Genomic DNA, 57,671 nt, shown 5'->3' with positions numbered 1-57,671 from the left:
AAAGGCTAAATACCATTGAAAATGCAATTTTAGTTATCAGTGGTGGCGAGTATATCCACCCTTGAATTTGGAAAAGAAAGTACTCAAACTACAAATTGGTGACAATATGAAGGGGAAACTCATTTAGCAGTTGCCACAGGAAAACTGATATAACACTCAAGTCCAGTTTGAAAATACTCACCATGCTATGTGAGTTATTCGTAATCTAGCCCAAAATTACGGAATAGATTAACATAAAATTGGAGTATTCGGATTTTCTGCAGACGGGCATTTAGCAGGTATTACTCTTCTACTCTTTTTGATAAAAAGTTTTATAAGCCCATTGATAAAATAGATTCCTTATCTGCGAGATCAGATTTTGAAGAACTTGTTTACCATGTTATTTCAATGTTACCACCCAATAATAAAATTAATTCCTTTAAAAGTATTCTAGGAATTCAATCACCAACCCAAGAGGAGACAGCTTTCTCTGTAGAAAAGCAAGTGAATGCTCATACTATTAGCACATGCTTTACATGATCCTATTTCTCCTGTAGATAATAGCTATTTGATAAATAGAGCATTAAAAAACGTAAAAATTCTTGTTGAAATGCATACTCTTCAAACTAGAGCATAGATGGGGAGTAGATAAAAAGGGGAGTAAAGTTTCTGCTTGGCCACAGCTTTTTAAGACCTAAGAGCAGAATAGTGATTTTTGAAAAAAATAATTAAGATTATTTGATATTTTTAACCACATTACCTTGAATAAAAAGAGGCTGTCTCAAAAAGTAAACCAACGCTCTGAGAATTCCTTAAATGACAGAAGTTGTCAGACAGGGAGTTCAAGAGAGGGGTGACTTTTGAGACATCCTCTTAAAATTTGCTATTGAATGTATTAATTAAAATTAGTTACCATATCCCGGATTAGGATCAACCTTTGTTCCCGGTACATTTAATTCATTTCTAGGAATTGGAAAAGCTAATAAATTATCCCCAATGTTTCTTGTCCCAACTGTAACACCACTTGTGTTCCTTTGAGTAATTGATTGTCCTCTTCTTAGTAAGTCCCAATATCCAAAACCTTCACCAACCAATTCTTTTTGTCTTTCAAGATAGACATCATTTAAAGTAATTGAAGTTGCTAGGGGTAATGAGCCTGTAGTCTTGCCACGTTTCGACTGAATCAAATTATAATAAAATAAAGCTGTTGCTGCAGACCCTCCATTAAGTTCTGCTTCCGCGCCATTTAGTAATATTTCTTCATATCTGATCAGGTGAATGTTATCAAATGTATTAACATACTTACCATTAAGAACATTGGTCGTTGAAATTCCTGAAAGTCTTATATCATCTCCAGCATAAGAAGCCCTCAGAGCAGGAAGTACTTTCATATTTCCATATCCATTGGGAGCTATATTTAGTTTATAAGATACAGCAGTTGTTCCTAAATCATTAGTTGATCCAATAGATAATTCTAAAATTGAATTTACTGCTGAGTTAGCTTTTGTAAAACTACTTGCATAATCAGCAGCCGGAATTACAGAATATCTATTTGAAGCAACAATTTCAGCAACCAAACTTCTAACTTTGGCATAATCTCCTTTATACAAATAATATTTAGACATTAAAGCTTTAACTGTATACTGATTAATTTCAGTTCTATTCGTATGGACACTAGAACTCGGAGTCCCCATCAATACTAGTGCTTTTTCTAAGTCTGATTCAATTTGAGTTCTTGTTTCAGCAACAGAAGAACGAGACTGTAGTGATGTTGGATTATAAACTGTTGGAATAACAACACCTTTTGTTCCTCCTGAATATTCTTGTCCGAACAATCTTAACAAATCAAATAATGCAAGAGCCCTTGATGCGTAAGATTGCCCTTTCAAAAAATTAAATCTAGTTTCTATAACTGCTGGATCCTGAGAAGACTTCCATGTTAATTGTTGAGAAGGGACATTATTAATAACAATATTCGCTTTTGCAATTACCTGATACATTTGCATATATGGATTAGAAGCATATGTATCACTTGAAGTCATAGAATAGCTGGAAACACTTTGATAATATCCTGCACCATTCGTAAAGTCTGAATACATATTATTACTTCTTGCTTCTCCTATCATTAAAAAATCACATCCGTAATAGCCTGTAACTCTCATTGATGTATATTGACCTCTCACAAAAGATTCTAACTCTTCGATTGTATTAAGAGGGCTTTGCTGAACTTGCTGATAAAATTCTGATTCCACAAAATCATCGCTGCAAGACGTTAATGCTGTTGCCGATAAAATGGCTAAAATTGTATATTTAAAAATATTTTTTTTCATTTTTCACCTATTAAAATTGAATATTAAACCCTATAGAGTAAGTTTTTTGCACTGGCAAATTAAGGTTGTTTGTTGTATTTAAGTTATTTTCCGGGTCAAATCTTAGATTTTTGTCATATCTGTGAGTCCAGATATTATTTCCTTGAACATATACTTCGAAGCCCTGCATTCCTGTACCTCTCAACATTTTTGCATCAAACCTATAACCTACTCTAATATTACTTAATCTTAAATAATCGGTTTTAGCTAAATATCTAGTAGATGTTCTGTTTGAGCTGGTTGCATTTCCATAAATAGGTTTTGGATTAGCTGCATTAGGATTTGAAGGAGTCCAAAAATCAAGTGCATCAGTAGATCCTGGGTATGAATAAGTGTACTGACCATCTGATTGTGTATATGCACCCCAATTATTAAGTACCTGTCCTCCAAATCCGAATGTTCCTAACGCTGATAAAGTAAAGTTTTTATAAGACGTATTAATATTAACACCTCCAAATAGATTTGAAAAAGCTCTTCCCTGCACCGCAACATCTGCATCAGCATATTTATTTGTGGTTTCACCATCAACACCATTTTTATACCATAGCGGATCTCCATTAGTAGGATCTACACCTGCCCATTTTCTCATATAGAATGTACCAATACCTTCGCCTTCTTTTAATATTGTTGACCCTATAATGATATCCTGTCCTCCATATAAAGAAGTAATTTCGTTTTTCAATGTACTTAAATTCCCTCCAATACTAAGGGTAAGCTCATCTTTTCTAATTATATCATAATTTACAGTAAACTCGAAACCTTTATTTACAAGTGATCCTACATTAATATCCATAAATGGATAGGTTTGATCACTATCAGATGGAATTGGAAGCCCCTGAGATATCTGCAACGGCACGCTAAATACTAAATCTTCAGTTTTTTTACTGTAATATTCAGCTGTGACTTTCAGTCTATTTTTAAAGAATCCCAAATCAACACCTAAACTTAGTGGCTTAACGGTTTCCCAATGTAAATCGGGATTATAAACATATTTCATTGTTCCAGCAGGAAGATCATTGTAATTTAAAGTATATTCATATAAAGAATATGGAGTACTTGATATTGTATTACCAACCTTTCCGTAAGAAGCTCTTAATTTAAACTGAGAGATTTCATTCCAATCTTTTACAAACTGAAGTCTGGCTAAATCAATTCCTGCACCTACCGAATAGAAAGTTCCCCATTTCTGACCTTCAGTAAAATTAGACAATGCATCTTTTCTTAGTGATGCATCAATTAGTATTAGTTTATCATAGTCATAATTAAATATTGCAGCATATCCATTTCTAGAACTTTTGGATCTTTCTCCCCTAGCATATATTGGCTTTATGAAGTTTGATAGTGTTTCTAAATTAGGGGATCCAACGTTTACACCTTGTCCTGCAACAAACCTAAAATTTCGTTGATAAGCTTCCTGAATTGCTGAAATATTAAATCTGTTCTTCTCGCCAAATTTAAAATTATAATTAATAATATTTTGGAAATTCCAGTTAAAGTACCTTCCTGTAGATTCAGTTTTTCTACCATTTACTTGATATCCGTCACCATGGATTGGATTATAGTAAGTGTCATTTTCTATATTATTTAACTCGGCTCCGAAGACCATTCTATAGCTCAAGTTTTTAAGTATTTTATATTCACCATATATATTACCGAAAACTCTTGCTGTAGATGCTCTAAAATAATTATTCTCCTGAGTATATCCAGAATTGAACAAGTTATTACTTAACCTACCTGCTGTACCTAAATAATATGTGCCATCTGCATTATATGCAGGATCTGTAGGTCTAGCAAAGAGTTCAAATAATATTGGATTGGCAAAACCTCCACCATTAGGCAACGTATTAATTCTACTATATGAAAGTTGAATATCTGTACCCATCTTCAGCCTATCAGATGCTTCATAATCAACTTTTGAAGTAAATCCTAATCGTTTAAAATCAGAACCTTTTAATTCACTTTCTTGTAAAAAATAATTTGCAGAATTATAATAGGTAATCTTATCATTTCCTCCGCTAATTGAAGCATTAATTGAGTTTTGATATCCACTTCGTGTTGTTACATCTCTCCAATTAGTATCATTATTTGTTGTGTATATGTTCTTTAATGTAGCAATTGTTCCGGTAGTGAATGTTCCAGTAGGCCAACTTCCTTGACTCGCCATTGTTGATACTTCGGTAGGATCGAATCCGTATGCATTCGCAATACTATAATTCAACAAATGTCTATACTGTTCTGTATTTAAGCCTTCTAAACCCGAAATTGCCCTAGAATTTGTTCCCGATTCAAAATTTAATGAGATTTTTGGTTTACCTTTTTTACCTGATTTAGTTGTTATTACAATTACACCAGCTCCAGCATCAGCCCCGTATACAGCCGTTGAAGAAGCATCTTTTAGTACTGTTATACTTTCAATATCATCGTTGTTTAAATTCGCCAGGATATTTGCAGTAGTTGCACCTGAAGTAAGGTCCCCACTTTGTACTCTTATTCCATCAACTATATAAATAGGATTAACACCTCCATTAACAGAGGCAATACCTCTTATACGGACTGAGGCAAAACCACCTGGCTGACCAGATGCATTACCAGTTTGCACACCGGAAATCCTCCCTTGAAGCATTTTATCTACTGAAGCTACTGGAACATCTTTAATAGCATCACTTTTCATAGTGCCAACTGCTCCCGTTAGTTCTTGTACCGTTTTCTTTTGTCCGAACCCGACCATTACAACCTCTTCAATCTTATGTTCTTTTGTAACAGTATCATTTTTTGCTTTTTGAGCCATTACAAACTGTCCCGTAAAAAACAAAACTCCGGTTGTTATAACGCGTAATTTTACATTCATATTTAACAAATTTTAATTTTAGAAAGACAAATATGTTAATAAAAATTAACATTTCAAAAATGTAAAACACTGAATAACAAACAATTAATAGGAATAAAATCAACTCAAGTAAATATTTATTTCGAATTTTTATAATTGTAATTTCTATAAGTCATGAAAAAAATTACAATTAAAATGTTTTTTGTTGTAATTTTTTAATTTAAACAAAATCACGCACTATTATATTATTTTTAAAAATTGTATAATAAATTTTGTTAAATACATTCGTTATCACTAAAAAAAATAAAGTTATTATTCATTCATATCCCAGCCGATAAGGAAAAATGACATAAAAAAACATCTCAATTGAGATGTTTTTATAGAATATATTTAAAAATTAATCTTGAAATTGATAATACCTTGCACCTATCAAAACAGGATTTTCCGATTCGACGGATTGTAATCCGAAACCTTTGTAATACTGATTTACAGACTGACCGAGCTGTTTTCTGTGCAATTTTTCATACGTTTCAAAATCAATAACTTTTCTGTTTTTAAGACTTTCAAATAAATCCCATTTTGAAACAACATTTTTCCAATTTTCAGATACTTTTCCAACGAAAACTTTAGATTTTGATCCGCTTCCGTAGCCTAAAAACCCAATTTCAGAACCTTTTAATTCTTCATTTTCATTAAAAGCAGTCTGTAAAGCTGAAAGTAAAGCCATAAAAATCGAAGCGGTGTACATATTTCCAATCTCGGAAGATGCACGTTGCGATTTTTCTATTTTATCATTAATAAACTGAATATAATTTTCTGACTTTGCAATCGCTTTTTGTTCCTCTGGTGTTTCATATGATAGTCCGTTTTCCAGACTGTAAATTTCGGTGAAAACTCTTTTACCGTGGAAAGCGTAAGGAAGATGAAAAATCAGATATTTCCAATTTTCATAAGGCTTGTTTTTGCCTGTAATTTCTTTATAATGATGGTAAGCTTCTCTTATTCTGTCCTGATAACACTGGTTGGAATACTGTCCGTCAAAAACAGGCTCATCTGTAAAAATCTCAATTTTTTCAGGAAAATTTTCTGGAGCATTTGCTAAATCCGACTTATTGAAATGACGTCTTGGCTTAAAAAAGTCAAAAACGCTTTCTGTAGCGACACCCCAATTATTTTCAATTTCCACCAAATCCGGTTTTGAGGAGATCAACAGGGAAACAGCTCCGCCCCCTTGCGTATACTCGCCTGAAGAAGCCAATTCGTATTTTGCATAATCACTGGCGATTACGATTGCTTTTTTATCCGGATTTACTCTCACAAAATCAAGAGAATTATGCAAAGCATCTACAGCTCCGACACAGGCAAAGGTCATATCCACAACATCACAGTTTCGGAAACATCTTTCTCCAAATTCACTTTCTAAAACTTTCTCAACCATTTGCATTGCGTAAGAAGCGGTTGGCTTTGCTGCATCCAATGCACTTTCTGTACCCAAATAAATTCTGGCAATATCTTTAGGATTAATCGTATAATCTTTTATTAATTTCAATAAAGCTTCTGCTGCGAAAGTTGCCGCATCTTCATGAACATCTGGAAAACCCATCTTATGCAATCCCAATCCTTTTTCCAATTTTGCGGATTCAATTCCTCTTTTCTCTGCTAAATCTTTAATTTCCAAATATAAAGATGGTACATAATAACTTGCTGCTTCGATTCCAAAAGTCATAATTCTATAATTTTAATACTAAATTATAAAAGATAATTCAAAAAAAGGGTCGTAATTCACCTGTTTTTTAGCATTAATTACAATTTAAACTAAAAAAGCATCCCAAAATGAGATGCTTTAAAAACCTATATTCTGTTTTTAATTATTTAAAATCTTCGATCGCTTTATTCAGAGCATCAATTTGAGGATTGATACTTGACGCTTTTTGAGGATTTTGTTTTAACAATTCCATCTTTTTGCTTAAACCATCTTTCAGCATCTGAGAAATCATCATTTTTGCCTGTGGATTATCTCCTATCTGGCTTTTTGCATGACCTATCATTTTAGTAATACTTTCAGTTGCTTTTAAATTATCTGAACTCATGATCCAATTAAATCCTTCTTCCGCAGATTTACCCAATTCCGGATTTTGGAATTTAACGAATGGATAAAATGCCGCAATCGGAGCAATATTAGCCATTTGAGAAGTTACTTTATTTTTAACAACGATCGGTAACATTTGCGTCAACAGATCTTCTGAAGCTCCGCTTAAATCAATTTTATCAGCTAAAGAAGCCATTCTTGATGGGTCAATTGCCGAAATAGCTCCGAGCGAGTTTCCTCTCACTGCATTAGAAACAGCATTCACTCCTTTTTCAAAAACCGGAAGGTATTTTTTATCCTTAGTTTTCGCCAAAGCAGCAATAGCAGCTGCCTGAGTTAAGGTTTTCGGATCGTTTGATGCTATTTTTTCAACATCAGACCCTAACGTTTTCATTTGTTCAGAATTGGTTAAATCCATCAATTCCAAAGCTTTCATTCTCACTCTAAAATAGGGATCTTTAATCCCCGCAGCCAACAATTTCGTTGCAGCAGGATTTTTTCCAACCTGATCTTTAATCCCGTTCAAAGCAGCATATCTGTTTTTGAACTCTTTTGAATTCGTGAACTGCATTAAATATTGCTCAGGAGTTTTTGTATCTGTAATATCTGCCAGTAAAACACCATCTGCATTAATATTAATCAAATCCGGAGTTTTTGAAACATCAAAATTGAACGTATTTTTTGCTTCCGCATTTACCCAAACATTATATCTTTTTGGTTTACCGTTGTCGTAAACATCAATCGCCAAAGGAAACTCAAAAGGCTGATCCTGAGTTTGGTTGATGGTTACCGTAACTTGTTTTTTAACAGGTTCAAAAGTTGAAGAATAGTTCAACTTCGGGTTTCCGCTTCCGAAATACCACTGATTAAAGAACCAATTCAGGTCTTTTCCTGACACTTTTTCGAATGATAATCTTAACTGATGCGCTTCTGCATTTTGATATTCATTGGCTTTTAAATAATCGTTCATTCCCGCGAAGAAAGCATCATCCCCAAGATAGTTTCTTAACATGTGAAGAATTCCGCCACCTTTTTGATAAGTCACCAAATCGAAAACATCTTCACGAGATTCATAATTAAATCTCACCAAATTTTTCTTGAAATCGGAAGGATTGTGGATATATCTGTTAACATCTTCCAATTGGTGATAATCAGCCTGATCTTTTCCGTATTTGTATTCATTCCAAAGGTATTCGGAATAGTTGGCAAAAGACTCATTTACAGTAAGATTACTCCAGCTTTCTGCAGTCACCAAATCTCCAAACCAATGGTGAAACAGTTCGTGAGCAATAGTATCTTCCCAAGTATTTTCATCGATTAACTGTCCTGGTTTTTGTAAAATATCACTTCCGTGAAGAGTCGCGGTCGTGTTTTCCATCGCGCCACTTACATAATCTCTTCCTGAAATTTGCGCGTATTTCGCCCAAGGATAATCGTAGCCCATTTTTTTCGAGAAAAATTCGATCATTTCAGGCGTGTTTCCGTAGATCTGTTTTGCATACGGTTCGTATTCCTTTTCAATATAATAATCTACCGGAATATTTTTCCATTTGTCTTTAACGATTGCATATTCGCCCACTCCCATGAAGAAAAGGTAGGTCGAATGTCTCTTATCCATCACCCAATGATCGGTTCTCAGTCCGTTTGATTCTTTTTGAGAATCTTTCATAATTCCGTTGGAAAGCGTCACATATTTATCAGGAACTGTCATGTAAATTTCCTGAGTAGACTTTTGATTCGGCTTATCAATGGTTGGAAACCAAGCAGAGGAAGATTCTGTTTCTCCCTGCGTCCAGATTTGAGTTGGCATATCGGGATTTTTTCCTTGCGCATTAATGAAATACAAACCTTTTGCATCATTAATCGCCGCGCTTCCCTCCTGTTTCACCTCATTCGGACGGGAAGTATATTTAATATAAACGGTATAATCCTGATTTTTCTGATAGGTCTTATCTAAACTGATCTTTAAAATATCATTTTTATAATCATATTTTAAAGGAGATTTTTTACCGTTGTTATCTAAAGCTACCTCATGAATCAACATTCCCTTTGCATCAAGGGTCAATTCGTTGGTAGGATAAAAATAAGGTGAAGCCGTTAACCATTCTTCCCCGTTCATTTGTTCCTTCTGATAATCGAAATTTACTTTTAGCTTGGTATGTTTCAGTTCCGTTACTTTGGTATGAGTCGCTCTGTACACTTTTTCTCTGCCCGAGGTTTCGGTTTGTGCCGATACATTTGCGGAAAAGAAAATTCCAAGTATAGCAATCGATAAAATGGCCTTTTTCATCTTTATTTATTAATTATTTATTTTTAGAATTATTTTTTGTTAAAATATCAAAAATATCATTGACTACCGTTTCGTAATCTCCTTTTTTAAACTGTTCTTTAGTTTTGTTAAAAGCTTTTTTCAGTTCGCTTTCCGGGTTTTCATCATCAATGATTTCTACAGAACTTACTCCTTTTACCTGAAATAAAAGTTCTTTCAGTTTTTCTGCATCTGCATTTTCCTCAATATTGATTTTTAGATATTTCATATGATATAAGTGTAAAATTTGCTTTGAAAGTTACAAAAAAAGTGAAGTTTGCAGGCTTCACTTTAATTTATATTTTATTTTTAATTAAATCGCAACAGGCGCTTTAATCCCCGGATGCGGATCATAATTTTCTAACGTAAAGTCTTCAAAATTAAAATCAAAAATATCTTTAATTTCCGGATTCAATTTCATGGTCGGAAGTGCTCTTGTTTCTCTTGAAAGCTGTCTGTTTACCTGCTCAAAATGATTGTTATAGATATGAACATCTCCAAAACTGTGAACATAATCACCAACTTCAAGATCACAAACCTGCGCAACCATCATTAATAACAACGCATAACTCGCAATATTAAAAGGAACTCCCAAGAAAACATCTGCACTTCTCTGATACAGTTGAAGCGATAATTTTCCGTCTGCCACATAAAACTGAAATAAAGCGTGGCAAGGTGCCAGAGCCATATTTGGGATCTCAGCAACATTCCATGCAGAAACGATCAATCTTCTGGAATCCGGATTTTTTTTAATCTGATCGATTACTTCAGTAATCTGGTCGACAATTTTTCCGTCTGCACCGTTCCAGCTTCTCCATTGCGCTCCGTAAACAGGACCCAGATCGCCGTTTTCATTGGCCCACTCGTCCCAGATGCTTACTCCGTTATCATTTAGATATTTAATATTGGTATCGCCTTTTAAAAACCAAAGAAGTTCATAAATAATAGACTTCAAATGTACTTTTTTAGTGGTTACCAAAGGGAAACCTTTCGACAGATCATATCTCAGCTGATACCCGAAAACACTTCTTGTTCCGGTACCCGTTCTATCGGTTTTATCGGTTCCGTTGTCTAAAATATGTTGTAAAAGGTCTAAGTAATTTTGCATTTTGAAAAGCTATTTTGATGGTTCAAATTTAGAAAAATATAAGCGATTCTTTGTTATCATAAGCCATAAAAAAGCATCTACTCTCATAGATACCTTGTATTATTTGTAATGAATTTTATTCATAAAGAGAAATGTTAATTTAAATTACCAAATACTCTCAATCTTTTGATGAATATTATTGATAACAAATGTTTCTCCGCCTTTCTTACCATGCATTGCTTTCACTAAAGGTGATTCTGCAGAGACAGTCATAATTTTTTGATTATCAAAAACAATTTCTCCCAGCGATGCAGAAATGTAGAATAATCCCTTATCTGTTTTTACCAGTGCTCCGTTTTGAACTTTTGAAGATGGTTCCGCATTTATTTTCTGAACAATAGCTTGCTGATTTAAAATTTCATTCAGTTGTCTTTGAAGATTATTGACCTCTTGCTGCAACATTTCTCTTCCTGTCTCATATTTATCCCCCATTGAACTTTTGGTATCGTTGCTCGACGCTCTTGTTTCGGCGATCAGGTTTTCAAAGTTTTGAATTTTTTCAGAGATCTTCAATTTTATGATCTCCAGTATTTTAGATTTATCCATTTTCATATTTTGACATCACACAAATGTATTTATTTTCATTAAAAAATCTGTTTTTTTATCTTTTTAATTTGTCAACATAATATCACTATGGAAAGATAATTTTTCACCATAATTGGAATAATAAAAAACCTTTCTTAAAAATTTAAATTCATTCATCAATTAAATAAAATAAATAAATTATAATCAATCATTATACTTAATTAATAATTTATATACAATTAACACAACAAAAAATTATAATATATATATTTGCCGATTAAATAAAAAAAACGTCATGAAAAAGCAATTATCTCTTCTTACATTTATCTTAATGTACACTACTTCTTTCGCACAGGTTGGAATAAACACATCCAATCCGCATACCTCTTCTGCCCTTGATGTTCAATCTGATACTAAAGGACTTATCGTCCCAAGATTGACCTCGACTGCTGTTACAAGCCTTTCCAGTTCAGCAAGTGAAGGACTCATTGTTTTTGATAAAGACCAAAAGAAATTTTTAGGCTGGGACGGAACAAAATGGCAAAATCTAGGTTTTGAAGGAGGCGGAAGCGGCAGTTCATTATTAACAGGAACTATTTTTACGCAAAGTTTTGAAACCGGTGATTCTGTAAATTATACAACTGCAGGATTTGCACCTTCAAGTTTTAATTTTACATCCGGCTCTACAGTAACAGGAGACGCACCCTCTTCATCAAGTTTATTTTCTGATGGAACAAGAGGCTTCGGATACTCGAACAATAACAGTAGCGGAACAAATTCTTATATAGAATTTAATACTGTTGACGCCTCTACTTACACAAATAATATCACATTTAGTTTTGATATTGCTGCATTTTCTATCGGAAGTACGAGTAACGGCGTTGAAAATAATGATGTTGTAACGATAGAAGTAAGTACTGATGGCGGTGCCAATTACAATACAAAATTGACGTTAACAGGAGGAAACTCTTCAACAGCAACCAATACCAGATGGGCATTTTCAGGAAGCGGAATTGGAACGAACAGCTATTCTTCATCAGGAATTACGGTGGCATCATCCAGCACTGCAACCGGATCAGCAATTACGCTTACAGGTACACAGGCGATTACAAAACTATCTGTAACGGGAATTCCAAATTCAAGCCAACTGAAAGTGAGAATTGGAACCAGAAACAATGCGGCAACAGAACTTTGGGTTGTTGATAATGTAAAATTACAGGCTTTGTAATTTTTTTAATAAATAAAGTAAAGCGGACAAGATTTGTCCGCTTTTAATTTACTTTTTGGCTAATATTTTAATTTATTTTTCAAATACTGCGTAATCTGAAACTTTGAAATTGAAATCTTTTCCGTTATTGAAATCTCTTTTTGAGCCGTCAAAAACATTTTTAAAGCTCCCGGAAAGATTTTCATCCTGAATACTGAAATTTACAGGTTCTTTTGACATATTTAGAACAACCAAGACCTCATCTTTCCCATTTTTTCTGATGTAAGCTAAAATTTTATCGTTTGCTGTCGTATTTAAAAGATGAGTTCCAACATTTGGATCACCTCCTCTTAATGCAGGGTTTGATGATTTTAAGCTTAATAAAGTTTTATAAAAATCTGAAACCTGATAGGTATTTGTCCATTTTATAACATCTTTTTCGAAAAATTCCAGTCTTTTCATATTCGGAAGTTCCTGTCCTGAATATAATAACGGAACGCCATTCCAGGTTGCAGAAAATGCGGCCATTGGTTTTGTGATTACACCATATTTCTCGTATTCCGTTCCGTTCCATGAGTTTTCGTCGTGATTTGATGTAAACCAGGCTCTCATAGAAGAATCTCCAATATTTGAATACTTTATCAACAGGTCTTTTAAATCCTGCAAAGGCAAGTTTTTATTGTAATAATCGGCAGATTTGTGCATCCAGGACCAAGAATAGCTTGCATCGAAAACTTTTCCGTATTCGGGAGTTTCCAATTCATCAAATTCTCCCAACCAGAAAAGTGGCTTTACAGTTTCAACTTCAGGACGTGCCTGTTGCCAGAAATCTACTTCTACCCAAGAAGCCAAATCACATCTGAAACCATCGATATTGGTTTCTTTAACCCAAAATTTCATGGCATCGATCATTGCTTTACGCATCTCCGGATTTTTATAATCTAATTCGATGATATCATCCATTCCGGATGCGATGTGAAATTTTCCGTCCGGATCTTTTAAATAGAATTCAGGATGTGTTTTTGTCCAGACATGATCCCAGCCTGTATGATTCGCCACCCAATCGATGATGACTTTGAATCCCAATCTGTGAGCTTCATTCACCATGTGTTTGAAATCGTTAAGTGTTCCAAATTCAGGATTGATGGAAGTGTAATCTGATGCAGCATACGGACTTCCCAGACTTCCTTTTTTCTTTTCCTGAGCAATCGGAGTGATCGGCATGAACCAAAGCGTCTTTACTCCCATTGATTTTAAGCGTGGCATTTCTTTTTCGAATGCTTTAAAAGTTCCTTCCTTGGTATATTGTCTGACGTTGACTTCGTAAATATTAGTAGAGTGTTTCCATTCTTTCGGCAAATCCATAGTGTTCTTATTTGTATTTTGAGTGGTACAGGAAACAATTCCCAGACCAATTACAGCGAGTAAAAATAATTTTTTCATTAATCAAGTTTTGACAAAAATAATGAATCGCAATGTAAGTGAGTGAATTGTTAATGATGAATTTTGCTTTGCAAGTGATTTTTTTTAGTGAAATAAAGAGGTAAATGGATGAATTTTATTTTTTTAACACAAAAAGAGCAAAGTTTTTTAATGTCATTGCGAGGAGCGTAGCGATGAAGCAATCTTAGTAAGTTTATTCTCTTTTAAACTACTCGTTGAGATTCCTGCAGAATCACAAAGCGTATGTTATTTTATTGCTTTGAGATTGCTTCGTTGCTACACTCCTCGTAATGACGGGAATCTTTGAAAATAACAATAAAAATCCTAGCCCCGATTGAAGTGAAAATCCTTTTTTGAAAAAAAAGATTGTAGCGGAAAGCGGGAAATAGCTCCTAAAGAATACCTAATTGGTAATATAGAAGATTCTTTCTCCTGTGGAATGAAAAATATTATGTTGAAGTTTTTTGAATAAAAAAGCCCCGAATTTTCATTCAGGGCTATATATTTTAAGTATTATCTTTCGTCGTCGCTGTCGTCTTCATCATCGAAAACATCGTCGTCATAGTTTTCTTCTTCCTCATCATCGAAGTTGTCATCGTCTTCATCTACAAAACTGCTTCCTCCAGCAAAGTCATCCTCGAAAGCAAAATCGTCCTCCATTAAAGGCATTGCAGATTTCTTTTTACCTCCTGCACTTCCGTTTTTGCTTGGTGCTTTCAACGGAACGTTCCCAAATCTGTAAACTGTGATCGGATAATTAACTCCTTTGGTCTCATCGATCACCTCAACAAGCTCACAGAAGAATTCCCAAAGATCCAGAAATCCGTATTGGAACTGCGCCTTTTTACCAGCACTTTCAAACGCCTCATCAATGTATACATCCGACATAATCTCCCCATCTCCATCATCACTCATATCTTCTAATGGAACAGTTTTTATGATCGTCCCGTCATCTTCCAATAAATTAAAAGTTGAAAGCTCCTCGCCCTGAAGACTGAACGCACTTTTAATTCCTAAGTGTAAGTTCCATAGCGTCTGTTTTCCTTTAACTTCGATATCACGGAAAATATCTTCTTTTGCATCTAATATTACGCGGATTTTGTAAACCATATCAGTTTTATAAATTACTTTTTTGCCTTTGTTATTATGATTAATTTCTGTTGCAAATATATAATAAATGAGATGTGACAAAAAAATATTTATGAATTTTTTAAAATATTTTTTTTTCTTACATTTTGCAGAAATTATTTACTTTTCTCAAGCATAAAACTGAACTTCGTGCCTTCAAGATAGACACTCTCTACCGTAATGTTTTCGTTATGAGCCTCAAGGATATGCTTTACGATGGCCAATCCAAGTCCTGAACCACCTTCTCTTCTGCTTCTGCTGGTTTCTACACGATAAAATCTTTCGAAAATTCTTGATAAAACTTCTGATTTTATTCCCATTCCGTTATCGATGACCTCTATCAGCACTTTATTTTTCAGCACACTTGTCTTTACAACAACTTTCGCTTCCTGTCTGTTCGCATAATGAATAGCATTTGAAACTAAATTGATGAAAACCTGCGAGATCTTCTGTTTATCGGCATCCACAAAAATCTGAGGATTTAAGGTCTGAATCTGTAATGTAGTATTGTGTTTTTCAGCTTCGAGATCCAGAAGATCGAAAATTTCTTTGATCAATAAATTGACATCAAATCTTGAGACATTAAGATTGATTTCTCCGGCTTCAAGCCTGTTGATCATGTCCAGATCTGTAACGATGGCAATTAATCTTTCAACCGAAATATCAATTCTTTCTAAATATTTGTCCCTGATCGTAAGATTATCGACCCCGCCGTCCCTCAATGTCTCCACATATCCCTGAATGGAAAATAGCGGAGTTTTAAGCTCATGAGAAACGTTTCCGATGTATTCTTTACGATAGCTTTCCATTTCTTTCATCATATCAAGCTCAGTGACTTTTTGCTGATTAAGATCTGAAAATCTTTCTCCCAATTCTTTAATGGTGATATTTTCATCGTTATCATGAACGATCTCCTGCGGTAAAAGCAAAGAAAGTCCACGAACCTGTTTTTTGCCATAATAATTAAACAGCAATTCTAAAACCAAATAATTAATGATAAAAATAAGGATTAGACATATAAAAAGTCCAATTTTAAAGAATGGGGTTTTGTAATAAATATCCTTTAGCGAATCAAAAACGATCACCAAAAAGAACATCACCAATGTCAACAGACATGATGCTACGAGGGTAAGTCTGTAAAATTTCAATTTTACAAGATTTTATTGGTTTATGTAAAGTTAGGTTTTTTTAAGCTATAAAACGATCAGCTTATACCCAATTCCTTTTAGAGTCTGAATGGTATTAATTCCCAGCTTTTCTCTTAATCTTCTGATATGAACGTCGATCGTTCTTTCTCCAACGATAACATCGTTCCCCCAAACTTTTTCCAGGATCTCTTCTCTTTTAAATACTTTTTCTGTATTTGAAGCTAAAAGATAAAGAAGATCAAATTCTTTTTTCGGAAGTAAAAACTGCTGCCCGGCTTTTGATACTCTGAAGTTGTCTTTATCAATAATTAAATCTCCAATTTCAATTAATTTAGCATTATCTGAAACCTGAGAAGTTAACTGTAATAAAGCATTAACTTTAGAAATAAGAATTTTTGGTTTGATCAGTTTTACGATATAATCATTCGCTCCGGCCTGAAAACCTGCTAACTGAGAGAACTCCTCGCTTCTTGCCGAAAGGAAAACAATCAGCGTTTTGTGAAGTTCTTTTATTTTACGAAGTTCCTGACAAGTTTCGATACCGTCTTTTTCCGGCATCATTACATCTAATAAGATAAGATCCGGAACGATTTGTTTAGCTTTGTCAATCCCTTCGTTACCGTTGGTAGCCGTATAGATGTCGTAGCCTTCCTTTTCTAAGTTATAAGACAGGATCTCTAAAATATCCAGTTCATCGTCTATTAAGAGTATTTTCTTTTGGTTCATTTTTAATTTTTACTGAGTCAAAGTTAACAATTTTTAAAGCATAGATTAATAAATAAACTATCGTTCACATAAAGTTAACAATAATAGCATTTTGTTAATGTTTAGTTAAGAAAAATTTAAATTTCGCTAAACCATTTTCACCACGAATGTTTTATTCCTTTGCACCGAAAGAATCAGTAAATAAAGTAAGTACAATAATGAAAATTTATAAACTTAGTGTTGCAGTCTTATTTTTATCCGGATCTGTATTTTATGCTCAAGAAGTAAAAAAAGATACAATAAGTAAGGAGAAAAGAATTGAAGGCGTAGTAATCCAAGGAAGCAGTAGTAAGAAAACTGAAACTGCCGTATTAGGAGAGCAAAAGAAAGCTATTATTCAAAAACAGGCTGTAAGTGCTGAAGAAATTTCCAGAAAAGGGATTTCCAACGTAGAACAAGGTCTTACAAAAGTAACAGGAATCACTACGGTAGAAGGAAGAGGACTTTTCGTAAGAGGTTTGGAAGAGAGATATAATTACCTGTTAATCAACGGGCTTGGATCACCTTCTAACAACCCATTCCAAAAGATCATCGCATTAAAGCAATTCCCAACCGATGTTGTGGGTAAATTAAACATCTACAAAACCTTCAACTCTAATCTTTATGGAGATTTTGCGGGAGCGACTTTTGATATTGAAACGCTGACGATGGAGAAGTCTTTCTCGAAGATTGAATTTGGAATTGGAGTTAATACAGCAAGTACATTTAGAAATAATTTTAAAGTTTCTGAAGGAGCAGACGGTTTTAATGGTTATTTAGGATTGAATTCTGATGATAAAAAATTACCTTCAGCAATCAGAGACTCAAGACCAAATAACTACAGATTTTCAGCAAATGAATCTTTAGCTCAGTTTAAAGACAGCTGGAATGTTGATCAGGTAAAATCTTTACCTAATACAAGCATAGGTTTTACAACTGTACAAAAAGTAAAAGCTGGTGAGACAGGAAATATTGGAATTCTATTTTCATTAAATCAAAGCAACGAATATTCTTATAAAGAAGGGGCAAAGAACCAGTTTAAGGATTTCGGAGGTGTAATTAATCTTAATAACGATCTATTAAGAAAGCAGTATAATTACGAAATAGAATCTTCGGCATTACTAGGTTTTGCTTATAAAAATAAAGGAACTGCGATCAATTTAAACGCAATGTACCTACAAAACGTAAATAATATTATTGAAGATTATTACGGATACAAAAACAATCAGGTACAAAACAAAGATGTCGGTTTTTTCCGTACCAATCAACAGGATTTGTCGAGATTTCTTAATATTCAATTAACCGGTTCTCAAAAGCTTGGTGAAAGACAACAAGTAAAAGCCGGAGGTAGTTATGTTATCAACAACTATCAACAACCAGACAGAAAAATATTAGAAGGAAGCCGTCAAGATCTAAATGGTAATATGTTATCTGATGATCAATTATACTTAGCATACGGAGGAAATAATATTATCCGTCAGTATCTTGATGTAAATTCTAGATTTTATGGATCTGCATATGGAGAATACTCAATTTTCTTAGGAGAAAAGGGGGATAAAAAAGATTATCCAATGCAATTATCAGTTGGATATAATGGTTTTGCAGATTTAAGAAAGACATCATATCGTTTCATCTTTGGAAAACCAAACGGAACTGCAGGACAGGCTTTTCTAATTGATAAAAATAGTCCTCAAGCTAAATTTAATCAAGACTTAGCTAATAATTTATTCTATTTCCAAGAAGAATCTGATGGATCTAAGTTCTTTACAAGTATGTATCAGTTTGTAAATGCAGGGTATATTAATTTCAATTATAAGCCGTCCGAAAGTTGGGATTTCTTACTTGGAGCCCGTTATGAGAATGATATGACTTTAATTCGTTTCTCTGCACAGGGAGCTGCTAATAAAACCAATTTAGATAAACAAAGAAATTTATTCTTACCATCAATTTCCATCAAAAAAGCACTTAACAGTAAAAACAATTTAAGATTTGCATTCAGTAAAACGGTAACAAGACCTGTTCTTATTGAAACTATGGATATTGATTACATCAATCCCGACAACGAAACGATCAGAGGTAATCCGAATATTGAAAACAGTGACAATTACAACTTTGACTTGAAATGGGAATACTTCCCAAGTACTAAAGAAATGTTTGCAGTAAACTTATTTGCAAAAAGAATTAATAATGCCATCGAAAGATCATTTGTTTCTTCAGGAGATGCAAACGGAGTAACAGTCACTTTTTACAATGCTAAAAAAGCAGATCTAGCAGGGATAGAATTAGAAGGGATTATCAGCTTAGGAAGAATTTCTGATGCATTAAGTAAATTCACTTTAGGAGCCAATGCAACCTTCATGTATACGGATGTTGAAAGAAGTCAACAACAATTAGAACTAGAGCAACCTAATCCAAATTATTACAAAGGAGATTTACACAAAAGAGGACTTCAGGGAGCTTCTCCATACACCATCAATGCTGATTTGAAGTATGAGATGAAAACCAAAAATAACTTTAGCAGAACATTCTCTTTAGTATATAATGTTTCAGGATCTAAAATATACGCTGTAGGAACTTCAGGAGCGGATAATTATTACGAAAAGCCATTCCATCAGCTGGATTTTGTTTATCAGGAACAAATTAACAAAAACTGGAACATAAAAGCGGGTATTCAAAATATCTTAAACAACAGATATAAAATCTTACTTGGAGACAAAAGCTATTACAACGTAGATACTAACGGAACCAATACTTATACAGACTATTTCCGAGGAACTAACTTCAACCTAACAGTAGGTTATACATTTTAATCAATTTTAATAAATAAATCATATATAAAAATGAAAAAAAGAGTTTTATCATTATTAACGTTAACATTTGCGTTAACAGTAGCCTTAAATTCATGTACTATTGATGTAAATGATGGATTAGGAGATGGTACAGTTACGACTCCTGGAACTACAGAGAGCGTATTGAGCGGAAGTGGAACATTATCAGGAACTATATCAAAAGATCTTTTAATAAAAAAAGGAAACTATACATTAAAAGGGATCGTAAAAATTACAGGAAATGCAACTCTTACCATAGAAGCCGGAGCCAACTTTACTGTTGATACATCTACAAACAGTAGCTTAGTAGTTCTTCAGGATGGAAAAATTAACGCTGTAGGAACAGCTTCTGAGCCAATTGTATTCACGACAACAACTAAAACACCTGGAGACTGGGGAGGAATTACTCTTTACGGAAACGCTCCTATCAAAGCTATAAACGGAACAGCTACTGCTCTTTCTGAAGATGGAAATGCAGTGTATTACGGAGGGAATGATGCTAATTCAAACTCTGGAACAATGAAATTTATCCGTGTTGAATATGCTGGTAAGAAAATCGGTGACGGTACATCTGAAACCAACTCTATGACATTCTACGCTGTAGGAGCAGGAACTACTTTAGAAAATCTTGTGACTTACAAAGGAACTGATGATGGTTATGAATTCTTCGGAGGAACGGTAAGTGCAAAAAACATTGTTTCTTATGGTAACTATGATGATTCTTTCGATTGGCAGGATGCTTGGAGCGGACAAAACAATACAAACTGGTACGCTTTCCAAACAGGTGTTGGTAACTTCGGAATGGAAATCGAAGCTTCTAGTAATGTAGATAATGTAGCTCCAAAAATTTCTAATATTACATTGATCAGAAATACCAATACAAACCCTGAAACAGCAAACTCACCTGAGATTTCAGCTATTCAGTTTAAAAAGCAAGGAACAGGAATTTTCTCTAATGTTTATATCAGTGGATACAAAAATATCGGTAATCAAAAAGGATATTCTGTTCTTATCCAGGATGCTGCAACTGAAACAAGCCAGGTAAATACAGGTAAAGTTGTTGTTTCACCTCTCACTTATTTAAACTCTGATAATGCAGGAGTTTGGGGATATGCTTATACTCCAAATGGTGCAAAAACATTTACAAACACATCTACAGTTACAAAAGTTGTTCTAACAGCAGGAGCTTGGGCTACAGTAGACGGAGTAAACCTTTTAGCAGGATTACAATAATCGAGTAATTAGTTTCTTCATATCAAATTCAAATACCCTTGGGAAAATATTTTTCCCAAGGGTATTTTTTATTATTGAAATTCTATTAAATCTTTAAATTGTAATTAATTATCAATAACATTAAATTTCAATTCGGAAAATAAATTGAAAAGCTATAATTTCGAGTTTTTAATTGCTTATTCTTATATTTGAGCATTCAATCTTTAAAGTTTAAAAAACTCTCGTCTTTAAAAGAATTAAGGGGAACGAAGATTATCATTAAATAAAAGGTCAGGACTAAATCTAAAATATATGAAAAGGAATTACTTAAAATTAATTGCCGCAGCTTTATTCATCAGCACTACATTTACGATCTATTCGTGCAGTAAAGATGATGATGAAACTCCAACAATAACTCCTGTGGGAATTGCTGTAGACACCAATAATTTCAAAGGTGAAGTTCCTAACGGACAAACGGTAACGCTAGACCCTACCAAAGTATATAAATTAACAGGATCTATCATTATTAAAAACGGTGGAAAACTTATTATTCCTGCCGGAACAAGAATTGTTGCCATTAGCGGAGCTTCTTGTTACGTTACCGTTGAACAGGGCGGTCAGCTTTTTGCAAATGGAACCTCGGGATCTCCGGTATTATTCACCTCCAGTACAACCACTCCGGGAAGCTGGGGCGGAATCGTTATTTGCGGTAAAGCACCTATCAATACAGGAACTACAGCAACATCCGAATTAGGAAACGCAACCTACGGAGGAACATTAGCTACCGATAATTCCGGATCTTTATCATATGTAAGAATAGAATATGCCGGAGCTGTTTTCACTGGTACTACAGAATTCAACGGACTGTCTTTATTCGGTGTTGGTAACGGAACCGTAGTAAATAATATCGCTGCCGTAAATGGTTCTGATGACGGTATTCAAATTTATGGAGGAACAGTAAATGTCTCTAACATTGTTTCTCTAGGAAATGAAGATGACGCCTTCGAATGGACGGACGGCTGGAACGGAACCGCAACCGGAATCTACACAAAAAGAAGAGCCAACGGGACCGGAAATACAGGAATTAAGGGAAGTAATAATGCAACCAATCCGGATGCAACACCAAGATCTAATCCAACCATCAAAAATGTAACGTTCATCGGAGGTACAACAGGTGAAGCTGATGCCATAAAATTAAAACTTGGAACTTACGCAGTCCTTGATAATTTAGTCGTTTCAAACTGGACAACAGGTGTAAATATCGAAAGTGATGCTTCTGTAGCCAATTTTAACGGTCATAAAAAAATCACCGGAGCTTTGTTTAATACCACTACAACTAAAGTTTCCCTAAAATCTACTGCCGGAGCAACTGTCCCGATCGTAGATACTACTTTTGTTGAAAAATCAGACGCAACAGGAGCCGGAAACGGTATTTTAACACCGACTTGGGCTACAGGAGGATGGTCTTCTCTTTAGATTTAAATATAAAATAAAAACGCCCTCGGAAATCGCTTTTCGAGGGTGTTTCATTATAAAAAACAAGGATTAAAAAATATATTAGATCTTATAGCAATCTTACTTCTTCCAGAATAAAGTACCATTATTCATTAAAGCTTCAACAGCAGACATTCTTGAAACAGCCTCTGCCGAACAGCTCGCATCAACCAAAACAACATTAGCATCATCTCCCGATTTTGGCCATTGCTGATTCCCTTTATCATCTAATGGAAGGATATTTTGTGTAGCAAACTGCAATGTTCTTGAAAGGTGAAATTCTGTAGCATAGCCATACAATTCAGCAATTAAATTCGCTTTCTGAAGCATATTTCCCGATCCGAAAGTACTCCAGTAATCCTGAACGTTATCATTTCCGATCAAAACATTCACTCCATATTTTTTCAATGCAGGAATCGGCATTACTTTTCCGGTGAATGGGACAGATGAAGCAATTCCCACCTTTGCAAAAGCCAATCTTTCTGCAATTTTTTCTGTTTCTTTTTGATTTAAATGGGCTAAAGCAAAGGCATGACTTACAAAAGTTCTTCCTTGAAGTTGGGGATTTTCAATGGCTTTATCAATTAAATAATTAATAGTTTTCATCCCGGACTCTCCTACTTCATGCAAGTGAATATCAATTCCTTTATTATTGTCCAAGGCTAATTGTACTGTAAAATCAAGTACTTTTTCGATGCTTCCGTCGATACTCAAAGGATCAAGTCCGCCAATAAATCCTACATGTGGTAATTTTGCCACCTCTTTCATCAAAGGAACAGAATCCGTATAATACAAACCATGTTGAGGAAAAGCCACCAATTCTGCACCGAAAGAATCTTTTTTATTCTCTAAAGCTTTCTCCAGATTTTCTAACGATTTCAACCCAGAAGTAGGATCAATATTGAAATGTGTTCTTACATAATTGGTTCCGTAACTTTGTAGAAGATCAATTAATTGTTCGGCACGTTCAACCGAAGTTTTCAACAATTCCGGAATGATTTTCTGTTCGTAAGCAATCATATCTTTTACTGTTTTCTTTTTCGGAGAAAGTGTCTGCCATGGAAGCCCATACCAAGTTTTATCCAAATGAACGTGCATATCCCTGAATGCCGGAAGCATCAGTTTTCCTTTTGCATCAAAAGCATTAGAATTTGCATCGTTTGGTTTAATTGATTGTATTTTTCCATCTCCGATTTCGATACAGAATAAATCTGTCTTTGTTTTGATAATCTCCTCATTATCATATTCGAAACCCGTTTCCAAACGGACATTTTTCAGCGTATAATGTCCTTTAGCAAGAGGTTGATTGTGTAATTGCATGATCCCAAGTTTAATCATACAAAATTACACCTGCAAAATCTTAAATACGAGTATCAATTATGCCTTGTTCTGTATCAATTATTCTTTGAATTGAGAAGGCGTCATTCCTGTTTGCGCCTTAAAAAATTTTGAAAAACTCGCATGATCATAGAATCCGAGATCGTAAACAATATCTTTTACAGACATTTTCGAGACTTTTAATAACCGTTTTGCTTCGAGTAAAATTCTGTCCTGAATAAGAGAAGAAGCTGATGTATTAAGGTTTTTCTTACAGACAATATTTAAATAATTAGCCGAAATATTCAATTTTTTGGCATAAAAAGAAACCGAGCGTTCAGTTTTAAAATGAATATCAATTAGGTTTAAAAATTTAGAAATAATCGGATTCGAATAATACACTTCAAAATCTTTGAAAGCTCCCTCCACTGATTTACTAACCAGTAAACCAATCAATTCACTTCTTTTTTGAATAACTTCCCAAAAGGTATTTTCCTCATTTAATTCCTTTTGAATCGTTTTAAATTCATGTAAAATCAATTGATAAATTTCTTCCGAAATCGTAAAAGCAGGATGCTGAAAATAATACGAAGCCGAAAATCTCAACGCCGGAAGAAAACTTTCATACCACTCGCGACTGATCATTAATTGATATCCAACCGTCTCTTTTTCAATCACCCATTGATGAACCTGATCCGGAAAAACCAGATGGATCTGATGATCTTCAACCTGATATTCAACAAAATCAATTGTGTGAGAACCTTTTCCTTTTTCAAAAAGATTAATGATAAAAAAATCGTGTTTATGAGGCTCATCAATTCTTCTTTCACCATACAATTCATTGAACAACAAGTTACAACCCTGCGATTGTTTTTCTGCAAATTCATGAATTCCTAAAATGGGAAAATAATCCAGCTGATGGCTCATTGTGCTAATTTTCTCCCTAAAATAAATAAAATTTGTGAGAGAAACGAATCCTATAATTTTGATTAAAACACAATATTTCCCTGATGGATCAAAGATTCTACGTTTGAAATTCTTGAAACGGCTTCAGCCGAACAACTTGCATTAAGGAAACTCAAATCTGCATTGTCTCCAACTTTTGGCCATTGCTGATTCCCTTTATCATCCAACGGAAGAATATTTGCCGTTGCCAATTTTAAGCTTCTGGATAATAAAAATTCTGTTGACTGGCCATATAATTGCACCATTAAATTGGCTTTCTGCAATACACTTCCTGTTCCGAAAGTATTCCAATGATCAACGATACTGTCGTTTCCTGTTAAAACCTCAACATTATATTTGTACAAAGTCGGAATCGGCATAATTAGACTTCCAAAAGGAATGGTTGAGACAATTCCTATTTTTGCGTTACCTAATTTTTCTGCAATTTCTTCCTGCTTTGCTTTTTCTAATTTTCCCAGAACGAAGCAATGACTTAGATATGTTTTCCCTTTCAAATCAGGATTTTCATTCACTTTATCAATTAAATATTCAACGGTTTTTAAACCAGATTCACCGCTTTCATGCAGGTGAATGTCGATTCCTTTTTTGTTCTCTAAAGCAAGTTGAACCGTAAAATCAACTGTTTTTTCAATCGCTCCGTCAATTGTAAAAGGATCTACTCCACCGATAAAATCGATATCCATTTTTGCAGCTTCTTTCAAATACGGAACTGAATCTGTATAAAAAACGCCATGCTGTGGAAAAGCTACCAACTCTGCTCTGAAAGTTTTCTTTTTGTTATCTAAAGCTTCCTGCAGATTTTTTAATGATTCTAATTTTGAAGTCGGTTCAATATTCACATGACTTCTTGCGAAAGACGTTCCTTTTGACTGTAACAATTCAATCATCTTCTCAGCTTTAAACGTTGAGTTTTTCAACATTTCAGGAAGCATCTTTTGCTCTAAAGCGATCATCCCCTTTACTCCCCCCGTTCTTTTTCGGACTGCCTGCCATTTGTCTCCATAAAAAGTTTTATCCAAATGAATATGCATATCTTTAAATGCAGGTAACATTAAAAATCCTTTGGCGTCAACCGCTTTTGCATTCGGTTGGTTGGGAGCTATTTTTGAAATTTTCCCGTTTTCAATTTCGATATAAAATAAATCGGTTTTTGTTGAAATCACTTCACCTTCTTCGTATTCAAAACCAGTTTCGAGACGAACATTTTTTAAGCTCAATTTTCTTTTTGCAGAAATTGTTTCGCTATCAAAAATTGAATTTGCCATCATAATATTAGGAGCTAAAGTTAGTCCGGCCATTACCAGTGCCGAATTTTTAAGAAAATCTTTACGAGATATGTTTGAAGTGTTCATTTCCAATCTATTTATTACAAATTTAAAAAGAACTGAAATGATGGAAGTGTATGGTTTATTGCATTGTCTGTATGATTTATTGAATCTTAATTTTATCAATCGGAACGGGCTTTAGCCAAAATTTAATATTTATAATTATGAAAAAGGCTTCGACTCCGCTCAGCCTCACAGCACTAATACTATCCATAAGGTTATTCACTGTCAGGCTGAGCGGAGTCGAAGCCTTTCAAGTTTTGTAGATTCTGTTTTTTATGTCCTGCAGATTTCACGGATTTACACAAATGATTGTCTTTTATTTGTGTAAAATATTCGTGGCATTTTTGTTTTAATCAAAACAAAAAAGGACGAAGTTTCAAACCTCATCCTTTATAAATTTTATATTTTAATTTTAAGAAAAATCAAATTTTCTCACCGCTTCAAGCGTCATATCAATTTCTTTATCCTTGATCGCATCACTGATGAAATACGTTTCATATCCACTTGGCGGAAGATATATTCCATTAGTCAGCATTTGATGGAAAAAATTATTGAATAATGAATGGTTTGCTTCCTGAGCTTCATCAAAATTAGAAACTCTATTGATATGGAAGAATACAGACATCATCGAACCTTTTCTGTTGATTTTATGAGCAATCCCTTTTTCATTTAAAATTTTTCCGATTTCAAAATCTAAGGTTTCTGTTGTTTTATTAAGATTATTGAAGAAGTTTTCATCCTTTTTGATCAATTGAAGCGTTTTTAAACCCGCTCTCATTGCCAAAGGATTTCCGCTTAATGTTCCGGCCTGATAAACTCCACCTTTTGGAGCTAAGTGATCCATAATTTCGTTTCTTCCGGCAAAAGCACCAACCGGCAAACCGCCTCCGATTACTTTTCCATAGGTTACCAAATCCGCTTTTACGTTATATAATTCCTGAGCGCCTCCGAAAGCCAGTCTGAAACCTGTCATTACCTCATCAAAAATCAATAAAGCTCCGTTTTCGTCACAGATCTTTCTTAAATTTTGAAGAAAATTATTTTCCGGAAGAACACACCCCATATTTCCGGCAACAGGCTCAATGATTACGGCTGCAATTTCACCTTGATTATGACGGAAAAGATCCTGAACCTGCTCAAAATCATTATATCTTGCCAACAAAGTATCTTTTGCCGTTCCTGCTGTTACTCCAGGAGAATTCGGATTTCCAAAAGTAGCGGCACCACTTCCCGCTTTGATCAAAAATGAATCTGAATGACCGTGATAACAGCCTTCAAATTTCACAATTTTATCTCTTCCTGTAAAACCTCTTGCCAATCTCACAGCACTCATACAAGCTTCTGTTCCTGAAGAAACCATTCTGATCTGATCGATATTCGGAACATTGTCTACGATAAATTTCGCGATTTCAGTTTCCAATTCTGTCGGAGCTCCGAAAGAAAAGCCTTTCTCCGCCTGAATTTTTAATTCCTCCAACACTTCTGGATGGGTGTGGCCTAAAATTGCCGGTCCCCAAGAATTGATGTAATCGATATAAGTGTTGTCATCAGCGTCTGTAAGATAAGCGCCTTTTGCAGACTTCATGAAAACAGGCACTCCACCCACTGATTTGAATGCGCGTACTGGAGAATTTACTCCTCCGGGAATGTATTTGTAAGCTTCATCGAATAAAGCTGAACTTCTTTGATATTTCATATGTAGTTGTTGGTTGACAGTTGACAGTTAACAAGCAACTATAAAACTATCAACAAAAAATTAGTTTCTAGGTTTTTTGTCAATCAGATAAATTAACTGTCCTGCAGATGGCTGCTGACCTTCATCCATTCTGTTTTTTGCGTATAATTTGTGTAATTTGATGCCGAATTTTTGGGCAATATCGTGCATATCTTCTCCTGAAAGAGCTTTGTAGGTTGCTGTATTTCCATCTGAGTTTTTAGATTCAAGGAAAACAATTTCATCTTTCTTTAAAACATCACTTTGAAGTTCGTTCCATTTCGTCAGTTTGCTTTCGCTTACTTTGAATTTATTTGCTATGAACTGAACATTAGTATCTTCAGGAATAATGATATATTTTAAGCCGTCATTTGGATGACTTTTAATTAAAATTGAATTAAGAATTTCAGCTTTTGTCTTAATTCTTTCCACTCTTTTTTGCTGTTGAGCGAAAGAAGTCTGCTTGTAAGGAACATTTACTGTAACAGGATCTTTATCTTTCTTTACAAATTTTGAAGGCTCTAATCTTGCCATAAAAGCTCCGTCATCTTTCAGATCAGGATACATTTTAAGAACGGCGTACAACACTTCTTTAGAACTTGTATTATCAAATTCGTACAGTTTATATCTTTCAATTTTACCGATTAGGATGGAAGCATAACGTGGATTTGTTGCATAGCCAGCCTTTTTCAGACCATATGCCCACGCCTTGTAATCTTTCATATCTAAATTGAAAAGACCTGTATAATATTTTCTTGTTGATAAAAATATCGAGTGATCTTCGTAAGACTGTCTGGGGTCTTCATACACACGGAAACACTCATTGGGAGCGTCATCGGTATGTTTCATAGTTTTACCCGTCCAGTCTTCTTTACATTTTATTCCGAAATGATTTTTACCTTCCTGAGCCAATCTGCTCTGTCCGCCACCAGTCTCAAGAAGTCCCTGAGCAAGCGTAATAGAAGCAGGAATTTTATACTTTTCCATCTCTTCTACTGCATATTGAGCGAATTTTTGGATGTATTGGTCTTCAGTAGCCCAAGTCTGAGCCGAGAATTTTGATAAAACTAAAAGGCTTATTAGTAAGAAAAGTCTTTTCATGTTTTTCAATTTTACTTTATATAATTAAATTTCTATTCTGTTTCTCTAAAAGCAAATTTGCTCCTTCAATACCCTGTAATCCACCCGTGTGGAAGCACAAGATCTTGCTGTTTTCAGGAAAATATTCTTCATCAATCAGTTGAAAAACCTTCTGCATCATCTTTCCTGTATATATCGGCTCTAACGGAATCCCGTATTTCTCCTTGAAATCATTGATAAAACGGATGTTTTCATCTTTTATTTTACCATAACCTCCAAAACTTGAATCTATTAGATCAAAATTTCTTTTTAAGGTTAACTCAGAGATTTTATTTTCCAAAGACGAATCGTCAACTACCTTAAAACCTATAACTTTCTGATTCTCTTCACAAAATTTGGAAATCCCGGCAATCGTACCTCCGGTTCCAACTGCGGTGCAAAGATAATCAAAATCTTTTGTATCATTATTCAGCATCATTTTTACGCCCTGTACAGCATCTTCACTGGTTCCGCCTTCAGGAATGATCAACGCATCAGGAAATTCATGTTGTAGAAATTCTGATAATTTTTCTTTGTTTCGATATTCTTCGCGGGTGATGAATTTTAAATTCATCCCGTTTCTTTTTGCAAAAACTAAAGTTGGATTGTCACGCCATTTATCTTTTAATTCTTCTCCTCTAATGATTCCCAATGTTGAAATTCCCGATAAATTTCCGACAGCAGAAACCGCAGAAATATGGTTTGAAAATGCTCCGCCAAAGGTTATGATATAGGGTTTTTCAGGATTTTGACTTAAATAATTATTGATGTTATAAAAAAGTTTCCAATATTTATTTCCTGAAATTTGAGGATGAACGAGGTCTTCTCTTTTAATGAAAAGTTTTATGTTTTTATCAATGGAGATTTCCTGAATGGGGATTTTTTCTGTTGGGAGTTGTAATAGCATTCTTTATTAATGATATTGTTTTAACAAAATTACTATTTTTTGTTCGTTTTGTCTTGAAACAAAAGAACCAAAAGTTCAAGACTTGGAAACTTTCGCTAAAAATTATTTCTGTTCTATAAAAATTCTAAAACTTGCGCGAATTCAAAATTTATCCTTTCATTCAATATTCGTCTCGCGCTTCAAACAGTAGAATTTTATTAACGTTCACAGAATAAATTTTCTTAACGCTCCATTTTCCTATGTCAGTTTACCACCGTTGAAATATTAGAAATAAAATTCAAAAATAAACCCATTTACAAATATTTCCTAAAACTCCAGAATTTTCTTTTTTTGAGATAATTTAGATTGAATTCATTGGCGTAGGCTTCTCTTTCGAAGGAAATTCTTTTGTAGGCTTGATAGCTGTCTTTTAATTTAAAAAACCAGTAATAATATTCGATGACATAGAAGATATAGAAGAAAATAATGAGCATTTCCAACTGCTGCCTGAAATGGATTTTTTCGTGATTGATAAGTATTTTATTTTCCTTATCTTCGGGTTTCCTTACGAAGATAAAGGGAAAAAGAGCGATGCCATTAATTTTAAGTTTTTTTAATGGCTTTTGGCACACAATTATCATAATAACAAATATAAAGTTTTTTGACTTAGAGATTTAACTTATGGCACTTTTTGACATCAAAGAAGGTGAAGACTTTTACTACAACGAGCAGGGGTACAAAGTTTTTACAGAAAAATTTCATCTGAAAAGAGGACATTGCTGTAAAAGTGGCTGTAGACATTGTCCTTACGGATACGATAAAAAGACCGACACATTCATTAAAAACGATAAAAAAAATAAATAAAATGAAAAAATATATTTTTATTTTGTTAGCTGCGGCTACTTTGGGTTTAACGTCTTGTAGTCCTTTTCAAGTGCGTTCAGATTACGCCGAATCTGCAAACTTCACTTCTTACAAGACCTATAAAATAAGAATTGATGATTTGAAGCTGAATGATATTGATAAAGACAGAGTGTTGAACGAGCTATCTAAGCAACTACAAACCAAAGGTCTTCAATCGGGCGAAAATCCTGATTTGATTGTCAATGTAAAAGCAAACCACAAGAAAGTTACAGATATCAACAGTTCTTCTCCTTACGGAATGTACGGTTGGGGCGGACCTTTCGGATGGGGTGTCGGAATGAGCAGAACCTGGACAAGCAATTATAATGAAGGAGCGATTATTGTTGATCTTGTAGATGCAAAATCTCAAAAATTGGTTTGGCAAGGTATCGGAAGCGGAATTTCCGTTGACTCTCCTAAAGCAAAACAAAGACAGATTCCTGAGATCATGGCAGAGATCATGAAAAACTATCCTCCTCAGAGAAAATAATTAAGATTTAAATCAATCAATTATATTAACAGAGCCAGCACAAATCTTGTGTTGGCTCTTTTTATTTTCCTTAATCACAAAGGATCATGATAATTTTCAAGGCTTTGTGAATAAATAAGATGCAATGCCTATTAAATTTAACAGTAATGTAATTTTTCATTCAAAAAAATATAGTAATCTTACTGTAAATTATTAATATGAAAAAAATTATCTTATTTCTTGTATGGGCAGGGCTTGCCAATGCTCAGGCTCCTGCAGGATATTACAATTCGGCTAATGGATTGACCGGAGCTTCTTTAAAAACTGCGCTGAGCTCAATTATCACCAACGGACATCAGGACAAAGGCTACGGCGGACTGTGGACAGCTTACAAAACCACAGACATCGACAAAAATTATGAAAATGACGGTTCAATTTTAGATATTTATTCTGAAAAACCAACAGCAACCGATCCTTATAAATTTACTCCCGTAACCAATCAGTGTGGAACATATTCGGTGGAAGGAAACTGTTATAACCGTGAACATATTGTTCCGCAAAGCTTGTTTAATGAAGCTTCGCCAATGGTTTCTGATATCAACTTCATTCGGGCTACAGACGGAAAAGTGAACGGAATGAGAAGCAATTATCCTTTCGGAAAAGTGGGAACAGCAACTTTCACTTCTAAAAATGGTTCAAAGCTTGGGAATTCAGTTTCTTCAGGATACGCTGGAACGGTTTTTGAGCCAATTGATGAGTTCAAAGGAGATGTCGCGAGAATGATCTTCTATTTTGTGACTCGCTATCAAAGCAAACTTTCTACTTTTTCTACAGGAAATATGTTGGGAAGCACTACTTTTCCGGGATTGCAGACTTGGGAACTGAATGTTTTATTGGCTTGGCATAATCAAGACCCGGTTTCTCAGGCGGAAATCACCAGAAATAATGCTTCTTACAGCTATCAGGGAAATAGAAATCCTTTTATTGACAATCCGAGTTATGTGAATCAAATTTGGGGAACAGGTTCTGGAGGAGGAACTACAAATCCGGAAACTCCGACTGGTACAAATTGTGTGAATGAAGCTTTTGAAACTATTCCGGCAAGCAGTGCCTCTTATTCCACAAGAACATGGACGAACGGAGGAATCACCTGGACAGCAACAGATGCAAGAACAGATCAAACAATTTCTACGAAAGCGATCACGGTAAGAGACGGTTCGTTAAAATCTAGTTCTTCAGCTAATGGAATTGGTTCTTTGACGGTAACGACTCAATTGAAATTTACAGGAAGCAACGGAACTTTTAATGTATTGGTGAATGGCGTAACGGTGGGAACTATTCCTTACAGTGCGACGGTTGCGACAACGACGATCAGTAATATTAATGTTTCAGGAAATGTGGTTGTAAGTTTAGAAAATAATTCATCCAGTGACAGAGTGGCAATTGATAATTTAAACTGGACTTGTTATTCAGGAACAGCAAAACAGAGTGTTTCTTCTTTGGAAAAATCTGAAATTAATGGTTTACAGATTTATCCAAATCCAGTTTCAAATCAGGAAATTTTTGTAAAAGGTGAGACTCAAAATATTAAAAAAGCTGAGATCTATAATTTACAGGGAAAAGTGATGCAGACCATTTATCAACCTTTTAAAAACAGCAGAAATTCGCTTAAAATTAAAAATTTAGAACAGGGAATTTATATTTTAAAACTGGATAATTCTACATTGAAATTTGTGGTACAGTAAGAATTTAACTTCACCTTGCGATTCTAGAAGAACTTTACAGATCTTTTATTGAGATTGCTTCGTCGCTTACGCTCCTCGCAATGACAAAAAAAAGACTTCTCTTTAATAAGGGAAGTCTTTTTAACTTTAGTTTTCTATATGATTTCAAACTCGTTTTTTCCTTCCGGAATGTAAAATGAAATATCAAGCATTAATTCTTCTTCAGCTTCAAGGTTTTCCAGATATAATGCAGGTTCCCCGTTCACTTTCTTTAAAATAGCCACTTTATTGTCACCACAAATAAACATCACAGCTTCTTTGGAGACCGGCTGAATTGTAAATCCGGATTTAAAATCACTCACAAGATCAGTAAATCTGCCTTCCGATTCCGCTTTTGATAAATACATGGAAACAGCCATATTTTCTTCTCTTTGGGAAATCGATTTTTTATAATCATCAAATCTGCCATCCCGAATCATTCTGGTTACTTTTCCGTAAGCAGACTCCAGTTTTTCTCTGCAATCATCGACATCTTTAAGATTTTTACCTTTCTGCCAGGCTTCCAACTGATACGGAACCTCAGCTTTAAAAGTTCCGATATGCTTTATAACTGGTATTTTTTTCTCTCCTACCGTTTCCGACTGATAATCGCCAAACTGCTGATCAAAAACAAAATCATTGGTAACATCGAAAATTTTTATATTAAATTTCACTTCTGATTTTGGATACAATTCCAAATCACCTACATTGGGTAAAATAGTGACAGAAATAGACTGTGTACCACTTTTTAAGATCGCATAATTGATAGGAATATTACTCGCAACCTGACCTTCAACGTTCATGTGAATAACGGGATAGTCGTTCACTCTGATCTCAAATAAACAGGCCGAAGCACTGAAATCGATCATATAATAAGGTTGTTTTGTCATACTATATTAGTTTTTAATGATTTTAGACCAATCGGTAAACATTTTACTGATCGTATTTGCATTTACAATGCTGAAAAAGAACATTCCGACAAAAATAGCCAGCCAGCAATAGGCAAGTTTTACTCCATTTCGATCTGTGATGAAGAACAGAATAAGCATTGCAATGGCTCCGAAAAGAAATGTAAACATTAACGTATACAGCAGTGCATGAATAACGTACATATTCAATTTCAGTTTTCTGAAAATCCAGCCGATGATACTGATCCCGATCAATAATCCGATAGGAACCAGCATTGCTCCGAACAGAACAATTTCAGGTTTCTCGGCCAGTATTCTTTCATACCCGAAAAATGTATTAAAACTTAACTCCTTCATAATGCTTTTCTGAATTTGAAACTTCTAATAAAGTCTTGTCTTTATACCCTAAAATACCCGCCAATATTACATTTGGGAATTCGTGAATCCCGATATTATAAAGATTGACACTGTCGTTGAAAAATTCTCTTCTGTCTGCAATTTTATTTTCAAGCTCGGAAATTCTTCTCTGCAATTCCATAAAATTATTATTGGAAAGAAGATTCGGATAATTTTCTGAAACGGCAAAAAATGATTTCAAAGCTTTTGAGGTCTCATTTGCCAATTCTGTTTTTTTATTAGAATCGTTTGTATCGTTGTAAAAAGTTCTGAGCTCCGTTAAATGACTCAAAATATCCTTTTCATAATTCATGAACTGTTTAGCCACATTCACAAGATTCGGAATCTCGTCTGCTCTTTGTTTCAACACAACATCGATATTTGCATATGCCTTTTCTACATTAAATTTCAACATGACCAACTGATTATACAACCTGATGAAAAAAGCCAATATTGAAATGACAAGAAATACAGCTATGACGATCGCTACAATTTGATTCATTATTGAGATAAGATTAAAATAATTAATACTGATATGACAATACAGGTGAAAAGAAACGACCTCAGAAGAGGCTGATATTTGTTCCATACAGAAATTCCGGCCACTGAGGTAATTCCTAAAATCTTATTGCCTGCATCTTTTCTGATATAAGAATGTCCGTTTCTTGAGTCTGCAGAACCTACTAGCAACATTTCCTGTCCGTTTTTGAGCAAAGTTTCTGTGTATCTTTTCTGTCCGCCAAAATCTACGTTGGTTTCTTTTAATAAAATTAATTCTATACCTTCCGCCTGTATTTCTATTGTTCCGGAATCGTCCTGCATCTCGAAAACATTGCATTTTGTTTCCCGATGTATTGTTGTGTAAGAATCTTTACCATCCTTATCTTTGGTAATATCTTCGATGGTGTAATAATATCCTATGCACTGTTCTTTGGCTACGGGTGAGATCAGAGGTTCTTTCATGATCAGTTTCCCCTGAATTTCCACCAATCCCATTGCAACAGAATTTATTTTGGAGGTAGGTAAAGACGCCTGAATCCTAAGAAATTTCTTCCTTGAATTCGGCCATATTAAAATAACCGCAATGATCGAAAGTATAACCAACGGTAAAAAAGTAAGTACTTTCCCGGCATAGAAATCATAATTATCCATCAAATATCTGCTATGGAGTAAATGTTTTAATGATACGCGAAGCCACAGTTTCCTGTACTTCCGGAGCCATCACTTTGTTGTCTACCATAAAAAGAACAGAAGAGATATTTGGTTTATTATCCGTGTATTCATAATACTGAACCAGTACTATTGTTTTGTCTTTCAGGCTCCAAGCGTAAGCTGAATTCCCCAGTACTTTTCCTTCGCTGTTTTTTCCGGGAACGCCCGAAAGGACTTTCGGATCTTTGTATTGTGATTTCAAATAGGCTAACAATTCACTACCGACAGCCGTGTCTTCTACTTCAATTTTAATACCTTTAGTTAAACGTTCTGCAGTGTTATTAATCAAAATTCCAACTGTAGAGCTTTTTACAGCATTTTCTTTGCTGTTTACAAATGACACACTCCCGAATCTGAACTGGCTCACATCTTTGGTATGTGCCACAGGCAGAGTTGTCACAATCTCACGAGCATCGGTCTGAACCTTGGTGTTTTTCAGAATTTCTTTGTAATTCTTTGCAAAATCTACTTTTTCGAGATCGTTTTTTTCCTGTGACTGACAAGACAGGCACGTTATAAAACACAAAACGATTAAAACTATTTTTTTCATATGATTAATTTCTAATTAACGGAATATCTGCACTGATCCCAAAAAGTTCTTCCAGACTTTTAATTACATCAAATTTAGGAATTACTTCGTTATATTTTCCTTCTGCGATGATACCTTCATCTTCGCTGCTTCCTTTTAATTCTCCAGGTTTTTTGTTTCCTCCTCTCGGAACTTTTTTCGTTGCAGACATTCCTACTTTTCCTTTGATAACATATTCTGCATTCAGGCCATCGAAACCTAATGCCGGACGATAATTCAAGCCTTTATCATCATATTTCAGACCATGACCGAATGTAACCGAGGCGTAGCCTTTTCCACTCATTTCAAAATATCCTTCAATTTTTACGATAACAAGCGTGGCTTCTGCTTTTATCCAGACTCCAGCTTTTAACTCAACTTTCAGCGTGTTCGTTACTTCCAGTTTACCCTGAGTATCACTTGCGTCACTCACTGTATTGAAAGAAAAGCCAATAGAAGTTTTAATAACACTCGTAATCACGAGATCAATAAAAACATCGGCACTTACTTTGGCTCCGAAATCGTCATTTCCAAATTCGGCGCCTGTATTCATTTTATCTTTGATGAATCCGTAAAGTCTTACGGCTCCCGGAGCTGCGGTTCCGCCACTTACGGCTCCTGCAATCAATCCTACGGCAGTACATAAAAGATCTATTGTAATTTCCAACCCTATTAACGGATCAGCATTAAAAGAGATATCTATTTTTGTGCCTAATCTTTCAATTTCTGCACCTTTTTGTTTTGCTCTTTCTAAATTCCATTCAGCTTTAAGGTTAAGATTGGGAGGTTTAACGGCAAAAGTCATCGGTACTCCCTTGAATCCCATATTCCTAACCTGGCCTTTGGTTTTGTTTGTCACCCCATCAGACATGGCTCCAACAGAAGCAAAAAGATCGTATAATTTTTTAAATTTCGTTTCGTATTCACCTTTAAGCTCTTTACTTCTCTGGTAATTTCCGCTGTTATTTCTTTCCCATTCACTTTTAAGTCCGAAACCAAAAGACGCGTCTTTTTGCTGCCATCTTCTTTCAGCTCCAACTTTACCTGATTTTTTCTGTAGCTCTTTATGTTTTCCGGCAGGTTGATTTTGCCAGTTGACGCTGAGATCATTGGTAAGATTGATGAAAAACGTCAATGTCCATTTTACATCAGGATATGCTTTTAATAATACCGTAGTACGTTTTTCATTACTGAAATACCTGCAGGTGTGGGTATGAAAATGGAACTGGTTCGGATTTGTATTCATTGGCCAGATATACTGAATCGGCATCGCAGTGAAATACGACAGATCCGAATATATTTTATAATTAAACGAAGGCGTTGCAAATGATTGCTTTGTATCGCCCTTGTCTATAGCCTGACCAACATCAACAACCGTAGTTTGTTTCTTATGTTTATCCTTACCTCTGAAACACGCTTTCGTATCAAAACCCTGAATATCTATCGTAAGATCTTTTTTCATGGAAACACTTGGTGCTACCACTTCATAATTCATTGTATGGGCATCGTGGGCATTAAAAACAAAAGAAATATCTACTCTCCTATTGTTCTCGTAATCCTTTTCATTTTTATATTTGATATTGTCTCTACCTAATTTATCATCGGTAGGATCTATTTCTCCTTTTCCGACCGAGATTATTCTTTTGGGATCTAATCCGCCATCGGCAAAGAATTTTTTAACAACATCTGCTCTTCTTTGAGACAAACCTTTGTTGTAGTTTTCCTTTCCGATAACACAGGCGTATCCGCTCAGATTCATAGTAGAATCCTTGTGTTCCAAAAGAAATTTTAAAACATTATTAAGGATCGCTTCCCCGTCTTTATCTATTACAGTGGAATCAAATTTATAAAATATGGTTCTTTGGATCGTTTCCTGAAGAGGTGTTCCGCTTAATTTTCTCAATCCCTTTCCGTTATCAAAAACGGTGACTGTCGTATTATTCGGTTTGCCGTCTTTTATTTCTAATTCGGTGAATTTTATGACTTCAAATTTACACGGTTCGTATCGGGCAGCGTTTACATCCGGCTTGTATACTTTTGTAGGTGTTTGATTTTTACTTACATTCGTATTGGTTGTAACGACTTTATTTTTAACATTAAGATAGATTGCGTGAAGGTCGTCTCCCAGACTGTCTTTGATATATTTTCCCGAAGAATCTTTTACTTTTACATAAAACTCTTCAACATTCTGAATATTATTCACATACGCCATCCAAGCGTATGTATTTTCTATTTTTAAATTAACCTCACCATCGATCACCTGAACATCGGTATAAACATGAACAGGCTTGTCTTTCCTTGCATATTGCTGATTCCAAAGTTCTACGACAAGATTGGTTCCATTGAGACCTTCCGTTGTCAGATTGAGGTAAACGATGTGTCCGTAGGAGATATAATTGGTCTTACTTTTATTTTTAATGCTGATTTTACTTCCTCTTTGGGTTGTCCATTTACTGGTCACAATTTTGGGTTCGCACCAGCCTTTTACATAAAGTCCAACATTATTTTTAGTATCTCTTGTCCCCGAAAAGCTTGCTTCGATATAATAATTATAGGCTCCGCACAATTGTTTGGAGATCATAAATTTATACCCTGTAGAAGACGGAAGCTGATTGATAATAACTTTACGGTCATTACTCTGCCTCATCCAGATCACGGGTTTCTTTTTATCCTCGGCAGTTGTATCCGGAAGCCATTCTGCAACATCAAAAGTCACCCACTGACCCGGCTGTATCGTAACTCTTTGGCCAGAAACAGACATCTTTGGATAGTAAGTCCCTTTTATAACTCTTATTTTCTTTACACCTTTTGCCATTTCTTTGTTGTTTAGCTTACAGCATCCTCCCCACCGTTGAAAGAAGGCTCTTCTTTATACATACTTTCTGAATCTACCAACGGGTTGATCTGCTGCTGCACATCCTGATCCGCATTTTTAAAATTCTGCTGACTGGCTTCAGCTCTCTGCCCATGATCAATAATCTCGATGCATGGCGTTCCCGCAATCGCACAAACGGCCTTGCTGTCTTCCAAAATGATAAATCCGCCATTGCTGAGCTGTACTTTATCATAAAACTTCTGCCATTCGGTGACCATTATTTTGCACGGCGGCGGCGGAACTCCCATTTTGGGGCAGTTCCCGAATGTATTTTTCTCAAATGTAGCAGCTCCTATTTCTTTTGTGGTGACAATCAGTTTTTTGGAAGCGCTTTTGTCATTTGCATATTCTTTTTTGTGCGAAAGCACTTTTAACTTATCAGGCACTTGCCCAAATTGGCATTTGCACATAGCACCTTGTACTACAATATGTTTTTCTGCCATAATTTTTCAGTCTTTTTATCTGTGTGATATTTTTTAATTCTCATCGATACTTGCCACAACAACCGAGATCTTTTTTCTCTCTCTCAGCATGATATCGCATTCTAAATACAGTGATTCCGGGAATGAAGTTTTTCCGTTTAAATAATATTGAATCCTAAAAGATCCGTCTTTATTCATCACGGGATTTTCTTCTACAATAAATGAAAAAGAGGCTCCGTTGATAAAATCGTAAGAACTTCTGTCTTCATTTAATGTTCCGTTTCCTTCTATATTTATTAAATCATATTCGTCTTTCAGCGGATCGACCTCCAACTCAATCTGATATTTTGGTTCAACCGGATTATTCACGATCGGGAAACTTTCATTTCCACTGATGTTAAAATTCTGACCAAAACTCTGGTACACTCCGAGAAATAATGTTCTCAGGAAATAATCATTTTTCATCAATAAGTTTACTGTATCGGATTCGCTTATCGTTTTTTCTATTTTAAGACAATACTCGTCTACAGTTTCCCCATCAAATTCTTTGTACAGTTCTTCCTTAACATCATTCCATCTTTCATTGAATACGGAAAGATTTTCCACAGCATTAAATTTCCCCTGATGATCTACGCTAATTTGTAGAGGATATAAAACTCTTGAGGTTTTATAGGCTAATAAATCTGCAATTTCATTGACTTCCTCTTCATTTAGATAAAGATTTGAGATTCTGTTTATTTCAAAAAAATGTAACAGCTTTTCAGATCTTAACCAACGTACGGTAGCTTCATATTTCAGTTCATTTTTATTGTTTCCGTTTTCAATTTTGATGATAACACCATATTTGCAGAATGCATTTTCGGGTTGAAAGATCAATTTATTTCCTTGACCAAACTTTACCAATCTATTTTTGTCGGTAACGGCAGTTCTTGGAATAAAAAGTTCCTTTTGGCCTGTAAAATCTATCAAGATCATATCCTTAACACCGCAATTGTTATTGTGAAATGACTTTAAAGCATCTTCGGATATGCTGTACAGAGAAGCAACACTTTTTAAAGTTTCGCTTTTCCGGACGATATGTTTGTTAAATTTCTGCATATAAATAATTTGCAAATAAATATTTTATTCTCAGATTTTATTTAATACTGAAAATATATACAGCGAGTAAAATGATACCCACCATGATCAATATTATATTTGTAACTCTATTTTCTTTATTTCTGGACGTAGAAAAGCTTACGATCAATTCTATAAAAAGCAAAACACACCATATGACCATCCAGCCAATATTCAAAACAAGATCCATGGGAATTGACATTCCATCGTTCCCTCCAATCGATTGATGAGGATGAAACCAAGAATCCCAGTGAGTGTAACAATAGATCAATAGAAATCCTATTAATAATAATGCAACTCTTATGATCAGGTGTTTTTTCATTTAATAAAAATTAATGCAATACTCTTACTCTGTCTGACGTCGGATCCATTCCAATACCTTCTCTTCTAGCTGACCAGTGAAGATATTTATTTCTCAGAATTCTTAAATCATCCTGCTCCTTCATTTCTCTCTGATAATCTGCATATTTCTGTTCCGGAATTGATGCTCCGCCGTATGCATTTTCAACTTCTTTATATCTTTTGAAGGTATATTGTTTTCCGTTTTCCATTGCATAAGATCTGAGACGGTCTTTTACTCTTACCAACAAAGCATCTTCTGAAATAGAATATTTTTCGTCAGTCAGTTTTTTAATCGTTAAAGGAACCGTTTTCTGAACGCCATATTCTGCCATAAAATGCAGAGGAACATAGCTGTATCTTTTTACCAGATCGCGCGTTCCCGATAATGTCAAATAAAAACCTGGATTAATTTTAAGCTGATCTTCTTTGTACCAGGCGTCTGCTATAAGCTGGCTTCTTAATGCTTTTAGTTTCGCGCTGGTAGTCCACGATGTTTCAATTTCTTCCCAAGTCTCGGTTCCGTCTTCGTAAGCTCCGCCAACGTCACAGTGTACGCCGGGAAATGTTCTTTCTGTACCTACATTCACGTGGGTAAGGTCAAAATTTTCTCTGTGCTCATTTTCTGCCACAAAATGAATGACGGTTTGTGCTCTTCCGATATCATTTAAGCTTAATTCTTCCACATCATTGTGAAAATTCGGTGTAGCAGAAAAGTTTTTTGAATAAGAAGAAACCGTATCATAAATTCCTAAAAATCTAATTTTTAAAACATCAACAATAATTCCAGCTTCCTGAAGTTTGAGTCCTAAATGTCCCCATTTCGGAAGATCCTGACCTTCTACTCCGTCGCCGTCGCTGTCGGAAAGAACTGTCACAGTCATTCCTTCGCTTGAATAGGTTCTTGAGGTTGCTTTATATTTTGATTTTCCTATTTCATGAACAAAATTTCTGGCCGCCGCCGCACCACGACTGAAACCAAAAACATCGAAAGTAAGCACAGCAATCTTGTCTGCTTTTTTGGAACTTTTGATATTTTTTACTTTTTTCACGATCTCTTCGCAGCCTTTTCTTACTTTTCCGCGAATTCCGGTAGGCCCAGTTCCGAAAGCATAACCCAACATTGAGTCTTTTTCTTTATCCTCTGTACCGATTCCTTCTATGTAAATGCCAAAATTTTTATCGTAATTGTCCCACAAACGTGCAACGTTGCTCCAATCGTTATTGTAACTGTTGTTATCGGTAGGGTTTCCTCCTTTTTTCTTGTATGCATCAGTTTTTTCCCTTCTTTCGATGGTATTGGTTTTGTTATTCAGGGTTCCGTCAAAAAACATCCCGAGAGTAATGTCTAAGACCTCCTCTTTGGTTTCTGTTGGTGTATAATCTCCAAATTTATTATTGTGCATCTTTCTTACTTTAAAATTGATGAATAAGGATAAATTATTCTATTTTCCGAGATAATCTGATCTTTGCTTTGGTAATGGGAAGCTCCTGTTTTTCTGTTTTTAATGACAGAGATGCTTTGGTGTTATCAGGATTAACTTTAATCACCAAATCTATATTTTCTTCATTTCCAAATTTTTGAAAAAGGTCAAAAATTTCTTTTTCGTCGAAAGAATCTATCCAGACTGCGTATCTGTTTTTGCTTTTATCTCTCCAGTAAAAACCGCAGAATTTTGGAACAGCTCTTTTTTGATACGTATCATTATGTAAGCTTTCTGCGAAAAGATTTTCCTGTTCTCCGTTATAATTATTAAATCCGAAATCGATCCATTCTCCGCCTTCAGGAACTATAACCGAAGGTTTCCAATTAAATTTCTTTCTGTAGATCTCATAAATATCAGGATTAGGATAGCCTTGTTCTTTTATTTTTGCTCTTATTTCAGGTTTAAATGTTTCATACGACGGATCATCCAGCATTCTGTCTGCAAAACCTTCTTTCAACATATATTTTGCATTATCGTAAGCTTTTTCCTTTGTAATAATTGTATCATGAGCCTGAAAAGCACCAACTTCCGTCTGATTTCCCGGTCCGTTGATCCATAAAACAACTTTTCCTTTTGGCGCCAAACCAACTATAAAATTGGTGTAGGTCGTTTTTTTATTATTATCCTGATCTATAAAACCTTTTTTAAACAGATCATTGATTTTTTCTTTATCTAAATCCCACTTTCCGGTGTAAAATTTTCTTTCAACTAAAGAATACCATGTAAATTCTAATTTGTGAGGAATTCCCATCAACCTGGTTTCTACGCTCATTGTTCCGCCTTCATTTCCCCAGCCTGTATTTTGAGTTCCCCAAATGGCATCAAAGCCGTAACTGAAATCATCAGCGATAATGGCTCCTTTATACACTTCCATCGGATATTCCTGCGGTGCCGAGACGGTTCCCAACCAATTATATTTTTCTTCCATTCTTTTATTTTGACAACTTATTAACGAGAAACTGCATACAACAAAAAGAATCAGGAACTTCAATTTATTTGTTCCCATGAGACATTATCTTTTTATTACTTGCCAAAACAAGATTCCCTTTTTTAGCTTCTGTATTGATCTTTTCTGCAATTTTTTCAACCTTTTTACCAACACTGAGATGGTAGGAATCATTTACTTTGATCAATATATTTTTTGCGGTTTTTCTTATTGCCATGATTAGAAAAGTTTAGATTTTTCGGCACTGTTGAATTCTACAATTTTTCCACTCTGCATGGTCATATTTTCTTTTTCGCTGAACATTGCGATCTCTCCTGCAATTTCATTCGAAGTTTCAGACTGTCTTCTGAATTCCTTTTCCACCATCTCGGTTCTTGTATCCGAAGATTCTTTGATATCGCCTGTAGCCGTCATCATAATATCTGTTCCGGCAGTGGAAACAATATTTTCATTTGCCGAACTTGTAATACTTTCTCCGGCATCAATTGAAATTTCTTTTCCTGCAGTGATGCTGATATTTTCTCCAGCTTTTAAGGTGAAATTTTTAGGGGCGTTGACAGAAATATTGCCTTTACCATCCATAAAGAAATAATTTCCGCTTGGATCGATAATATTTACGCTTCCTTCTTCATCATTCATCAAAATTCTGATTCCGCTTCTGGTTTGAATTGATTTTAAATGATTGTTGACTCCGCCACCTAGACCAACCGCTCCATGGAACATTCCGCCCATTACGAAAGGTCTGTCGGGATGATTGTGAACAAAATTAACCATCACCTGATCTCCAACTTCCGGAATGGCAACATATCCTCTGTTTTGAGTGATTTCGTCTGTTCCACCTGCATCAGGGCTCATCATTCTGATAAAATGAGTGGTTTCGCTCGTCTGCCAGTCAAATCTCACCTGAATTCTTCCCTGCCCTTCCGGATCGGCATTTGAAATTACTGTTGCGATCTGCGGTTCTGCTTTGGGAGCCGTAAATTCAGGTTTTGGTAAAAATCCTGTGTCTGAAGCGATTCCTTTAAAACTTCCTTTGTAATGTCCTAAAGTATCAATTTCATGTTCAGCTTCCGTGACCATAATTTTAGTGAAATAAGAGCTTTCATTAGTATCAACTTTTCTCATCTGAACATCAACCACACAACCCGGATGTAAAAACGGAACCGTAGTAGATCCTGATAAATTAAAAACATTCACTGCTTCACTTCCTGAGGTGCTTTTCTGAGAATATTCAACATCAAGATGAGTCGTTGCTTTCACAGGAGCTACGCGTAAAGAAGGTGTTTTAAAAATTTTATCGTTGTGTTCGTAAGCTGTTTTTGCTAAATCACCAACATGCTGAATCGGTGTTGCTCCTGAAGTCAGTTTTTCATGTTTATTGCTGTTGTATCCGTAAAATTGAGGTTTGGTGTGTACCGCTTTCAATTCAACTTTAATATCGTTGGCGCTGCTTCCGTAGACAATTTTGATAGGTTTATTCTGAGGAGGAAGTTTTCCGAAATGTAAAACCTCACCATCATAATAAAATTGTTCGCCATAAGCTTCCGCCATTCTAGCCAGATAGTTGTAATGCGTTTCGTCGTATTGGCTGCTGTAGATAATCTGAGAATAATCATTCGTATCGATTCTGATATCAAAACGGCTTTTATCGATTCCCTGTTTGATGACTTCTTCAGCAATGATGCCCATATTTACAGGTTTATCACCTCCAAAACTTTGAATATGCGGAGCTGCGTCTAATAAAATCGTCGGGCTGTAACCAGATAAAACAATATTACCCAGGCTCATTTTTTCCTGACTGAATCCTACTCCGGTAATCACTCCCACGAAAGTTCTTTCAGGGCTATTATCAATGTCTTTATAAGAAATAACGGCCGTTAAACGTTTTCCTAAGAATTTATTGGCTTCTTCCAAAGTGTGTGTCTGGTGGTCTCCTAAAGTATCGTGAGCCAACGTAAGCGTAAACTCATGATGACGCTGGGCACTTTGCTTTAAATTAAAATGCTTGTAATACTTTATCACTTTACCCTCAATTACTAAAGATAATTTGACCAAACGGTTGATCCCCGTGTGATGATTTTCAGAGACTCCATCTGCATTTTGGGAAGGACGAAACGAATTGCCTCGCGCCTGTTCAGGTGTGGTAGACATAATTTTGTGATTGTGATGTTTTTAAATTTATAAAAATTATTCAAACAAAGAAAATTTATAAAGAACAAATTATGTTTTTACTTTATAAAATAAACTTCTACTACAGGTAAAAAAAGACCGCCTTGAGGGACAGTCTTCTATAAGTGCTACTTACTCCTTGAGACCTAGCTAGATGGCCAAAGTCCTTCGTAAGCAGAATTTCCGTAATTGATTTTCTCTGCGCTGATCACGAAACTGATCAGCATACTGTTTTCGTCTACAGCGTCAAAGTCTACTTCATGCTGAATAACGTATCCGTTTTCCCAGTTTAAAGTGATCAAAGTACCTTCTTCATGAGATTTGTTGAAAGTAACTTCTCCGCTTGTCGGCTTGTATTTACCGTTCAGTAAGCTTTCCAGAATGTCTGATTTTTCTGTAGCTTCAATCGTTAATTTGATAATTGCGTTAGATGGATCTGATGCTACACGTCCTGAAACGTCTGTAGATCTTGCGACACTATAATTAAGTCTTAATAGTTTTTGACCTTCGCTTCCGTTGAATTTTAAGATTCCTCTTGAATTTGCTGCCATATCTGTAAATTTTAATCAATAAAGATTTTATGATTTTTTATTTTTGGTATAACAAAGATATATTTCAGGTTTCGATTCAGAAAGCTTTTACCGTGTAGATTCATATTTTGTAGTAATTCTACGATTCTTTTTCGTTTTTATGTGAATTAAGATTAAAAATTTACAAATCAATTAAGATAAAATTAACTTAAAAATTTTCCATAAAAAAAGACCGCAAATTTGCAGTCTTTTTTTGTTTTATCTGAAGATTTAATTATTGTCCCATTAATTCTTTTATTCTTTCCTGCATCAGCTGAGGATCTTTCATAGCATCCCAACCTACGGTAGAGATCACCACTATCAAATAGGCAATGTATAAAACACTTAATACAAGGCCAATGATACATAATATTCTACCAGTATTCAAATTGCTGTAATCTGAATAAAGGTCTGGATTTTTCTTATACAGTTCATTATCTTTTTTGTAAAGATACAATCCGATAATCCCTGTGATAATACCTACTACTCCGTAGCAACAACATCCGATGATAGATACGATTCCTAATACGAGTACAGCCGTAGCGTTGGGTAATTTCTGTTGATTCATAGTTATAATTTTAATGTTTTTAGTGTAAATTAAGATAAAAATGTTTGTAAAAATAAGCAATTACCATTATAATCGAATTAATAATCGCCATTATAATTAAAACATTTCCATAGCTTCTTTTTTTATCAATAAAACTTATTCCTACAGTAAACAAAAATATCAAAAGCGTATAAACTGCCGGAAACATATGAAAAGCATCAGAAAATCTTCCTTCAAAAACCATGACAATAGCTCTCTGCGCACCACAGCCAAAACACTCTATTCCTAAGAACTTTTTACTTGGACAAGACAGCATGAAATCCTCTATTTTCATTTTGATGAATATTAATTGTATAAAATTAAGAAGAAATTTTCGCTCTTAAATATTGATGAGGGAAGAAACATTCTTCTTTCATCTCAAACGAACCCTGAACCGCGATGTATGGATTTCTTAAGATCTCTCTGGCAATAAATATTAAATCTGCATCACCTTTTTGAAGAATTTCTTCCGCATGTTCTACTTTTTTAATTAAGCCGACTGCGCCGGTTTTTATTTCTGCTTCATTTCTTACCTGAGAAGAAAGGGGAACCTGATATCCATCAAAAAGAGGAATCTTTACTCCATGAATATTTCCGCCGCTTGAAACATCTACCAAATCAACTGAATGATTTTTTAATATTTTCGCCAACTCTACACTGCTTTCAATATCCCAGCCATTTTCTGCGTATTCTGTTCCGGAAATCCTTACGAATAGCGCTACATTTTCGTTTAATTCTTCATTTACAGCATCTACAATTTCCAATAAAAACCTGATTCTGTTTTCAAAACTTCCGCCATATTCATCTGTTCTGATGTTGGAAAGCGGAGATAAAAACTGATGAACCAAATAGCCATGCGCCCCGTGAATTTCGATTACATCGAAACCAGCTTTTACAGCTCTTCTTGCGGCTTCTTTAAAGTTTTGAACCTGTTCTTTAATTTCTTCAACAGTCAAAACATGCGGAATTCTTTCTGTAGGATGATAAGGAATCGGGCTTGGCGCAACGGTTTCCCAACCTTCCTCAACAGAAATTTGCAAATTGTTCCAAGTTGAACCTTTTCTTCCCGCATGAGCAATTTGAATTCCTATTTTACTGTCTGAATTTTGATGTACAAACTCAACAATTTTCTGTAGTTTCTCGGCCTGTTCGTCATTCCAGATACCCATGCAATGGTTGGTGATCCTTCCGCGGGGTTCTACGCCGGTTGCTTCTACCATAATTAATCCCGTTCCGCCCTGCGATCTGCTTCCGTAATGTACGTAATGGAAATCATTAGCCATACCGTTTTCACAAGAATACATACACATTGGGGACATTACCCAACGGTTCTTTAACTCAACATTTCTGAATTTTATAGGAGTGTATAACATGTTTGATGTTTTGAATTTTAATTAAAAATTTTTAGGAACAAAATAATATTGCCCACCTGATGAAAAAGAGCTAATTTTATCCCCCTTTTTTAGGTCCACAATATATGAAAAAAGACATACAGATAGGTTACGATTATTTTAAAAATAGCAGTGAACTTAACGATATAGAAAATACTTTGTTCGCAAGAGCAAAACAAGCCAGGGAAAATGCTTACGCACCTTATTCCAACTTTTTGGTGGGCTGTTCGGTTTTATTGGAAAATGGAGAGATCTTTTCCGGAAATAACCAGGAAAATGCGGCTTTCCCGTCCGGGCTTTGTGCTGAAAGAACGACTTTATTCTGGGTAGCAGCCAATTTTCCTAATGAAAAGATCAAAAAAATCTTTATTGTTGGTGGACCGAGAGAATTTCATGAGAAAAATCCGCCGATTCCACCTTGTGGAGCTTGCAGACAAAGCCTAATTGAATATGAAACCAAGCAGAATGAAAATATTGATCTTTATTTTTCGAGCATGAATGATGTGGTCGTGAAAGTGAATTCTATTAAAGATTTGCTGCCGTTTTATTTTGATGCAACGTTTTTGTAGCTATTGAATATTTTTAACCGCTAAGATCGCAAAGGTTTTCTTTAAAATCATTGAGAATATTTTCGTTCGCAAAGGCGTTTGACTCAGCAATTGTTAGGTCATTGCGAGGAGCAAAGCGACGAAGCAATCTTTTTCATCACTAATTTTTTTTATGAGATTGCTTCACCTTCGGTTCGCAATGACAAGTATTGAAAGAACGACAAATACCCTAGCCCAGATAGGAACGACATCCTTTTTCTGAAGTGGCTTTGAAAAAATGCGCCGGCGAAAAAGATATAGTGGATAGCTGGAAATAGCTCCTAAAAATAAGTAAAATTGTTAATGGCTAACTATTTAAGCCTTTCTCGATTTTGCATTTCAAATTAATAAATTATATTTGCAAAAATTTTGGTTTCCAATCTATTGGAATGAAAAGGGAATTGGGTGAAAACCCCAAACTGTCCCCGCAACTGTAAATCGCACCCAAAATTTCTACGAAAAACCACTGTGCAAACGGGAAGGTGTAGAAAGCGAAAGTCAGGAGACCTGCCAAAATTGTAATAAAAAAATAGATTGCTTTCGGAGGAAAAGTAAAATAGTAATGGATATAAAAAGATCTTTAGTACTGCTTTTTTCGTCTTATGGTTGTTTTCTTTTCGCACAGGAGAAAACCATAGACACCGTTTATGTTTTTGATAACCAAATGAGTAAGGTTAAACTTTTTCATAACGTTACCACCGTTACTCCTCAGGATGCTGAGAAAAATTCAACCAATCTATCTGAACTTTTACGTTTTCAATCTGCTGTTTATATCAAAGAAAATGGTCGTGGAGCAGTTTCTTCACCTTCTTTCAGAGGTACAACAGCTTCACAAACCGCATTTGTGTGGAACGGAATTAATATTAACTCTAACTTTTTGGGTCAGGGTGACGTTAATAATATTCCTTTTGGGGGATTTGATCAGCTTATTGTAAAATCTGGCGGAGGAAGTGTAAGTTATGGCAGCGGCGCGATCGGAGGAAGTATTCATTTAAATAATAATTTGGATTTTAACAAAGGCGCTCATGCTTCATTATTTTCCGAAGCGGCATCTTTCGGCACCTACAATAATTTACTCAAGGCTTCTTACAGCAACGAGAAATTCAGTTTTAAGGCTTCCGGACATTATTCGATAAGTGAAAATAATTATGAAGTTGAAAAATCACATAATTATATCAACAGAAACGGAAAATACAACAATACCAATTTCAATTTTTCGGCCGCTTATAAAATAGCACCTCATCATCTGATCTCATGGATCTCTGAATTTTTTAATGGAAATCAGCACTATCCTGTTTTCTTTGAAAGTCAGACCCCAACGAAATATGAAACTCAAAATGTAAGAAGTTTAATCTCGTGGGATTGGAATAAAACTAAGTTCAACAATTCATTTAAAGCGGCTTATACGGAAGAAAATTTCCAATATTTCGGGAATATTGACGGGCCAAAAACAAGTGGCGGAACAGGGAAAAATTATATTCTGAAAAATGATTTTAATTATTTTATTGTTCCAAAGTTAAATTTCAACTTAATTACAGAATTTCAGGTTAATAAAGGCGAAGGTTATGCATCCGGAATCGATCATATAAGCAGAAATGTAGGTTCTGTAGCAGGATTACTTCGTTATTTCACGACGAAAGATCTTCGTTTTGAAGCCGGAGTTAAAAAAGATTTTGTTGAAGATATCAGTTCGCCACTCCAATTTTCGTTTTCAGGAAAGTGGGATGCTGTCGATTGGTATAATGTGGGAATCAGTGCTTCAAGGAATTTCAGATTTCCAACATTTAATGATCTGTACTGGAGCCCGGGCGGAAATAAAGATTTGAAACCAGAAACATCTTATCAGATTGAATTGAGAAATCAGTTTAAAATTGCTGACGTACAGCTTTCAATTACTCCGTATTATATGAAGATCAAGGATATGATCCAATGGTTGCCTAGTCCACTGGGATATTATTCAGCTTTTAACACTAACAGAGTTGAATCTTATGGAATTGAATCCAGAATCGATTATAAAAGAAAATTCGGGAAACATAATCTGAGAACGAATTTAGGGTATTCATACACCAAATCTACCAATCTTGACACGGATAAACAGTTGATGTACGTTCCTTTCCACAAATTATTTGGAAATATTGATTATCAGTATGATTTTATGAGATTGTATCTTCAGGGAATGTTCAACGGGCTAACCTATGCCGATACCGACGAAAAAAGAGAAGATGCTCTGGAACCTTATTTCGTGATGAATACTGGTGTTTCTGCAACGTTTCTTAAAAATTATACGGTAGGTTTTAAAGTGAATAATATTTTTAACCAAGTATATGCGACAACAGCATTCTACCCGATGCCTTTGAGAAATTATAGTGTGAATTTGAATATCAATTTTTAAATAAATAATTAAATATAATGAATATCAGAAAAATTTTAACTCTTGCATTTGCTGCAACATTACTTTTCAATGTCTCTTGTAGCAATGACAGCGACGATGTTGTTTTAGAAACTACCTTTGAAAACGGAATTCTTATCACCAACGAAGGTGGATTTACAACTCCGACAGCAGAGGTTTCTTTTGTTACCAATGACCTTTCTGCTTTAGCTAACAAAATTTATTCAGGAAAAAATAATGAGGTTTTAGGGAATGTTTTACAGACAATAGGTTTTGACGGAAACAATGCTTATCTGGTTTCAAACGTACCTAATAAAATTGACATCGTTAACAGATACACCTTCAAAAAACAGGCTACAGTAACGACTAATCTTCAAAATCCGCGATATATTGCGTTTTCGGGAAATCAATATTATGTGACCAACAATAACTTTTTTGACGTAATGAAACTGAATGTTTACAACAAAGACAATTCTTTTGTAAAAAGCATCAGTTTCGCAAGATCTGCAGAAAAAGTAGTTGAAGCCAACGGAAATATCGTAGTACAAACCGACGGTGTTACTTACGAATCTACTCCTCCTTACAGCGAATTGCCAACAGGATACACAATTACGATTGTAAAAGCTTCAACAAACGTTGTTGACAAAACCGTAACGCTACCAAGCAACGGAATCATCAGAGATCTTATCTCTTATAACGGAGATGCTTATGTGCTGGCTTCTGACAATACAAATTCTTACATTTATAAGATTAATTCAACGACTGGAGCATATACAACGACAACGTTGACGGCAATTCCTCAGGCTCAGAAATTAAGAATTGATGCGAATAAGTTTTATTTTACTAATTCCAGCAACAAAATATATTCTATGACTGTGGGTTCTACAACCGTTCCAACGACTCCTATTGTGACTACAACAGGAAATTTATACGGATTTAATGTAATTGACGGTAAAATCTTCGCTTCTGACGCAAGTTTCACTGCAGACAGTAAAGTGAATGTTTATAATGCAACTAATGGTTCTTTATTAAAAACTTTCACTACAGGAATCGGAACCAACGGTTTCTATAAAAACTAAAATTTACGCTCCGGCGTATAGTATAAATTTTTATTTTTTTTCATCATTTGTGTTTTTATCCGGACGTCTCTTCGAAAAGACGGCCGGATTTTTTATTATTTCAGCAAAAAAAGCAACCGGATAATTTCCAATTGCTTTTATATTCTTTAAAAAACTTTATACGTTTGTAATTACATTTTCAAACCTAATTTCTCAGCTTCTACGATCACAAATTTTGTAGCTTCTTCTTTATCATTAAGAATTTCGCCTTCCAAAATGGCTTCTTTTACTTTTTCCTTTAAAATTCCGATTTCACGTCCGGGTTTAAGGTTAAACATTTCCATAATTTCTTCTCCTGAAATGGGTGGTTGGAAATTTCTAACTTGATCTTTTTCCTCAACCTCTTTTATCTTAACCGCAACGTATTCAAAATTCTTTTTGAATCGCTCCTGCTTTTTAGAGTTTTTAGTGGTAATATCAGCCTTACAAAGCGTAAAGAGATCTTCCATATCTTCACCGGCATCGAAAAGTAATCTTCTCAAAGCTGAATCTGAAGCATCATCTGTAATCAAAGCAATTGGACGAGACGAAAGCTTCACCATTTTCTGAACATACTTCATGTCTGGACCCAACGGCAATTTTAATTTTTGAAATATTGCTTTTACCATTTTTGAACCCAAAAACTCGTGCCCATGGAAAGTCCAGCCCGTTCCTTCAACGAATTTTTTTGTCGGAGCTTTCCCGATATCGTGAAGCAATGCAGACCAACGCAGCCAAAGATGATCTGTGTTCAAAGAAATGTTATCTAAAACTTCCAAAGTATGATAAAAGTTGTCTTTGTGCGTTTGTCCTTCTACTTCTTCTATTCCTTTTAGTTCGATTAATTCAGGAATAATTAATTTCATCAATCCTGTTTCTTCCATCAATTTCAATCCGATCGATGGTTTTTCAGAAAGCATGATTTTATTAAATTCAACCATAATTCTTTCCATCGAAACAATTTTGATTCGCTCCGCTTCCTGTTTTATGGCTTCTAAAGAGTTTTCTTCAATTTTAAAATTTAAAGTAGACGCAAAACGTACCGCTCTCATCATCCTTAACGGATCGTCAGAATAGGTTTGTGCAGGCTCTAGAGGCGTTCTTAAAATTTCTTTTCCAAGATCTTCGACACCGTTGAAAGGATCGATCAGTTCTCCGAAATTATCTTTGTTTAAAGAAATCGCCATTGCATTAATGGTAAAATCTCTTCTTTTCTGGTCGTCTTCCAAAGTACCCCCTTCTACTTCCGGTTTACGGCTGTTTTCGGTGTAGCTTTCTTTTCTGGCACCTACAAATTCAAGCTCCAGATCTTTGTATCTGATCATCGCTGTTCCGTAAGTTTTGAAAACAGAAACCTTCATTTTAGGATCTATTTCTTTGCCTACGCTTTCAGCAAGTTCAATACCGCTTTGTTCGGTAACAAAATCAATATCCGTTGAAGCTTTTCTTTTCATCAAAAGATCCCGAACATATCCGCCGACAATATATACCGACTGATTATTTTTGTCCGCGACTTCAGAGATTATTTTGAAAAGCTTTAAGTTTTTATTTTGATTAAGATTAATGAACATTTTTTTAGATGCTTAAATATTTAAAGTTTAGATATTAGATGTACAGTCAGAATTCAAATTATACCTGAATTATCGACCATTATCTAATGTAAAACCACTAAGAAATTAAGTTTATCAAGCCGCTGACTTCATATTCTTAATGCCTTAATGGTTGAATGATTTTGCAAAGATAATTAAAATCTTTTCTTTTACTCGCGAAGAACTTTTATTCTGTTATCGCTCCATATTTTTATCACAGATGAACCTGAATATTTTGAAACTTTCTCTCTGTCTTCTTCCACCGCATAATCTACCAGATCAATAATTTCTTTCGAAATATCCGAGAATTTCAACGGACTTTTATCTCCACTGAAATTCGCTGAAGTTGACACCAAAGGTCTGTTTAATTTTGTGATTAATTTTTTACAAAAATCATTTTTCACCAAACGGATTCCGATGCTTCCGTCTTCTGCCAATAATTCTTTCGGCAATCCTTTTGGGTTTTCATAAACGAGCGTAACCGGTTTTTCACTCAAATCCATTATTTCCCAAGCCATCTCCGGAACGTCTACCAAATCCTGTAATCTCTTTTCAGTTTCCACCAAAATGATCATGGATTTGTTTTTTTCACGTTTCTTAATATCAAATATTTTATTGATCGCGTCTATGTTTGTCGCGTCACAGCCGATTCCCCAGATCGTGTCTGTTGGGTAAAGGATGGTTCCGCCGGATTTTAATATGTTGATGATGTTTTCCATAATTTAATCTAAACTTTTTAAGTTTTGGCTAAAGCCAAACTGAAAATTTAATATTGACAAACGGGTTAAAACCCGTTCCTACTGATTTTATTCGACCGCAAATTTACAAATCTTTACATGAAAAGTATAAATTAAAATGTTCTATTCAATAGGAATGGGCTTTAGCCCATTCAACTAAAAGATAAAATCATTCGGCTTTAGCCAAAACTTAAATTATAAATTTGTACTTATCCATAAATTCTTGGTATTCTTCCGCAAACGTTTTCTTCTGGTGATGTTTTTCCTGATTTTTAATATAATTTCTTACAGAATCAATCATCGATTCTGAAACTGATACCGCAAAATATTCATCTTGCCAAGAAAATTTTTCTTTTATTAATTGGTTTTTATTAATCCAATTGGAAGATTCTCCCTTGATTAATTGTACAATTTTTTCTATATTTTGGTTCGAACCCAAAGAAATTAAACAATGACAGTGATCGAAATAACCATTTATCATATCTAAATAAATACCTTTTTCTGAAGCATTTTCTTTAATATGTTTCCAGACTTTTACTCTTAACTCTGGCTTGTCTAAATAAGGAATTCTATTTTTTGTTGAAAAGACAAGGTGTACATAAATTTTAATGAAAGGCATTTGTGTTGTTTTGCCAAAAATAAGAATTCATTTTAAATTTTGGCTAAAGCCATTTGATTTTCTGCCATAAAAAAACGGGCTAAAGCCCGTTCCTATTGATATATTTATAATATTTTGTAAAATCACAGTTTCGGCAAATATCTTTCCTCAATAATATTCAAATGGTGAATATTATGGCCGACAATTAATTTTCCGATGGTTTCTACAGAAATTTCGTTTCCGTTGGCTGTTCCGATATTATTTAAAGCTGATGGATTTACTGTTTCCAATAAAATCTGAGAAGATTTTCTGATCAGTTTATATTCTTCCAACAAAGATTCTAAAGTTCTTTCATTAGCAAAAGAATTAGCAGCATACAATTCTTCATCAAAGCCCGGAAGTTCATTTTTCTCTCCTCTTGCAAACGCTAAAATTCGATATTGAAAAATCCTTTCTGTGTCTGACAAGTGAAGAAGCATTTCTTTGAGCGTCCATTTTCCCTCATCATAAGCGAAATGAGATTGTTCTTCTGAAAGTTTTGAATAAATATTTACCGTTTTTTCTCCGGAAATTTTCAATTCTCCCAACCAATTCTGGGAAGGAATATTATCTAAATATCTTTGGATGTATTTTTGAAAATCAGTCATGTTAATATGGGTAATAAAATATAGTTGATAAATGATAAGCGATAATTGATGACAATCGCGCTTTAATCATTTATAATTTATCAATGATCGTTTATAAATTGTTCGTCCATTCATAGAAGTTGACGGAATCATATAATTCGAAGCCGCAAGCCGGATATAATTGATTTCCGATGTCGTTGGATTTTCCTGTTTCCAGCAAGACTCCGCAAGCGTCAGTAGATTTCGCTAATTCTTTAGCTTCTTCAATTAATTCTTTTGAAAAGCCTTTTCCGCGATGATTTTCATTAACATATAAATCATTCAACAGCCAATAACGCTTCATTCTTGTGGAAGAAAATATTGGAAATAATTGAACAAAACCAACTAAATTTCCATTTTCTTCGGCAACAAAAATTTCGGAATCTTTCTTTTCGATTCTTTCTTTCAGAAAATTTTCAGCGGCAGGAACATCAGAATCTTTATGGTAAAAAACTCTGTATTGATCGAATAATTCAGCCAATTTAGGCAAATCCTGAATCGTAGCTTTTCTTGTATTTTTCATCTTAATTATAAATGATGGTCGTAGCTTAAAACTCTTTTCATTTTCCAGTCTTTACCATCTAAAATCCATAAAATGGTGAATTTTGCACGGCTTCCTTTGTTCCACTTTCCCTTATTTAATTCAGCAAAATCATGTTCACCTTCTTCAATAAAAGCATATAAAATATTGTCCTTATATAAAGGATAGACTTTTATGCTATTGGGAACCAATTCACGTCTTACTTTATTCGGTCCTCCACAAATGTTGTTTTTGATAGAAGCTGTAAAAGCTTGTTTCCCGGAAGTAATTCCGCCTTTATCGTGGTAAAATTCCAAATCATCACTGACTATAGAATCATAATGAGAAAGATCACATTTGTTAAATCCGATATCAAATATCAAACTGTCTAATTTCTTTGCCGTTTTGTATAATTCATCGGTATTTTTCACCTGAGAATATGCAATTTGGCTTAAAATGAATAGAACTAAAATCTGGATCTTTCTCATTATGTTTTATTTTTTTTATTAACCACAAAAGATACAAAAGCTTTTACACTTAAGTATTTTTAAAGTTCATTATTACACTTCAAAAAAGTACACTTAAGTTTTTGAAAATCTTTGATTTTCTGCTTTGTGAGCTTTTAATTAGGAAATAAATACTTACATTTAATAATTTCTTTTGTGTCTTTTGTGGTAAAAAAGCTTTCTTAAGAAAAAGCTTTTTCTAAATCTGCAATAAGATCTTCTGCATCTTCAATTCCAACGCTTAAACGAACTAAATCATCGGTAATACCTAACTCAGCACGTTTTTCGGCAGGAATAGAAGCGTGAGTCATCAACGCAGGATGATTTGCCAAAGATTCTACTCCGCCAAGAGACTCTGCTAATGTGAAAACTCTTACTTTTTCTAGAAACTTAACAGCATCTTCTTTTTTACCTGACTTGAAAGTGAAAGAAACCATTCCTCCAAAATCTTTCATTTGAGCTTTTGCCAATTCATATTGTGGATGAGATTCCAATCCCGGATAAATTACTTTATCAACTGCTGGGTGAGACTCCAAATATTTCGCTACGGCCATTCCGTTTTCTGAATGTCTTTGAACCCTTAATGCCAATGTTTTAATCCCTCTCAATACCAAATAAGAATCGTGTGGACCTAAAATCCCACCGCTTGCAAACTGGATGAAGTGAAGTTGATCCCCTAACTCAGCATCTTTAGCAACCAAAGCTCCGGCGATAACGTCAGAGTGACCTCCTAAATATTTCGTTGCAGAGTGCATTACGATATCAGCTCCCAAATCAATTGGTCTTTGTAAATATGGTGTCGCGAAAGTATTATCAACAGCAACAAGGATGTTTTTTCCTTTTGCAATTTCTACAACAGCTTTAATATCAACCAATTTCATCAATGGATTTGTTGGTGTTTCAATCCAGATCAATTTTGTTTTATCTGTAATAACGTCAGCGATTTTTGAAGCATCATCAAAATTCACGAACGTAAATTTCAACTGATATTTTTCAAAAAGTCTCGTGAACATTCTGTAAGTTCCGCCATATAAATCATCTACAGCAACAACTTCATCACCCGGATTTAATAATTTTAAAACACAA

52 protein-coding genes and 1 riboswitch (1 of these 53 running past the window's edge) are annotated in these 57,671 nt (G+C 34.8%); of the genes, 10 read left to right on the top strand and 42 right to left on the bottom strand.

The genetic code is table 11. From position 1 onward, the window contains the following. Positions 1 to 884: 884 nt before the first annotated feature. The 7 genes from BT156_RS06555 to BT156_RS06525 form a co-directional block, all read right to left on the bottom strand. Positions 885 to 2,309 (bottom strand): RagB/SusD family nutrient uptake outer membrane protein, encoded by a 1,425-nt coding sequence (locus BT156_RS06555; protein WP_072408354.1) that lies wholly within the window; start codon positions 2,307 to 2,309, stop codon positions 885 to 887. 10 nt (positions 2,310 to 2,319) lie between these two features. Continuing rightward, positions 2,320 to 5,196 carry a SusC/RagA family TonB-linked outer membrane protein gene (locus BT156_RS06550; protein WP_072408352.1) on the bottom strand — a complete coding sequence of 959 codons (2,877 nt, stop codon included), beginning with the start codon at positions 5,194 to 5,196 and terminating at the stop codon, positions 2,320 to 2,322. Between the two features lie 376 nt (positions 5,197 to 5,572). Further along, on the bottom strand, positions 5,573 to 6,901 hold the full coding sequence (locus BT156_RS06545; RefSeq protein WP_072408350.1) for a hydroxymethylglutaryl-CoA synthase family protein: 1,329 nt from the start codon (positions 6,899 to 6,901) through the stop codon (positions 5,573 to 5,575). 142 nt (positions 6,902 to 7,043) lie between these two features. Beyond that, positions 7,044 to 9,554 carry a M1 family metallopeptidase gene (locus BT156_RS06540; RefSeq protein ID WP_072408348.1) on the bottom strand — a complete coding sequence of 837 codons (2,511 nt, stop codon included), beginning with the start codon at positions 9,552 to 9,554 and terminating at the stop codon, positions 7,044 to 7,046. A gap of 13 nt (positions 9,555 to 9,567) precedes the next feature. Further along, positions 9,568 to 9,801, bottom strand: coding sequence for a hypothetical protein (locus BT156_RS06535; RefSeq protein WP_072408346.1), 234 nt, complete (start codon positions 9,799 to 9,801; stop codon positions 9,568 to 9,570). 84 nt (positions 9,802 to 9,885) lie between these two features. Beyond that, positions 9,886 to 10,680: a thymidylate synthase gene (locus BT156_RS06530; protein WP_072408344.1), complete on the bottom strand. Its 795-nt coding sequence runs from the start codon at positions 10,678 to 10,680 to the stop codon at positions 9,886 to 9,888. 144 nt (positions 10,681 to 10,824) lie between these two features. Next, positions 10,825 to 11,271 carry a hypothetical protein gene (locus BT156_RS06525; protein WP_228430020.1) on the bottom strand — a complete coding sequence of 149 codons (447 nt, stop codon included), beginning with the start codon at positions 11,269 to 11,271 and terminating at the stop codon, positions 10,825 to 10,827. Between the two features lie 268 nt (positions 11,272 to 11,539). On the opposite strand from BT156_RS06525, the gene BT156_RS06520 reads away from it, so the two are divergent. After that, positions 11,540 to 12,472 (top strand): hypothetical protein, encoded by a 933-nt coding sequence (locus BT156_RS06520; protein WP_072408342.1) that lies wholly within the window; start codon positions 11,540 to 11,542, stop codon positions 12,470 to 12,472. A gap of 72 nt (positions 12,473 to 12,544) precedes the next feature. Here BT156_RS06520 and BT156_RS06515 read toward each other — a convergent pair whose 3' ends face one another. The 4 genes from BT156_RS06515 to BT156_RS06500 all read right to left on the bottom strand — a co-directional run bounded on the left by BT156_RS06515 (position 12,545) and on the right by BT156_RS06500 (position 16,896). Beyond that, entirely contained in the window at positions 12,545 to 13,894 is a 1,350-nt protein-coding gene (locus BT156_RS06515) for an alpha-amylase family glycosyl hydrolase (RefSeq protein ID WP_072408340.1), read from the bottom strand. Between the two features lie 513 nt (positions 13,895 to 14,407). Further along, on the bottom strand, positions 14,408 to 15,004 hold the full coding sequence (locus BT156_RS06510) for an IS1096 element passenger TnpR family protein (RefSeq protein WP_072408427.1): 597 nt from the start codon (positions 15,002 to 15,004) through the stop codon (positions 14,408 to 14,410). A gap of 134 nt (positions 15,005 to 15,138) precedes the next feature. Further along, positions 15,139 to 16,170, bottom strand: coding sequence for a sensor histidine kinase (locus BT156_RS06505; protein WP_072408338.1), 1,032 nt, complete (start codon positions 16,168 to 16,170; stop codon positions 15,139 to 15,141). Between the two features lie 45 nt (positions 16,171 to 16,215). Then, the gene (locus BT156_RS06500) at positions 16,216 to 16,896 is read right to left on the bottom strand and encodes a response regulator transcription factor (protein WP_072408336.1); all 681 of its coding nucleotides are present in this window, start codon (positions 16,894 to 16,896) and stop codon (positions 16,216 to 16,218) included. A gap of 197 nt (positions 16,897 to 17,093) precedes the next feature. Here BT156_RS06500 and BT156_RS06495 point away from each other — a divergent pair, with 197 nt between their 5' ends. From BT156_RS06495 to BT156_RS06485, 3 genes are all read left to right on the top strand, one after another. After that, on the top strand, positions 17,094 to 19,724 hold the full coding sequence (locus BT156_RS06495; protein ID WP_072408425.1) for a TonB-dependent receptor plug domain-containing protein: 2,631 nt from the start codon (positions 17,094 to 17,096) through the stop codon (positions 19,722 to 19,724). Between the two features lie 30 nt (positions 19,725 to 19,754). Continuing rightward, the gene (locus BT156_RS06490; RefSeq protein WP_072408334.1) at positions 19,755 to 20,975 is read left to right on the top strand and encodes a hypothetical protein; all 1,221 of its coding nucleotides are present in this window, start codon (positions 19,755 to 19,757) and stop codon (positions 20,973 to 20,975) included. A 291-nt stretch (positions 20,976 to 21,266) separates the two neighbouring features. Then, positions 21,267 to 22,430, top strand: a complete 1,164-nt coding sequence (locus tag BT156_RS06485) for a hypothetical protein (RefSeq protein ID WP_072408332.1) — start codon at positions 21,267 to 21,269, stop codon at positions 22,428 to 22,430. A 99-nt stretch (positions 22,431 to 22,529) separates the two neighbouring features. On the opposite strand, the gene BT156_RS06480 is transcribed toward BT156_RS06485, so the two are convergent. From BT156_RS06480 to BT156_RS06450, 7 genes are all read right to left on the bottom strand, one after another. Continuing rightward, positions 22,530 to 23,768 (bottom strand): amidohydrolase, encoded by a 1,239-nt coding sequence (locus tag BT156_RS06480; RefSeq protein ID WP_072408423.1) that lies wholly within the window; start codon positions 23,766 to 23,768, stop codon positions 22,530 to 22,532. Positions 23,769 to 23,846: 78 nt separating this feature from the next. Next, entirely contained in the window at positions 23,847 to 24,692 is an 846-nt protein-coding gene (locus BT156_RS06475; RefSeq protein ID WP_072408330.1) for a helix-turn-helix domain-containing protein, read from the bottom strand. A 62-nt stretch (positions 24,693 to 24,754) separates the two neighbouring features. Beyond that, entirely contained in the window at positions 24,755 to 25,999 is a 1,245-nt protein-coding gene (locus BT156_RS06470; protein ID WP_394332860.1) for an amidohydrolase, read from the bottom strand. A gap of 472 nt (positions 26,000 to 26,471) precedes the next feature. Continuing rightward, entirely contained in the window at positions 26,472 to 27,755 is a 1,284-nt protein-coding gene (hemL, locus tag BT156_RS06465; protein WP_072408326.1) for a glutamate-1-semialdehyde 2,1-aminomutase, read from the bottom strand. A gap of 60 nt (positions 27,756 to 27,815) precedes the next feature. Continuing rightward, positions 27,816 to 28,874 carry a glucosaminidase domain-containing protein gene (locus tag BT156_RS06460; RefSeq protein ID WP_072408324.1) on the bottom strand — a complete coding sequence of 353 codons (1,059 nt, stop codon included), beginning with the start codon at positions 28,872 to 28,874 and terminating at the stop codon, positions 27,816 to 27,818. A 16-nt stretch (positions 28,875 to 28,890) separates the two neighbouring features. Continuing rightward, positions 28,891 to 29,799: a 1-aminocyclopropane-1-carboxylate deaminase/D-cysteine desulfhydrase gene (locus BT156_RS06455; protein ID WP_072408322.1), complete on the bottom strand. Its 909-nt coding sequence runs from the start codon at positions 29,797 to 29,799 to the stop codon at positions 28,891 to 28,893. 293 nt (positions 29,800 to 30,092) lie between these two features. After that, a complete protein-coding gene (locus tag BT156_RS06450; protein WP_072408320.1) occupies positions 30,093 to 30,419 on the bottom strand; it encodes a hypothetical protein in 327 nt (108 codons plus the stop codon). 40 nt (positions 30,420 to 30,459) lie between these two features. Here BT156_RS06450 and BT156_RS06445 point away from each other — a divergent pair, with 40 nt between their 5' ends. The 3 genes from BT156_RS06445 (at position 30,460) to BT156_RS06435 (ending at position 32,895) form a co-directional block, all read left to right on the top strand. Then, positions 30,460 to 30,642 carry a DUF5522 domain-containing protein gene (locus BT156_RS06445; protein ID WP_029294953.1) on the top strand — a complete coding sequence of 61 codons (183 nt, stop codon included), beginning with the start codon at positions 30,460 to 30,462 and terminating at the stop codon, positions 30,640 to 30,642. A 1-nt stretch (position 30,643) separates the two neighbouring features. Continuing rightward, positions 30,644 to 31,171, top strand: a complete 528-nt coding sequence (locus tag BT156_RS06440) for a DUF4136 domain-containing protein (protein ID WP_072408318.1) — start codon at positions 30,644 to 30,646, stop codon at positions 31,169 to 31,171. 197 nt (positions 31,172 to 31,368) lie between these two features. Continuing rightward, positions 31,369 to 32,895, top strand: coding sequence for an endonuclease (locus BT156_RS06435; protein WP_072408316.1), 1,527 nt, complete (start codon positions 31,369 to 31,371; stop codon positions 32,893 to 32,895). A gap of 134 nt (positions 32,896 to 33,029) precedes the next feature. Here BT156_RS06435 and BT156_RS06430 read toward each other — a convergent pair whose 3' ends face one another. The 17 genes from BT156_RS06430 to namA all read right to left on the bottom strand — a co-directional run bounded on the left by BT156_RS06430 (position 33,030) and on the right by namA (position 47,879). Further along, positions 33,030 to 33,803, bottom strand: a complete 774-nt coding sequence (locus BT156_RS06430; protein WP_072408314.1) for a hypothetical protein — start codon at positions 33,801 to 33,803, stop codon at positions 33,030 to 33,032. A gap of 6 nt (positions 33,804 to 33,809) precedes the next feature. After that, positions 33,810 to 34,178 (bottom strand): hypothetical protein, encoded by a 369-nt coding sequence (locus BT156_RS06425; RefSeq protein ID WP_072408311.1) that lies wholly within the window; start codon positions 34,176 to 34,178, stop codon positions 33,810 to 33,812. Further along, on the bottom strand, positions 34,159 to 34,719 hold the full coding sequence (locus BT156_RS06420; RefSeq protein ID WP_072408309.1) for a LemA family protein: 561 nt from the start codon (positions 34,717 to 34,719) through the stop codon (positions 34,159 to 34,161). The genes BT156_RS06425 and BT156_RS06420 overlap by 20 nt, the downstream gene beginning before the upstream one ends. Next, complete coding sequence (locus BT156_RS06415; RefSeq protein ID WP_072408307.1) at positions 34,719 to 35,369, bottom strand: hypothetical protein; 651 nt, start codon at positions 35,367 to 35,369, stop codon at positions 34,719 to 34,721. The genes BT156_RS06420 and BT156_RS06415 overlap by 1 nt, the downstream gene beginning before the upstream one ends. Before the next feature lie 10 nt (positions 35,370 to 35,379). Continuing rightward, positions 35,380 to 35,979 (bottom strand): hypothetical protein, encoded by a 600-nt coding sequence (locus tag BT156_RS06410; protein WP_072408305.1) that lies wholly within the window; start codon positions 35,977 to 35,979, stop codon positions 35,380 to 35,382. A 4-nt stretch (positions 35,980 to 35,983) separates the two neighbouring features. Further along, positions 35,984 to 38,812, bottom strand: coding sequence for an OmpA family protein (locus tag BT156_RS06405; protein WP_072408304.1), 2,829 nt, complete (start codon positions 38,810 to 38,812; stop codon positions 35,984 to 35,986). An 11-nt stretch (positions 38,813 to 38,823) separates the two neighbouring features. After that, positions 38,824 to 39,315, bottom strand: a complete 492-nt coding sequence (locus BT156_RS06400; RefSeq protein WP_072408302.1) for a DUF4280 domain-containing protein — start codon at positions 39,313 to 39,315, stop codon at positions 38,824 to 38,826. A 33-nt stretch (positions 39,316 to 39,348) separates the two neighbouring features. Next, a complete protein-coding gene (locus tag BT156_RS06395; protein WP_072408300.1) occupies positions 39,349 to 40,392 on the bottom strand; it encodes a hypothetical protein in 1,044 nt (347 codons plus the stop codon). Between the two features lie 37 nt (positions 40,393 to 40,429). Then, the gene (locus BT156_RS06390; RefSeq protein ID WP_072408298.1) at positions 40,430 to 40,732 is read right to left on the bottom strand and encodes a hypothetical protein; all 303 of its coding nucleotides are present in this window, start codon (positions 40,730 to 40,732) and stop codon (positions 40,430 to 40,432) included. 10 nt (positions 40,733 to 40,742) lie between these two features. Beyond that, on the bottom strand, positions 40,743 to 42,155 hold the full coding sequence (locus BT156_RS06385) for a T6SS phospholipase effector Tle1-like catalytic domain-containing protein (protein WP_072408296.1): 1,413 nt from the start codon (positions 42,153 to 42,155) through the stop codon (positions 40,743 to 40,745). Positions 42,156 to 42,189: 34 nt separating this feature from the next. Further along, positions 42,190 to 43,164, bottom strand: a complete 975-nt coding sequence (locus BT156_RS06380) for a DUF2931 family protein (RefSeq protein ID WP_228430017.1) — start codon at positions 43,162 to 43,164, stop codon at positions 42,190 to 42,192. Positions 43,165 to 43,228: 64 nt separating this feature from the next. Next, positions 43,229 to 43,399: a hypothetical protein gene (locus BT156_RS22030; RefSeq protein ID WP_157886029.1), complete on the bottom strand. Its 171-nt coding sequence runs from the start codon at positions 43,397 to 43,399 to the stop codon at positions 43,229 to 43,231. A gap of 2 nt (positions 43,400 to 43,401) precedes the next feature. After that, a complete protein-coding gene (locus BT156_RS06375; RefSeq protein WP_072408292.1) occupies positions 43,402 to 45,333 on the bottom strand; it encodes a type VI secretion system Vgr family protein in 1,932 nt (643 codons plus the stop codon). 164 nt (positions 45,334 to 45,497) lie between these two features. Next, positions 45,498 to 45,902, bottom strand: a complete 405-nt coding sequence (gene tssD / locus BT156_RS06370) for a type VI secretion system tube protein TssD (protein WP_072408290.1) — start codon at positions 45,900 to 45,902, stop codon at positions 45,498 to 45,500. Between the two features lie 253 nt (positions 45,903 to 46,155). Continuing rightward, entirely contained in the window at positions 46,156 to 46,488 is a 333-nt protein-coding gene (locus BT156_RS06365) for a CCC motif membrane protein (RefSeq protein WP_072408288.1), read from the bottom strand. 19 nt (positions 46,489 to 46,507) lie between these two features. Next, positions 46,508 to 46,801, bottom strand: a complete 294-nt coding sequence (locus tag BT156_RS06360) for a DUF2752 domain-containing protein (RefSeq protein ID WP_072408286.1) — start codon at positions 46,799 to 46,801, stop codon at positions 46,508 to 46,510. Positions 46,802 to 46,826: 25 nt separating this feature from the next. After that, positions 46,827 to 47,879, bottom strand: a complete 1,053-nt coding sequence (gene namA / locus BT156_RS06355) for an NADPH dehydrogenase NamA (RefSeq protein WP_072408284.1) — start codon at positions 47,877 to 47,879, stop codon at positions 46,827 to 46,829. 104 nt (positions 47,880 to 47,983) lie between these two features. Here namA and BT156_RS06350 point away from each other — a divergent pair, with 104 nt between their 5' ends. The 3 genes from BT156_RS06350 to BT156_RS06340 all read left to right on the top strand — a co-directional run bounded on the left by BT156_RS06350 (position 47,984) and on the right by BT156_RS06340 (position 51,952). Next, positions 47,984 to 48,466, top strand: coding sequence for a cytidine deaminase (locus tag BT156_RS06350; RefSeq protein WP_072408282.1), 483 nt, complete (start codon positions 47,984 to 47,986; stop codon positions 48,464 to 48,466). A gap of 371 nt (positions 48,467 to 48,837) precedes the next feature. After that, positions 48,838 to 49,013, top strand: a riboswitch (cobalamin riboswitch). 33 nt (positions 49,014 to 49,046) lie between these two features. After that, the gene (locus tag BT156_RS06345; protein ID WP_072408280.1) at positions 49,047 to 50,876 is read left to right on the top strand and encodes a TonB-dependent receptor plug domain-containing protein; all 1,830 of its coding nucleotides are present in this window, start codon (positions 49,047 to 49,049) and stop codon (positions 50,874 to 50,876) included. Between the two features lie 17 nt (positions 50,877 to 50,893). Further along, positions 50,894 to 51,952: a DUF5074 domain-containing protein gene (locus BT156_RS06340; RefSeq protein ID WP_072408278.1), complete on the top strand. Its 1,059-nt coding sequence runs from the start codon at positions 50,894 to 50,896 to the stop codon at positions 51,950 to 51,952. 170 nt (positions 51,953 to 52,122) lie between these two features. Here the strand turns inward: BT156_RS06340 and BT156_RS06335 are convergent, their stop codons facing one another. The 7 genes from BT156_RS06335 to BT156_RS06305 form a co-directional block, all read right to left on the bottom strand. Then, positions 52,123 to 53,541, bottom strand: coding sequence for a CCA tRNA nucleotidyltransferase (locus tag BT156_RS06335; RefSeq protein ID WP_072408277.1), 1,419 nt, complete (start codon positions 53,539 to 53,541; stop codon positions 52,123 to 52,125). Between the two features lie 188 nt (positions 53,542 to 53,729). Next, positions 53,730 to 54,278 carry an L-threonylcarbamoyladenylate synthase gene (locus BT156_RS06330; RefSeq protein ID WP_072408275.1) on the bottom strand — a complete coding sequence of 183 codons (549 nt, stop codon included), beginning with the start codon at positions 54,276 to 54,278 and terminating at the stop codon, positions 53,730 to 53,732. Positions 54,279 to 54,486: 208 nt separating this feature from the next. Next, a complete protein-coding gene (gene tnpA, locus BT156_RS06325) occupies positions 54,487 to 54,915 on the bottom strand; it encodes an IS200/IS605 family transposase (protein ID WP_072408273.1) in 429 nt (142 codons plus the stop codon). A gap of 122 nt (positions 54,916 to 55,037) precedes the next feature. Beyond that, positions 55,038 to 55,541, bottom strand: a complete 504-nt coding sequence (locus BT156_RS06320; RefSeq protein ID WP_072408271.1) for a DinB family protein — start codon at positions 55,539 to 55,541, stop codon at positions 55,038 to 55,040. Positions 55,542 to 55,632: 91 nt separating this feature from the next. Then, positions 55,633 to 56,082, bottom strand: a complete 450-nt coding sequence (locus BT156_RS06315) for a GNAT family N-acetyltransferase (RefSeq protein WP_072408269.1) — start codon at positions 56,080 to 56,082, stop codon at positions 55,633 to 55,635. 5 nt (positions 56,083 to 56,087) lie between these two features. Next, positions 56,088 to 56,567, bottom strand: a complete 480-nt coding sequence (locus BT156_RS06310; RefSeq protein WP_072408267.1) for a nuclear transport factor 2 family protein — start codon at positions 56,565 to 56,567, stop codon at positions 56,088 to 56,090. A gap of 200 nt (positions 56,568 to 56,767) precedes the next feature. Continuing rightward, positions 56,768 to 57,671, bottom strand: partial view of a cystathionine gamma-synthase gene (locus BT156_RS06305; protein ID WP_072408265.1) — the 3' portion only. Its footprint extends 236 nt past the window's final position; the window shows 904 of its 1,140 coding nt (coding positions 237–1,140); the start codon falls outside the window, past its right edge — the gene reads right to left on this strand; the stop codon is at positions 56,768 to 56,770.

This window comes from Chryseobacterium limigenitum (assembly GCF_900114875.1).
Classification (GTDB): Bacteria; Bacteroidota; Bacteroidia; order Flavobacteriales; family Weeksellaceae; genus Chryseobacterium; species Chryseobacterium limigenitum.
This window is presented reverse-complemented; position numbering and strand designations above follow the sequence as displayed.

Coding starts and splice junctions, on each gene's coding strand:
- BT156_RS06420 (WP_072408309.1), bottom strand. CDS start 34,719: ATGAATCAAATTGTAGCGATCGTCATAGCTGTATTTCTTGTCATTTCA.
- BT156_RS06475 (WP_072408330.1), bottom strand. CDS start 24,692: ATGAGCCATCAGCTGGATTATTTTCCCATTTTAGGAATTCATGAATTT.
- BT156_RS06525 (WP_228430020.1), bottom strand. CDS start 11,271: ATGAAAATGGATAAATCTAAAATACTGGAGATCATAAAATTGAAGATC.
- BT156_RS06440 (WP_072408318.1), top strand. CDS start 30,644: ATGAAAAAATATATTTTTATTTTGTTAGCTGCGGCTACTTTGGGTTTA.
- hemL (WP_072408326.1), bottom strand. CDS start 27,755: ATGAAATATCAAAGAAGTTCAGCTTTATTCGATGAAGCTTACAAATAC.
- tnpA (WP_072408273.1), bottom strand. CDS start 54,915: ATGCCTTTCATTAAAATTTATGTACACCTTGTCTTTTCAACAAAAAAT.
- BT156_RS22030 (WP_157886029.1), bottom strand. CDS start 43,399: ATGGCAATAAGAAAAACCGCAAAAAATATATTGATCAAAGTAAATGAT.
- BT156_RS06460 (WP_072408324.1), bottom strand. CDS start 28,874: ATGAAAAGACTTTTCTTACTAATAAGCCTTTTAGTTTTATCAAAATTC.
- BT156_RS06425 (WP_072408311.1), bottom strand. CDS start 34,178: ATGAAGGAGTTAAGTTTTAATACATTTTTCGGGTATGAAAGAATACTG.
- BT156_RS06555 (WP_072408354.1), bottom strand. CDS start 2,309: ATGAAAAAAAATATTTTTAAATATACAATTTTAGCCATTTTATCGGCA.
- BT156_RS06500 (WP_072408336.1), bottom strand. CDS start 16,896: ATGAACCAAAAGAAAATACTCTTAATAGACGATGAACTGGATATTTTA.
- namA (WP_072408284.1), bottom strand. CDS start 47,879: ATGTTATACACTCCTATAAAATTCAGAAATGTTGAGTTAAAGAACCGT.
- BT156_RS06315 (WP_072408269.1), bottom strand. CDS start 56,082: ATGAAAAATACAAGAAAAGCTACGATTCAGGATTTGCCTAAATTGGCT.
- BT156_RS06415 (WP_072408307.1), bottom strand. CDS start 35,369: ATGGATAATTATGATTTCTATGCCGGGAAAGTACTTACTTTTTTACCG.
- BT156_RS06350 (WP_072408282.1), top strand. CDS start 47,984: ATGAAAAAAGACATACAGATAGGTTACGATTATTTTAAAAATAGCAGT.
- BT156_RS06450 (WP_072408320.1), bottom strand. CDS start 30,419: ATGATAATTGTGTGCCAAAAGCCATTAAAAAAACTTAAAATTAATGGC.
- tssD (WP_072408290.1), bottom strand. CDS start 45,902: ATGGCAGCAAATTCAAGAGGAATCTTAAAATTCAACGGAAGCGAAGGT.
- BT156_RS06485 (WP_072408332.1), top strand. CDS start 21,267: ATGAAAAGGAATTACTTAAAATTAATTGCCGCAGCTTTATTCATCAGC.
- BT156_RS06405 (WP_072408304.1), bottom strand. CDS start 38,812: ATGGCAAAAGGTGTAAAGAAAATAAGAGTTATAAAAGGGACTTACTAT.
- BT156_RS06480 (WP_072408423.1), bottom strand. CDS start 23,768: ATGCAATTACACAATCAACCTCTTGCTAAAGGACATTATACGCTGAAA.
- BT156_RS06400 (WP_072408302.1), bottom strand. CDS start 39,315: ATGGCAGAAAAACATATTGTAGTACAAGGTGCTATGTGCAAATGCCAA.
- BT156_RS06545 (WP_072408350.1), bottom strand. CDS start 6,901: ATGACTTTTGGAATCGAAGCAGCAAGTTATTATGTACCATCTTTATAT.
- BT156_RS06360 (WP_072408286.1), bottom strand. CDS start 46,801: ATGAAAATAGAGGATTTCATGCTGTCTTGTCCAAGTAAAAAGTTCTTA.
- BT156_RS06455 (WP_072408322.1), bottom strand. CDS start 29,799: ATGCTATTACAACTCCCAACAGAAAAAATCCCCATTCAGGAAATCTCC.
- BT156_RS06430 (WP_072408314.1), bottom strand. CDS start 33,803: ATGACAAAACAACCTTATTATATGATCGATTTCAGTGCTTCGGCCTGT.
- BT156_RS06385 (WP_072408296.1), bottom strand. CDS start 42,155: ATGCACAATAATAAATTTGGAGATTATACACCAACAGAAACCAAAGAG.
- BT156_RS06395 (WP_072408300.1), bottom strand. CDS start 40,392: ATGCAGAAATTTAACAAACATATCGTCCGGAAAAGCGAAACTTTAAAA.
- BT156_RS06540 (WP_072408348.1), bottom strand. CDS start 9,554: ATGAAAAAGGCCATTTTATCGATTGCTATACTTGGAATTTTCTTTTCC.
- BT156_RS06520 (WP_072408342.1), top strand. CDS start 11,540: ATGAAAAAGCAATTATCTCTTCTTACATTTATCTTAATGTACACTACT.
- BT156_RS06510 (WP_072408427.1), bottom strand. CDS start 15,004: ATGGTTTACAAAATCCGCGTAATATTAGATGCAAAAGAAGATATTTTC.
- BT156_RS06390 (WP_072408298.1), bottom strand. CDS start 40,732: ATGAAAAAACACCTGATCATAAGAGTTGCATTATTATTAATAGGATTT.
- BT156_RS06490 (WP_072408334.1), top strand. CDS start 19,755: ATGAAAAAAAGAGTTTTATCATTATTAACGTTAACATTTGCGTTAACA.
- BT156_RS06345 (WP_072408280.1), top strand. CDS start 49,047: ATGGATATAAAAAGATCTTTAGTACTGCTTTTTTCGTCTTATGGTTGT.
- BT156_RS06310 (WP_072408267.1), bottom strand. CDS start 56,567: ATGAGAAAGATCCAGATTTTAGTTCTATTCATTTTAAGCCAAATTGCA.
- BT156_RS06495 (WP_072408425.1), top strand. CDS start 17,094: ATGAAAATTTATAAACTTAGTGTTGCAGTCTTATTTTTATCCGGATCT.
- BT156_RS06535 (WP_072408346.1), bottom strand. CDS start 9,801: ATGAAATATCTAAAAATCAATATTGAGGAAAATGCAGATGCAGAAAAA.
- BT156_RS06330 (WP_072408275.1), bottom strand. CDS start 54,278: ATGGAAAACATCATCAACATATTAAAATCCGGCGGAACCATCCTTTAC.
- BT156_RS06320 (WP_072408271.1), bottom strand. CDS start 55,541: ATGACTGATTTTCAAAAATACATCCAAAGATATTTAGATAATATTCCT.
- BT156_RS06410 (WP_072408305.1), bottom strand. CDS start 35,979: ATGAAAAAAATAGTTTTAATCGTTTTGTGTTTTATAACGTGCCTGTCT.
- BT156_RS06375 (WP_072408292.1), bottom strand. CDS start 45,333: ATGTCTACCACACCTGAACAGGCGCGAGGCAATTCGTTTCGTCCTTCC.
- BT156_RS06380 (WP_228430017.1), bottom strand. CDS start 43,164: ATGGAAGAAAAATATAATTGGTTGGGAACCGTCTCGGCACCGCAGGAA.
- BT156_RS06515 (WP_072408340.1), bottom strand. CDS start 13,894: ATGAAAAAATTATTTTTACTCGCTGTAATTGGTCTGGGAATTGTTTCC.
- BT156_RS06335 (WP_072408277.1), bottom strand. CDS start 53,541: ATGTTCATTAATCTTAATCAAAATAAAAACTTAAAGCTTTTCAAAATA.
- BT156_RS06445 (WP_029294953.1), top strand. CDS start 30,460: ATGGCACTTTTTGACATCAAAGAAGGTGAAGACTTTTACTACAACGAG.
- BT156_RS06470 (WP_394332860.1), bottom strand. CDS start 25,999: ATGATGGCAAATTCAATTTTTGATAGCGAAACAATTTCTGCAAAAAGA.
- BT156_RS06530 (WP_072408344.1), bottom strand. CDS start 10,680: ATGCAAAATTACTTAGACCTTTTACAACATATTTTAGACAACGGAACC.
- BT156_RS06435 (WP_072408316.1), top strand. CDS start 31,369: ATGAAAAAAATTATCTTATTTCTTGTATGGGCAGGGCTTGCCAATGCT.
- BT156_RS06550 (WP_072408352.1), bottom strand. CDS start 5,196: ATGAATGTAAAATTACGCGTTATAACAACCGGAGTTTTGTTTTTTACG.
- BT156_RS06340 (WP_072408278.1), top strand. CDS start 50,894: ATGAATATCAGAAAAATTTTAACTCTTGCATTTGCTGCAACATTACTT.
- BT156_RS06365 (WP_072408288.1), bottom strand. CDS start 46,488: ATGAATCAACAGAAATTACCCAACGCTACGGCTGTACTCGTATTAGGA.